Source organism: Streptomyces sp. NEAU-YJ-81, assembly GCF_017592595.1.
Lineage (GTDB): Bacteria > Actinomycetota > Actinomycetes > Streptomycetales > Streptomycetaceae > Streptomyces > Streptomyces hygroscopicus_B.
Genome location: NZ_JAGFNO010000025.1, coordinates 114,267 through 157,992 on the forward strand (window position 1 = coordinate 114,267; position 43,726 = coordinate 157,992).

Annotated in this window: 36 protein-coding genes (1 of these 36 running past the window's edge); 23 read left to right on the forward strand and 13 right to left on the reverse strand. The window is 72.1% G+C overall.

Annotation, left to right across the window (positions count from 1 at the left end; all coding sequences use genetic code 11):
* The 8 genes from J5X86_RS37310 to J5X86_RS37345 form a co-directional block, all read left to right on the forward strand.
* Positions 1–455, forward strand: partial view of a GntR family transcriptional regulator gene (locus J5X86_RS37310; protein WP_208521100.1) — the 3' portion only. 283 nt of this gene lie to the left of the window's left edge; only the last 455 of its 738 coding nucleotides appear in the window; the start codon falls outside the window, past its left edge; it ends in the stop codon at positions 453–455.
* A 140-nt stretch (positions 456–595) separates the two neighbouring features.
* A complete protein-coding gene (locus J5X86_RS37315) occupies positions 596–1,318 on the forward strand; it encodes a DUF969 domain-containing protein (RefSeq protein WP_078645834.1) in 723 nt (240 codons plus the stop codon).
* Positions 1,315–2,283: a DUF979 domain-containing protein gene (locus J5X86_RS37320; RefSeq protein ID WP_208521101.1), complete on the forward strand. Its 969-nt coding sequence runs from the start codon at positions 1,315–1,317 to the stop codon at positions 2,281–2,283. Before J5X86_RS37315 ends, J5X86_RS37320 begins: the two co-directional genes overlap by 4 nt.
* Before the next feature lie 11 nt (positions 2,284–2,294).
* Positions 2,295–2,939: a pyroglutamyl-peptidase I gene (pcp, locus tag J5X86_RS37325; protein WP_208521102.1), complete on the forward strand. Its 645-nt coding sequence runs from the start codon at positions 2,295–2,297 to the stop codon at positions 2,937–2,939.
* Positions 2,940–2,962: 23 nt separating this feature from the next.
* Positions 2,963–4,033 carry a DUF2891 domain-containing protein gene (locus J5X86_RS37330; RefSeq protein WP_374229330.1) on the forward strand — a complete coding sequence of 357 codons (1,071 nt, stop codon included), beginning with the start codon at positions 2,963–2,965 and terminating at the stop codon, positions 4,031–4,033.
* 130 nt (positions 4,034–4,163) lie between these two features.
* The gene (locus tag J5X86_RS37335; RefSeq protein WP_059145450.1) at positions 4,164–5,696 is read left to right on the forward strand and encodes a hypothetical protein; all 1,533 of its coding nucleotides are present in this window, start codon (positions 4,164–4,166) and stop codon (positions 5,694–5,696) included.
* 67 nt (positions 5,697–5,763) lie between these two features.
* Positions 5,764–6,624 carry a hypothetical protein gene (locus J5X86_RS37340; RefSeq protein WP_106685963.1) on the forward strand — a complete coding sequence of 287 codons (861 nt, stop codon included), beginning with the start codon at positions 5,764–5,766 and terminating at the stop codon, positions 6,622–6,624.
* Positions 6,625–6,697: 73 nt separating this feature from the next.
* A complete protein-coding gene (locus J5X86_RS37345; protein ID WP_208521103.1) occupies positions 6,698–12,805 on the forward strand; it encodes a hypothetical protein in 6,108 nt (2,035 codons plus the stop codon).
* Between the two features lie 10 nt (positions 12,806–12,815).
* Here the strand turns inward: J5X86_RS37345 and J5X86_RS52630 are convergent, their stop codons facing one another.
* The 6 genes from J5X86_RS52630 to J5X86_RS37375 form a co-directional block, all read right to left on the reverse strand.
* On the reverse strand, positions 12,816–13,172 hold the full coding sequence (locus tag J5X86_RS52630) for an Ig-like domain-containing protein (protein WP_308124834.1): 357 nt from the start codon (positions 13,170–13,172) through the stop codon (positions 12,816–12,818).
* Positions 13,173–13,334: 162 nt separating this feature from the next.
* Entirely contained in the window at positions 13,335–14,801 is a 1,467-nt protein-coding gene (locus J5X86_RS37355) for an aldehyde dehydrogenase family protein (protein WP_208521105.1), read from the reverse strand.
* Positions 14,798–15,955, reverse strand: a complete 1,158-nt coding sequence (locus J5X86_RS37360; RefSeq protein ID WP_208521106.1) for an aromatic ring-hydroxylating dioxygenase subunit alpha — start codon at positions 15,953–15,955, stop codon at positions 14,798–14,800. The genes J5X86_RS37355 and J5X86_RS37360 overlap by 4 nt, the downstream gene beginning before the upstream one ends.
* Before the next feature lie 206 nt (positions 15,956–16,161).
* Positions 16,162–18,633, reverse strand: coding sequence for an FAD-dependent oxidoreductase (locus J5X86_RS37365; protein WP_208521107.1), 2,472 nt, complete (start codon positions 18,631–18,633; stop codon positions 16,162–16,164).
* Between the two features lie 86 nt (positions 18,634–18,719).
* Positions 18,720–19,805: an S-(hydroxymethyl)mycothiol dehydrogenase gene (locus tag J5X86_RS37370; RefSeq protein WP_208521108.1), complete on the reverse strand. Its 1,086-nt coding sequence runs from the start codon at positions 19,803–19,805 to the stop codon at positions 18,720–18,722.
* Positions 19,806–20,126: 321 nt separating this feature from the next.
* Entirely contained in the window at positions 20,127–20,924 is a 798-nt protein-coding gene (locus tag J5X86_RS37375; RefSeq protein ID WP_119993341.1) for an IclR family transcriptional regulator, read from the reverse strand.
* A 151-nt stretch (positions 20,925–21,075) separates the two neighbouring features.
* Here J5X86_RS37375 and J5X86_RS37380 point away from each other — a divergent pair, with 151 nt between their 5' ends.
* Positions 21,076–21,438 carry a bifunctional 3-phenylpropionate/cinnamic acid dioxygenase ferredoxin subunit gene (locus J5X86_RS37380; protein WP_208521109.1) on the forward strand — a complete coding sequence of 121 codons (363 nt, stop codon included), beginning with the start codon at positions 21,076–21,078 and terminating at the stop codon, positions 21,436–21,438.
* Positions 21,435–22,637 carry an NAD(P)/FAD-dependent oxidoreductase gene (locus J5X86_RS37385; protein ID WP_208521110.1) on the forward strand — a complete coding sequence of 401 codons (1,203 nt, stop codon included), beginning with the start codon at positions 21,435–21,437 and terminating at the stop codon, positions 22,635–22,637. Before J5X86_RS37380 ends, J5X86_RS37385 begins: the two co-directional genes overlap by 4 nt.
* On the opposite strand, the gene J5X86_RS37390 is transcribed toward J5X86_RS37385, so the two are convergent.
* A complete protein-coding gene (locus J5X86_RS37390) occupies positions 22,585–23,004 on the reverse strand; it encodes a hypothetical protein (protein WP_078645847.1) in 420 nt (139 codons plus the stop codon). The genes J5X86_RS37385 and J5X86_RS37390 overlap by 53 nt on opposite strands.
* Before the next feature lie 363 nt (positions 23,005–23,367).
* Between J5X86_RS37390 and J5X86_RS37395 the strand changes: the two genes are divergently transcribed.
* Genes J5X86_RS37395 through J5X86_RS37410 form a run of 4 tightly spaced genes read left to right on the forward strand, consistent with a single transcriptional unit; the run spans position 23,368 to position 27,478 of the window.
* Positions 23,368–26,067 carry a nitrate- and nitrite sensing domain-containing protein gene (locus J5X86_RS37395; RefSeq protein WP_208521111.1) on the forward strand — a complete coding sequence of 900 codons (2,700 nt, stop codon included), beginning with the start codon at positions 23,368–23,370 and terminating at the stop codon, positions 26,065–26,067.
* Entirely contained in the window at positions 26,064–26,492 is a 429-nt protein-coding gene (locus J5X86_RS37400) for a roadblock/LC7 domain-containing protein (protein ID WP_014058710.1), read from the forward strand. Before J5X86_RS37395 ends, J5X86_RS37400 begins: the two co-directional genes overlap by 4 nt.
* Before the next feature lie 16 nt (positions 26,493–26,508).
* Positions 26,509–26,904, forward strand: coding sequence for a DUF742 domain-containing protein (locus J5X86_RS37405; protein ID WP_014058709.1), 396 nt, complete (start codon positions 26,509–26,511; stop codon positions 26,902–26,904).
* The gene (locus J5X86_RS37410; RefSeq protein WP_208521112.1) at positions 26,885–27,478 is read left to right on the forward strand and encodes an ATP/GTP-binding protein; all 594 of its coding nucleotides are present in this window, start codon (positions 26,885–26,887) and stop codon (positions 27,476–27,478) included. The genes J5X86_RS37405 and J5X86_RS37410 overlap by 20 nt, the downstream gene beginning before the upstream one ends.
* 73 nt (positions 27,479–27,551) lie before the next feature.
* Here J5X86_RS37410 and glpK read toward each other — a convergent pair whose 3' ends face one another.
* From glpK to J5X86_RS37430, 4 genes are all read right to left on the reverse strand, one after another.
* Positions 27,552–29,084: a glycerol kinase GlpK gene (glpK, locus tag J5X86_RS37415; RefSeq protein ID WP_208521113.1), complete on the reverse strand. Its 1,533-nt coding sequence runs from the start codon at positions 29,082–29,084 to the stop codon at positions 27,552–27,554.
* Positions 29,085–29,098: 14 nt separating this feature from the next.
* Entirely contained in the window at positions 29,099–29,863 is a 765-nt protein-coding gene (locus tag J5X86_RS37420; protein ID WP_208521114.1) for an MIP/aquaporin family protein, read from the reverse strand.
* A gap of 246 nt (positions 29,864–30,109) precedes the next feature.
* Positions 30,110–31,300, reverse strand: a complete 1,191-nt coding sequence (locus J5X86_RS37425) for a lipid-transfer protein (protein ID WP_208521115.1) — start codon at positions 31,298–31,300, stop codon at positions 30,110–30,112.
* On the reverse strand, positions 31,297–31,746 hold the full coding sequence (locus J5X86_RS37430) for a Zn-ribbon domain-containing OB-fold protein (protein ID WP_208521116.1): 450 nt from the start codon (positions 31,744–31,746) through the stop codon (positions 31,297–31,299). The genes J5X86_RS37425 and J5X86_RS37430 overlap by 4 nt, the downstream gene beginning before the upstream one ends.
* A 127-nt stretch (positions 31,747–31,873) precedes the next feature.
* On the opposite strand from J5X86_RS37430, the gene J5X86_RS37435 reads away from it, so the two are divergent.
* The 4 genes from J5X86_RS37435 to J5X86_RS37450 all read left to right on the forward strand — a co-directional run bounded on the left by J5X86_RS37435 (position 31,874) and on the right by J5X86_RS37450 (position 35,947).
* Positions 31,874–32,980 carry an ABC transporter ATP-binding protein gene (locus J5X86_RS37435; protein WP_208521117.1) on the forward strand — a complete coding sequence of 369 codons (1,107 nt, stop codon included), beginning with the start codon at positions 31,874–31,876 and terminating at the stop codon, positions 32,978–32,980.
* 91 nt (positions 32,981–33,071) lie between these two features.
* Positions 33,072–34,250: an ABC transporter substrate-binding protein gene (locus J5X86_RS37440; RefSeq protein WP_208521118.1), complete on the forward strand. Its 1,179-nt coding sequence runs from the start codon at positions 33,072–33,074 to the stop codon at positions 34,248–34,250.
* 1 nt (position 34,251) lies between these two features.
* On the forward strand, positions 34,252–35,097 hold the full coding sequence (locus tag J5X86_RS37445; RefSeq protein WP_208521119.1) for an ABC transporter permease: 846 nt from the start codon (positions 34,252–34,254) through the stop codon (positions 35,095–35,097).
* A 37-nt stretch (positions 35,098–35,134) separates the two neighbouring features.
* A complete protein-coding gene (locus tag J5X86_RS37450; RefSeq protein WP_208521120.1) occupies positions 35,135–35,947 on the forward strand; it encodes an ABC transporter permease in 813 nt (270 codons plus the stop codon).
* A gap of 3 nt (positions 35,948–35,950) precedes the next feature.
* On the opposite strand, the gene J5X86_RS37455 is transcribed toward J5X86_RS37450, so the two are convergent.
* Positions 35,951–36,751, reverse strand: coding sequence for a M15 family metallopeptidase (locus tag J5X86_RS37455; protein WP_208521134.1), 801 nt, complete (start codon positions 36,749–36,751; stop codon positions 35,951–35,953).
* A 120-nt stretch (positions 36,752–36,871) separates the two neighbouring features.
* Here J5X86_RS37455 and J5X86_RS37460 point away from each other — a divergent pair, with 120 nt between their 5' ends.
* The 4 genes from J5X86_RS37460 to J5X86_RS52150 all read left to right on the forward strand — a co-directional run bounded on the left by J5X86_RS37460 (position 36,872) and on the right by J5X86_RS52150 (position 38,842).
* The gene (locus J5X86_RS37460; RefSeq protein WP_208521121.1) at positions 36,872–37,117 is read left to right on the forward strand and encodes a hypothetical protein; all 246 of its coding nucleotides are present in this window, start codon (positions 36,872–36,874) and stop codon (positions 37,115–37,117) included.
* A complete protein-coding gene (locus tag J5X86_RS37465) occupies positions 37,104–37,580 on the forward strand; it encodes a Clp protease N-terminal domain-containing protein (protein ID WP_208521122.1) in 477 nt (158 codons plus the stop codon). Before J5X86_RS37460 ends, J5X86_RS37465 begins: the two co-directional genes overlap by 14 nt.
* A 99-nt stretch (positions 37,581–37,679) precedes the next feature.
* On the forward strand, positions 37,680–38,270 hold the full coding sequence (locus J5X86_RS52145; RefSeq protein WP_279595614.1) for a serine hydrolase: 591 nt from the start codon (positions 37,680–37,682) through the stop codon (positions 38,268–38,270).
* Positions 38,183–38,842 (forward strand): serine hydrolase domain-containing protein, encoded by a 660-nt coding sequence (locus J5X86_RS52150; protein WP_308124835.1) that lies wholly within the window; start codon positions 38,183–38,185, stop codon positions 38,840–38,842. Before J5X86_RS52145 ends, J5X86_RS52150 begins: the two co-directional genes overlap by 88 nt.
* Before the next feature lie 39 nt (positions 38,843–38,881).
* Here J5X86_RS52150 and J5X86_RS37475 read toward each other — a convergent pair whose 3' ends face one another.
* A complete protein-coding gene (locus J5X86_RS37475; protein ID WP_208521123.1) occupies positions 38,882–41,320 on the reverse strand; it encodes a glycoside hydrolase family 31 protein in 2,439 nt (812 codons plus the stop codon).
* Positions 41,321–41,529: 209 nt separating this feature from the next.
* Between J5X86_RS37475 and J5X86_RS37480 the strand changes: the two genes are divergently transcribed.
* Positions 41,530–43,569, forward strand: a complete 2,040-nt coding sequence (locus J5X86_RS37480) for an acetoacetate--CoA ligase (RefSeq protein WP_208521124.1) — start codon at positions 41,530–41,532, stop codon at positions 43,567–43,569.
* Positions 43,570–43,726: the final 157 nt, after the last annotated feature.

Consider the following 43,726-nt stretch of genomic DNA (forward strand, 5'->3'; position numbering starts at 1 on the left):
TGTTCGTCCGCGTCGTCACGGTCGACGACCTCAATGACATCTACCGCGTGCGCCGGCTCGTCGAATGCGCGACGGTGCGCGGCCTGGGGGAGCCGCCCTACGCGGTCCAGGCGGTCGAGGCGGCGGTCCTGGCGGGCGAGCGCGCCGCGCGGGACCGCGCCTGGCAGGACCTGTCCACCGCCAATATCCGCTTCCATCAGGCGATCGTCTCCCTCGCCGGAAGTCCCCGCGCGGACGAACTCATGCGCGGGGTGCTGGCCGAGCTCCGGCTGGTCTTCCATGTCATGGCCGACCCCCGCCGCTTCCACGCCCCCTATCTGGTGCGCAACCGCCAGATCCTGGAGGTGCTGCAGAGCGGCGACGCGGTGGAGGCGGAGCGGCTGCTCGCCTCCTATCTGGACGATTCCCAGGGACAGTTGGCCGATGCCTACGGACGGAAGATGTCCCGGCGATAGAGGTTTCCCAGCGGTAAACGATCCGACGGAGCCGGAACAAGTTCGTTTCAGGCTCTTGTCGGATCGTTGAACGAACGCCTAGCCTCCGGTGCACTCTCCTCACGCCCCCGTGAGGTCCTTCTGCGCGGAAGGCTGGACGCATGATCGTTCTCCTTGGCGTCCTCGTGGTGATCCTCGGATTCGCCACACGACGCAACCCGTTGCTGGTGGTGGGGGTCGCCGGCATCGCCACCGGACTGCTGGCCAAGCTCTCGCCCCAGGAGATCCTGGCGGCCTTCGGCGACGGCTTCGCCTCCAGCCGCTCGGTGACGATCTTCGTCATCACCCTGCCCGTGATCGGCCTCCTGGAGCGCAACGGCCTCCAGGAGCAGGCCCGGACCCTCATCGGGCGGCTCGGCAAGCTCACCACCGGCCGGTTCCTCGCCCTCTACCTGGCCCTGCGCCAGCTCACCGCCGCGCTCGGCCTCACCAGCATCGGCGGCCCCGCCCAGAGCGTCCGGCCCATGGTCGCGCCGATGGCCGAAGGCGCCGCGGAACGCCGCCACGGCCCGCTGCCCGAGCGGGTCCGCGAGCGCGTCCGCTCGTACTCCGCCAGCGCCGACACGGTCGGGCTGTTCTTCGGCGAGGACTGCTTCCTGGCCATCGGCTCGATCCTGCTGATCACCGGATTCGTCAACACCACGTACCACACCCATCTGGAGCCGCTCCAGCTTGCGCTGTGGGCCATCCCCACCGCCGTCTGCGCATTCCTCATCCACGGCTTCCGGCTGCTGCGCTTGGACCGCTCCCTGGACCACGACCTCGCCGCCCCCGGCGGCCGATCCGCTGCCGAGGGCAGCCGCACCGCGGAGGAAGCCAAGTGATCAAGGCGGAGTGGTTCTACTGGCTCGTCGGCGCCGTCTTCCTCGCCATGGCCGCCCAGATGGCCGTCGACCGCAGCAACCCCAAGCGCCTTGGCTCGGCCGCCTTCTGGGGGCTGCTCGGCGGCTGCTTCTTCTACAGCAGCTGGGTGGTGGAGAAGAAGGTCCCGGCCGAGCCGCTGGGCGTAGCCGTCCTCGCCATGGTCTGCCTCGGCGGCTTCCAGCTCACCGGGCGTGGCGTGCCGAACACGACCACCCCCGAGCAGCGCACCGCCACGGCCGCCCGGCTCGGCAGCAAACTGTTCGTCCCGGCGCTCACCATCCCGCTGGTCGCCGTCGTCTGCGCCTCGGCCGTCAAGCACTGGCACATCGGGGGCGAGCCGGTCCTGGAGGAGGGCAGCGAGACCATCCTCGGCCTCGGCTTCGGCGCGATCGCCGGGCTGCTGGTCGCCATGGTCGTGGTGCGCGAGCGGCGGCCCTCGGTGCCCCTGCACGCCGGCCGGAGCCTGCTGGAGTCCATGGGCTGGGCGCTGCTGCTGCCCCAGCTGCTCGCCGTGCTCGGCTCCATCTTCCAGGTGGCCGGGGTCGGCACCCAGGTCGGCAAGATCACCGAGCAGCTGCTGCCGGACGGCCAGAAGTACATCGCCGTGGCCGTCTACTGCGTCGGAATGGCCCTGTTCACCATCATCATGGGCAACGCCTTCGCCGCCTTCCCGGTGATGACCGCCGCCATCGGCTGGCCCGTGCTCATCCAGCAGATGCACGGGGATCCGCCCGTCGTCCTCGCCGTCGGCATGCTGGCCGGATTCTGCGGCACGCTCGTGACCCCCATGGCCGCCAACTTCAACCTGGTGCCCGCCGCGCTGCTGGAACTCAAGGACCAGTACGGGCCCATCAAGGCGCAGATCCCCACCGCCGGGGCGCTGCTGGTCTGCAACATCGCCATCATCTCGCTCTTCGCCTTCTGAAGGGGGCCGCTGTGACCCGAGTTCTTCTCACCGGCTTCGAGCCCTTCGCGGGCTCGGACGTCAACCCGTCGTGGCAGGCCGTCTCCCTCGTCGCCGCCGCTCCGCCGCCCGGCACCGAGGTCACGGCCGTACAGCTCGCATGCGTCTTCGGCACCGCGCTCGAGGAACTGGCCGCCGCCGTGGAGGAGGCCGACCCCGATCTGGTGCTGTGCGTGGGCCAGGCCGGCGGCCGTCCCGGTGTCACCGTCGAGCGGATCGCGATCAACGTGGACGACGCCCGCATACCCGACAACGCCGGACGGCGGCCCATCGACGAACCGATTATCGAGGGCGGCCCCGCCGCCTACTTCGCCTCCCTGCCCGTCAAGGCGTGTGTCGCGGCCGTCCGCGAGGCCGGGATTCCGGCCGCCGTCTCGCAGACGGCCGGAACCTTCGTGTGCAACCACGTCTTCTACGGCCTGGCCCATCTCATCGCCACCGAGCGGCCCGCGCTGCGCGGCGGTTTCGTCCACCTCCCGTACGCGCCGGAACAGGTCGTGGACCGCGCTGAACCGGCACTGCCCGCCGCGATGTCCGCCGACGCGCTGCGGGCGATCATCGGGGCGGCCGTGCGCAACCGGACCGACCTGCGCATCGCCGAGGGAGCAACGCATTGAACGAGCCGCACGAGCCGCACGAGCTGCACGAGCCGCATGAGCCCAACGAATCCGACGGGCCGGACGAGAGAGGGCGCGAACTCGGCCGGTACGCGGCCCGGTTCGCCGCCCTGGCCACCGCCAACGTCACCCGGGCCTACCCCAACGCCCCGGCGCATCTGCTGAGCGGACCCGAGGACTTGGTGGAGCCGCGCCGGTACCACCCCGCCTTCTACGGCTCCTACGACTGGCACTCCGCGGTCCATATGCACTGGCTGTTGGTCCGGCTGCTGCGCCGCTGCCCGGACCTCATCCGCGCCGACGAGGTCACCGCCGTACTGGACGGGCACCTTACGGCCGATGCCCTGGCCGCCGAGGCGGACTACCTCCGTGCCCATCCCTCCTTCGAGCGCCCTTACGGATGGGCATGGCTGCTCGCGCTGACCGCCGAGTGCCGGAGCCTCCCGGGAGCCGCGGGCGAGCGCTGGGCGAAGGCCCTGGAACCGGCCGCCGACGCCGTCTGCGCGCTGCTGAGCGGATGGCTGGCACGCGCCACCTACCCGGTGCGGCACGGCGTCCACACCAACAGCGCCTTCGCCCTCGGCCTGGTCCTGGACAGTGCGGCCGCCGCCGGCGTCAAGACGATCGTTGAACCGGTCACCGAGGCCGTCCTCGGCTGGTTCGCCGATGACCACGACGCCCCCGTCCACTGGGAGCCCTCCGGGCAGGACTTCCTCTCGCCCGCGCTCACCGAGGCCGAGGCGATGAGCCGGGTGCTGCCGGAAGAGGAGTTCGCGCGCTGGCTGGAACGCTTCCTCCCCGGCGTCGAATGGGGTGAGCCCGTCACCGTGCTCACCCCGCCCGTCGTCTCCGACCCCGCCGATCCCCAGATCGGTCATCTCCTCGGCCTCATCCTCAGCCGGGCCGCCGCGCTCCGCCGCCTGGCCGCCGCCCTGCCGCACGGCGATCCGCGGGCGGATGTGCTGCGGACGGCGGCCCGTGACCATCTGGCCGCCGGGCTCCCGGCCACCGACTCCGGGGACTTCACCGGCGACCACTGGCTGGCCACCTTCGCGGTGCTCGCCCTGGACGAACCACCGGCCGGTGAGCCGTAGACTGACGGATCGGTGAGGTGCGGGGGACGCGCCGGTGTACGTGCGTGCACGCCCCGGGGATCTGGTGCCTCATACCGGGATCTCCGTGCCGTTTCGTACGTTGTCGGTGCGACCGCCTACTCTGTGCGACGTGACATCTCCACCCCCGGGGGCCGCCGCGCCCCAGCTCAACACCGCTGAAGGGGCTGCCCGGCCGGCCCCGGGCCCGGCCGCCGACGAGGGCCTGGCCCGGCGCCTGCGCGCGCTCGCGTGCACCGCGCCGCTGCACGACCTCGACGCGCGCAAGGCCAACCTGGCGGGGGAGTACGGGGTGTATGCGATGGCGGAGGTCGCCCTCGCCGCCATCGACCTGGTCACGCTCCACATGGACTTCGACACCGGCGCCGACCACGAGCAGATAGTGGCCAGGCTGCTGCCCCGCGTCGCGGCCCAGGCCCCCGGGCGCCCCGCCGCCGAGCACGACCGGGTCGCCCGCTGGGTGCTGGAGAACCTGATCAACGTCGGCAGTGTGGACCGCGGCTTCCGTGCCGTTTACGGCACCTTCGGGCCCGATGGGGTGTATGTCCGCAGGGATTATGACTTCAAGCTGATCGAAGAGGTGCCCGGCCCCGGCGGCAGCGTCTATCTGCGCACCACCGACGAGGCGGTCAACGTCCTGGTCGGCGCCCTCGACACGGATGTCACCAGCGCCCAGATCGCCGCCGAGGTCAAGCTGGAGGTCCTCATCAGCCGGGGCCGGCTCGCCGATGCCCAACTCGCCGCCGAGCAGGCCCGCTACCGCACCGTGCAGTACTCGGAGACGCTGCGCCGCACCCTCGACGCCACCCGGCGCAACGTCCGCGCCGTCGACTGGCTGAGCACCGTCCCCGAGCTGATCAGCGAGGCGCTCGACCACGTCGCCGACCGCTACCGCCATGAGAACGCGATCCTCACCAACATCCGTAAGGCGCGCGACGAGGCGGAGAGCGCCGAGCACAAGCGGCGCGCCGCCGAGCTCGTCGACATCGTCAAGGACTGCATCCGGCGCCACACCCAGCTCCAGTCCCGGCTGCTGGAGGCCGGTCCGCTGTTCCGCGCCGAGCAGGACCGCCAAGCCTTCGCACCCCCCGCCCCACGCTCCGGATACGACCTGTACGGACAGCTGCTGGCCCCCGTCCTCCCGCTCCCCCTCGACCGCGCGGGCCGGGTCACCGACGCGTTCTTCGCCCGCGGCACCGGCCTGCGCACCCCGACCTCGGTGCGCATGGGCGACCTGGTCGAGATGCTGCTCACCCCGCCGGTGGAACGGGAGCACCTCGGCGCCGAGATGCCGGAGCCGGACCTCATCGCCACCCCCGACGACAGCCGCTTCAGCGAGGAGCAGCTGGCGGTGGCCATGGAGCTGCTCGAGCTGCCCGCCGACGCCCCCCGCCGGCTGTCCGGGCTGCTCGCCGACGCCCGCCGCCGCGACCCCGAACTGCCCTATCTGATCGCCCTCCTCGCCGTCCACGCCGCCAGCCCCCCGGTCGGCACCGCCTACCGCCAGGGCGAGCAGCGGCTGCTGTTCGCCGTGGACGACGGCACCGAGCTGGACGACCCCGAGTTCGGCGGCGCCGACCTGATAGTAGGTACCGCCCTGCTGGACGCGGCCGGTATGGCGGCCGACCGGGCGGAGGTGGCCTGATGGCCATGACCAGTGCATACGCCCCGCGCGAGGAGGTTCAGCCGTGACCGAGTACGACATCGACGACATGACACCGCCGGATGCGGCACCCGCCCCGGCGGCGCCCGGGATCACGCCCGCCGACGCGGCCGACGCCGCACGGCTGGTGGCCTTCGGACTCCAGCCCAAGCTGCTGCCCGCGCGGGATGTCGAATACGCCGAGCTGCTGCGCCGCCACCGCGACGAACCGGCGTTCGCGCGCCTCGCCGACGCCGTCGCCGCCGGGCTCGGGCTCATCGTGCTGGAGGTCTCGACCCGCGCCGGAATGGCCGTGACCGCCGCCGAGGACTCCGTCTTCGCCGTCCGCATGGGCGACTACGCCCGCCGGGCCGCCACCGACTCCGCCGACCGCTTTCTGCACGGCCTCGCCCATCTTGCCGTCGCCGCCCTGGCGTTCCCCCGCCCCGAGGACCTCGCCGACGACGGCTATATCGGCCGGGTCACCGTCAACGGCGTCGACGCCTTCGTCCGCCAGGCGTGCCGGCGGCTGGAGGAGCGGGCCGAGGAGCAGGGGGAGAACACCGACCCCGCCACCGGTGCGCCCGGGCTGGAATCCGCCTGGCGGGTGTACGCCCGGCGCAGCGCGACCGGCGCCACCAAGGACGCCCGCAGGCTCGCCGGATCCACCACCGGCATCGTCGGCAAGGCCCTCGCCTTCCTGGTCGACTCCGGCTTTCTGCAGCGCACCGGGGACGAGTCCGGCGGCACCTACCGCACGACCGCCCGCTATCAGCTCCAGGTGCGCGACATGGCGGCCACCGCCGCCATGGCCGAGCTGCTGGAACTCGGTGTCGTCCCCGTCAGCGACGGCAGCGCGACTCTGCTGCCCCCCGACGAGGGCGACGACCTCGATCTGGTGGCCGACGCCGGTCTCCCCTTCCACTCCTGAACGCTGCCCCTGCCCCCGTCGTCGCCCGCCCGCCCGATATCACCGTCCCTTCCGACAACGAGAGTCCGCCGCCATGTACGAGCTGTCCCGGATCCGCCTCTACTCCATCGGGCCGGCCGGTGCGCGTTACGCCGACACCGTGCTGGACCTGCGCGGAGTCGGCGAGCCGGTGCCCAGCCCCGCGCCCACCCAGGCGGAGTTCTTCGAGGAGGAGCCGGTCGGCCCGCCGCGCCGCCCCGCCCCCGCCGGTGTGCTCTTCCTGGAGAACGGCGGCGGCAAGTCCGTCCTGCTCAAGCTGATCTTCTCGGTGATGCTGCCCGGCCATCGCAACACCCTGGGCGGCGCCAGCTCCGGTGTGCTGCGCAAGTTCCTGCTCGCCGACGACTGCGGGCATGTCGCGCTGGAGTGGCAGCACACCGTCACCGGTGAGACCGTCGTCGTCGGCAAGGTCAGCGAATGGCGCGGCCGTCAGGTCTCCAACGACCCGCGGAAGTTCGCCGAGGCGTGGTACTCCTTCCGGCCCGGCCCCGGGATGAGCCTGGACTCGCTGCCGGTCGCCGAGTCCGCGGCGGTGCGGCCCGCCGTCGAGGGCGCCTCCACTGCACGCGGCCGCCGTCGCACCATGAAGGGCTTCCGTGACGCCCTTACGGAGGCCGGCAAGGCGTATCCGCATCTCGACGTGGTCTGGGTGGAGATCCACGAGCGCTGGAACGAACACCTCGGCGAACTCGGCCTCGACCCCGAACTCTTCCGCTACCAGCGGGAGATGAACGCCGACGAGGGCGAGGCCGCCGGGCTCTTCGCGGTCAAGAACGACTCCGACTTCACCGACCTCCTGCTGCGCGCCGTCACCGACACCCGCGACACCGACGGCCTCGCCGACCTCGTCCACGGCTTCGCCCACAAGCTGGGCCGCCGCGCCGAGCTGACCGCCGAGCGAGACTTCACCGCCGGTTCGCTCGATCTGCTCCAGCGCATCGCGGAGGCCGCGGAGCGGCGTGAGCAGGCCCGCGGCGTGCACGCGGGCGCCGAGCGCCGCACCCGTACGCTCGCCCGGCGGCTGTCCGCGCGCGGCGGGGAGGAGCGGGCGCGCGCCGCCGAACTCGCCGAGCGGGTCGGCTCCGCCGCCCAGGCCGTCACCGACGCCGAGGGAGCCCGCAGCCGCAGCGACCTCGTCGCCGCCGAACTCGCCTACCGCCACGCCTCCTTGGCGCTCGCCGCCGCCGAGAAGGGCGCCGCGGCGCAGCGCCGCGAACTCAACGACGCCCGCACCCTGCACTCCGCCTGGCAGGCCGCCGAGACCGTGCTGCGCCACCGCGCCGCCGCCGACCGCTCCGCGCGCGTGGCCGCCGCCATCCGCGAGGCCGAGCGGGACGCCGCCCCCGCGCTCGCCGCCCGCGCCAAGGCCGCCGGCGACCTCGTCCGCGCCCTGCACGGGGCGGCGGCCGACGGAGAGCGGGTCGCGGGCGAGGAGGAAGAGCGCTCCGCCGCCCTCCAGGAGGCCGGCGAGGCCGCCCACCGCGACGCCACCTCCGCCGCCACGGCGGCCCAGCGAGCCCGCAGCGACGCCGAGCATCTGCGCCAGCGGCTCGCCGAGGTCGAGCAGGAGACCGCAGAGGCCGTCCGCGCCGGCTGGCTCGACGACTCCGCCCCCGACGCCGACCCGGCCCGCGCCGCCCTCGCCGCGAGCGACGCCGAGAAGACCACGGTCGCCGCCTTCGACGAGGCCCGCGAGACCGCTCGGCGCACCGCCGACCACGCGAAGTCGGCCGCCGCCGAGGAGGCCCGCGCCGACTTGGCCGCGGCGCGAGCGGCGGACGCGACGCGGGCCGCGGAGTCCGCGTACGACGCGGAGCGGCGCGCCGCGGAGGCGCTGGGCGCGGAGCAGCGCCTGGTCGAACTGCTGGGCCTGCCGCAGCCCTCCGCCGCCGCCGTCCCCGCCCCGCGCGCCGCCGCCCGCCCCTCGGCGGCGGACGCGCGCGCGGCGGGCGGGGTGACGGTGCGCATTCCGGACGCGGGCGCCCCGCGTCGGCGGGGCGCCCGCGCCCTGCCGACCGACTCCGGCCGGGCCGGGTGGATCACGGTCCGCGTGGACGAGGAGGACGCGGACGACATCGGCCTCTCCCAACTCCCGGCCGCCTTCCGCGCCTCCACCCGCACCATCCCCCTGGACGCCGAGCCCGCGTCCCCCGACCACGCCTACTCCTACGCCTTTGAGGAGCCATCCGCCGACACCCGCGAACACCTCCCGGGCGAGGGAGGCGACAGGTCGGGTGCCTACCCGGCGTACGCCACGGGCGAGTTGACCGCCACCCCGGAGAACGAGGATGCCGCTCTGGGCTGGGCCGCGACCGGCCCGGCGGCCCGGTGGACGGCCGGCGTCGCGGGCGCGGCGGACGCTGCCGCAGGCGTCGAGTACGGACAGCCGCACGTCGGCCCGGCGCACGAGGCGCGCCCGGGTGCGGGCGCGAAGGGCACCCCCGCATTCGCGGGCGACGGGCTCTTGGGCACCGGCTCGGTGGGCGAGGCAGGTCCTGCCGAGCCCATCGAGGGCGATGCGGCCTCCGTGGGCGACCGGCGGGCGGATGCCGGGCCGGCGCGCGGAGATGGCGTTTCCGTGTCGCGTACGGTCGGTGAGCCGCGCCATGGGAACCAGGCGGCGGGGCGTGTTGAGGAGGCGGGGGACGACCCAACTTCCGCGGGCGACCGGCGGGCCGATGCCGGAGCGGTGGGTGGGGCGGAGGAGACGCGCTCGGCTCCGCAGGGAACGGCCCTTGGCGAGGACGCGGAAGCGGGCCCGGGGGAGGCTCCCCGGCGTCGTCCGCTCGCGGCGGAGTCGCGGCCCGCGGGGCGGGTGACGGTGCGGATCGACGAGGTCGAGGACGCCCTGCTGGGCGACGGCGGCTCGTGTCCGGATGGCCCGCGCGACGGCGCCCGGGCCGTGGCGGCCGACTCCCGGCCGCCCGGGGAGGTATCGGCTCGGGTCGGGGACGGCGACGACGCCGCCCACAGCGCTCGGGCCGGGGCAGAAGCTGGCGCCGATGGCGCCCGCGGCGGTCGGGCCGGGATGGAGGCTGGCGCCGATGGCGCCCGCGGTGGTCGGGCCGGGGCAGAGGCCGCTGCCGATGCCGCCGACGGCGGTCGGGCCGGGGCAGAAGCTGGCGCCGATGCCGCCCGCGGCGGTCGGGCCGGGATGGAGGCTGTCGCTGATGCCGCCGACGGCGGTCGGGCCGAGGAGGCCGCCACCGACACCCCCGACGCCATCCACACCAACGTCACCCACGCCGACACCGGCATCGACGACGCCGACGACACCGACGCCACCAACACCGACGCCCCCGACGACTCCGATTGCTGGACCCCCGAGCCCGGTGGTGCCCCCGGCCGGGACCGCAGCGACCGTGCCCGCCCCGCCCAGCGGCCCCTCGGTGACGGGCCGCTGACCGCCGAGGAGTTGGACCGCAACGTCGAGGCGCTGCGTGAGCTCCTCGAGGAGAGCGTGGCCTCCGCCGAGCGACAGCTCTTCGAGCTGCGGACCGCCGCCGCCGAGGACGCGCGGATCCTGGGCGCGCTCGGTGACGGGGGGCTGCTGCCGCCCAGCCCCGATGTGCTGGCGGCCGTCGAATTCCTCGGCGAGCACGGCATCCCCGCCCTCCCCGGCTGGCGATACCTGGCCCAGGCCGTGGACCCCGTCGACCACGCCGCCGTGCTTGCGGCCCGCCCCGAGCTGGTGGACGGCGTCGTCATCACCGACCCCGACACCCACGCCCGCGCCCGTGCGGTGCTCGCGCAGGCGTCGCTGCTGCCGCGGTCCGCCGTGGCCGTCGGGACGTCCGCCGCGCTGCTCGCGCCGACGCCCGCACCCGGCGCCGAGGACAGCGGGGTCTTCCTCGTGCCGCCGAACCCGGCGATGCACGACGAGCGCGCCGCCGACGACGAGCGGCGCGAGCTGCGGGCCCGCGCCAGCGAGCGGGACGAGGAGATCAGGGCGCTCGCCGCCCGGCTGGCCGGGGACCGGGCGCTGTCCGCGCGGCTCGCCTCCTGGCGCACCGGCTGCCCGCCCGGGCGGCTCGCGGAGCTCGCGGCAGCGGCGGAGACCGGCCGGGAGACCGCCGAGACCGCGCAGCGCGAGCTGGTGGAGGCGCGTACGGTACGGGCGGAGGCCGACGAGGCCGCCACCGAGGCCGCCCGCGTCCGGGACGAGCGCCAGGAGGCGGCGCAGCGGGCCCGCCGGGTGGCGGACGCGCTGGCCGGTCTGGCATACCGGCTGCGGGAGCGCGCCACCTGGCAGACCCGGCTGCGCGAACTGGCAGAGGAGGCCGCCGAGTACGAGGAGCGCGCCGCGGGCTGCGTGGACCGGGCCCGCTCCGCCGACGAGGACCGGCGCGCCGCCCAGCGCGCGGCCGACGACGCGCACCGTACCGCCCGCGCCCTGCGCGCCGAGCGCGCGGAGATCGCGGGCGCTCCCGACGACCTCGGCGAGGACACCGAGCCGTCGACCACCTCGCTGCCCGCGCTCCGCGAGGCGTACCGCGCCGCCTCCCAGGTCTACGAGAAGGTCGGCGTCGGCGCCGATCTGCGCGCCGAACAGGCCCGCGCCGAAAGCGACGAGAGCGCGGCCCTCGCCTCCCTCGACCGGCTCACCAACAAGGTCCGCACCCGCGCCGCCCAGCTTCTGGAGGGCACCGACGGCGCCGACGGACCCTCCCGGCAGGCCGCCGCCGCCCGCGCCGAATCGCTGGTCCAGATGCTGGAGGGCCGTGCGTCGGCGGCGAGCGAGCAGCTCGGGCGGCTGCGTGGCGAGGCCGAGCGGCTCGCCCCAGCCGACGGCGCCGTCCACACCGAGCTGTCGGAGGAGACGGTCCCGGCCGACGCCGAGCAGGCGAAGGAGCTGCTGCGCACGGCCAACGGCGAACTGGCCGCCCGTACGGACGCCCTGGACACCGCCCGCACCGCCCACGCCGACCTGGTGCGCGCCCACCGCTCCGCCGAGGACGCCGCGGGCGGCTTCGACGAGACCGCCGCCCTGCTGCGGGATCTGCTGCGGGAGGGCCCCGGCGCGGAGGACGACGGCGAGCGGCCCGAGCCGTACGCCGGTGGTCTTGCCGAGGCCCGTGAGGCCGCCGCCGAGACCCGCCGCTCACTGCGCGGCTGCGCCGCCGATCTGTCGGGGGCCGAGTCGGCGGTGCGGGAGGCAGGCGATGTGCTGGTGCGGCACGCCAACTCCACCCGCTACGAGCAGGTGCGCACCCCCGCCCGCCAGCAGATCCGCGAACTGCCCGCGGCCGCGCTGCCCGAGCACGCCGCCGCCTGGGCCGACGCGTTCGCGCCCCGGCTGCGCGTGCTCACCGACGAGCTGGAGCAGCTCGAGCGCAACCGCGACTCCATCGTGGACCGGCTGCGCGGCCTGGTCGAGTCCTGCCTGGCCACCCTGCGCTCGGCGCAGCGGCTCTCCCGGCTCCCGGAGGGGCTCGGCGAGTGGTCGGGGCAGGAGTTCCTGCGGATCCGCTTCGAGGACCCCGACCAGGCCACGCTCGCCGAGCGGCTCGGCGAGGTCATCGACGAGGCGACCCGCTCCGCCGTCCGGAAGAACTCCGATCTGCGGCGGGACGGCATGTCGCTGCTGCTGCGCGGGGTCCAAGCCGCGCTCCAGCCGCGCGGGGTGGCCGTCGAGATCCTCAAGCCGGACGCGGTGCTGCGGGCCGAGCGGGTGCCGGTGGGACAGATGGGCGATGTGTTCTCCGGCGGCCAGCTGCTGACCGCCGCGATCGCGCTGTACTGCACGATGGCGGCCCTGCGCAGCAATGACCGGGGCCGCGACAAGCACCGCCACGCGGGCACCCTCTTCCTCGACAACCCCATCGGCCGGGCCAACGCCACCTATCTGCTGGAGCTTCAGCGGGCCGTCTCGGACGCGCTCGGGGTCCAGCTCCTCTATACGACGGGGCTGTTCGACACCACGGCGCTGGCCGAGTTCCCGCTGGTGATCCGGTTGCGCAATGACGCGGATCTGCGGGCCGGGCTGAAGTACATCAGCGTCGAGGAGCATCTGCGGCCCGGCCTGCCGGTCCGGGAGCCGGAGGAGGAGCAGCAGGTGCACGGCCAGATCACCGCGACACGGATGTACCGCCGCCCCGAGGCGGGCGCGGATGCGCCCGTCGAGGCGGCGGACCGGCCGTGAGCCCGGCGGGCTACCCCTGACCGGTGTTCACCGTCTGTGTGGTGGTCGCCGAGGAGGTCGCGTAGTTGACGTTGCCGTTGTAGTTGGCGGTGACGGTGTGCGTCCCCTTCTGCAGCGGATTGAACGTCGCGGAGGCGGTGCCGTTCACCAGTGTCACCACCTGGGGGGTGCGATTGGTAACGGCCAGGGTGACGGTGCCGGTGGGTGTCCCCGTGCCGGGGGCGCGACGGCGAGGCGGCCACCACTGTCGTCGACACGGCCTGGACGACCTGATGGGTGCCCGCCGCCGAGGACGGTTGGAAGTTCTGGTGACGGCTCCGATCTGGCAAGGCGTCTTCCACTCCACCGGAGAGGATGGGCAGCCCACCGGAATCGGACGGATTCAGTAACCCATTCCGGTGGGGTGCGGGCAAGTCCTTGACCGGGGCTCACCCGAATGGCGCAGCCCGGCCCTCGCCGCCTCGCCGTGCCGCCGTCTCGTCGTGCCGCCGTCTCGTCGTGCCGCCCCGGGCCCGGGGCGGATGCCCCGTCAGGCGAACCAGCCCTGCGGACGCGGACGCGTATTGCGCCAGATGTGCTTGGCCTCCCGGTACTCCGCGAGCCCGCAGGGCCCCAGCTCCCGTCCGCTCCCCGACTGTTTGAACCCGCCCCACTCCGCCTGCGGCAGATAGGGGTGGTAGTCGTTGATCCATACGGTGCCCAGCCGCAGCAGGGAGGCCACCCGCTGCGCCCGCCCCTCGTCGCCGGACCATACGGCCCCGGCGAGCCCGTACACGGTGTCGTTGGCCAGCCGCACCGCCTCGTCCTCGCCGACGAAACGTTCCACCGTGAGCACCGGCCCGAAGGACTCGTCGGCCAGTACCGACATACCGCTGTGGCAGCGGTCGAGGACGGTCGGCAGAAAGTAGTAGCCGTCGGCCAGGGCCGGATCGTCCGGACGGGCGCCGCCGCAGCGCAGCCGGGCGCCCTCCGCGAGCCCCGTCGCCACATACGCCTCGACCTTGGCCCGGTGCGCGGCGGAGATCAGCGGGCCGGTCTGGGCCCGCTCGTCGAACGGCCCGCCCAGCCGGATCCCGCGGGCGCGGCGCACGACCTCCTCGACGAAGGCGTCGTGCACGGGGTCCTCCACCAGCAGCCGGGCCCCGGCCGAGCAGACCTGCCCGGAGTGGAGGAAGACCGCGGTGAGCGCGTAGTCCACGGCGGTTTCGAAGTCCGCGTCGGCGAAGACGATATTGGGGTTCTTGCCGCCCAGCTCCAGCGAGGTCCGCTTGACCGTGCCCGAGGCGGCGGCCATGATCCGGCGCCCGGTCCGCAGGCCCCCGGTGAAGGACACCATGTCCACATCGGGGTTGTCGGTGAGCGGGGCCCCGGCCTCGGCGCCCGGGCCGAGCACCAGATTGGCCACCCCGTCCGGCAGCCCGGCCTCCGCCAGCAGCCGCATCAGGGCGATCGCCGTGCTCGGGGTCAGCTCACTGGGCTTCAGTACGAAGGTGTTGCCCGCGGCGAGCGCGGGCGCGACCTTCCACGAGGTCTGCAGCAGCGGATAGTTCCACGGGGTGATCAGCGCGCAGACCCCGACCGGTTCATAGACCACCCGGCTGACGGTGTGCTCGGTGCCGGTGTCCACGACCCGGTCCGCCTCGGTGCGCACGAGCTGCCCGTAGTAGCGGAAGCACGCCACCACACCGTCGATGTCCAGCTCGCTCTCGGCCAGTCGCTTCCCGGTGTCCAGCGATTCGGCGCGGGCGAGCCCGGCCTTGTCGCGCTCCACCAGACCGGCGACGCGCAGCAGCAGATCGCCGCGCGCCCCGACCGGGGTTCGGGGCCAGGGCCCCTGGTCGAACGCCTGCCGGGCGGCGGCCACCGCCTCGGCCGCGTCCTTGCCGCCGCCCTCGTCGACGACCGCCACCAGCGATCCGTCGGCCGGGCAGCGGATCTCACGGGTGCGTTCGTCGATCGCTTCGGTCCACTGGCCACCGATGAAGAGGTCCGTCACGGGCATTCCTCCGCGTCGGGGGTCGGGACATGGTCGGTCACCCATCGGTGGAAGGCGCCGATGTGGTGTTCGCTGGGGACGAGCACCCCGCCGTCGCGGTAGGCGCGGGAGTCCATGGCGGGCTGGGTGCGCTCACAGGCGTCGAAGTCCTGGGCGTTGACCCGGTGGAACAGCTCCACCGACTTCGACAGATCCCGCTCGGACGCCACCACCTCGGGTGCGTAGAGCCAGTCGCATTCGACCAGTGTGCGATCGGGGGCGAGCGGAAACATCCGGTGCATGATCACGTGGTCGGGGACCAGATTGAGGAAGACCTGCGGCCGTACCGTGATCGCGTAGTAGCGGCGGTCCTGTTCCTCGGCGATCCCTGCGATGCGGCCGAACCCTTCGCTGCCGTCCACCGTGAACCCCCGGGCCTCCTCGGCGAACTCCGCGCCGTGCCCCACGAAGTACTGCGCCGCGAGGCCGTCGGCGAACTCCGGCAGCACCTCGGTGAGTTCGGGATGGATCGTCGCGCAGTGGTAGCACTCCATGAAGTTCTCGACGATCAGCTTCCAGTTGGCCCGGACGTCATAGGAGATCCGGCGGCCCAGCGCCAGCCCCGCCACGCCGTAGCGCTCCACGGACGCCGCGTCGCCGAGCCGGTCGGCCACCGCCCCGATGACCGTCTCCTCGAACGATGGTGGGTCCTCGGCCAGGCAGACCCAGACATAGCCGAGCCATTCGCGAAGCCGCACCGGCACCAGTCCGCGCTCGATCCGGTCGATATCGGGCATTTTTTGAAGGTTGGGGGCGGCGGTGAGCCTGCCGTCCAGATCGTAGGTCCAGGCGTGGTACGGGCACTGCAGCGAGCGCCGCACCGTCCCGGACTCCTCGGTGCACAGCCGGGCGCCGCGGTGGCGGCAGATGTTGAGGAACGCCCGCAGCTCACCCCTCCGGTTGCGGGTGATCAGTACGCTCTCCCGGCCGACCTGCACGGTGCGGAACGCACCCGGCCGGTCCAAATCGGCCCCGCGCACCGCGCAGAACCACATGGCCTCGAACAGGTGCTCCTGCTCCCGCCGGAAGATCCCGGGAGCGGTGTACCAGTGGCCGGGGAGAGTGGTGAGCAGACTGGGGGTCGTGGCGGCGGGGGACTCGGGAGCCACAGTCATGGGGTTCTCCTCAGGCGGGCGCGGCGAACAGCCGGCGGGGGTCGAAGAGTTCGAGGGGGTGGGCGGCGGCACGGCCCATGCCGGCGGGGCCCGGGACGATCACAGCGGGGGTGGGGGCCATCAGGGGTCCTCCAAGCGGTCGCTTCCCGCGCTCGCGGACGCTCTCGGCACGCGCTCTCGGCACGCGCTCTCGGCACGCGCTCGCGTCAGCGGCGGATGCGCTCCATGCGCGGGTCGAAGAGGGGCTCGGCGGCGACGGTCGCGGGGACCTTCTCGCCGAAGTACTCGATGTGGACGGCGGTGCCGGGGACGGCGGCCGCGGCGGGCAGCCAGGCGTAGGCCACGGTCCGGCCGATGGTGTAGCCGTAGGACGCGCTGGTCACATAGCCGGCCGGGACGCCATCGGCGTACACCGGCTCCTTGCCCATGACGACCGCGGCCGGGTCGTCCAGGGTGAGACAGGTCAGCCTGCGGGCCGCCGTCTCCTCGCTGCGGCCCTCGAGCGCCGCACGCCCGATGAAGTCGCCCTTGTTCATCCGGACGGCGAAGCCGACCCCGGCCTCGTAGGGATCGTGCTCGGTGGTCATGTCGTGGCCCCAGGCGCGATAGCCCTTCTCCAGCCGCAGGCTGTTGAAGGCCGAGCGCCCGGCGGCGATCACCCCGTGGCGCCGGCCCGCCTTCCACAGCGTGTCCCACAGCCGCAGCCCCATGTCGGCGGTGGTGTACAGCTCCCAGCCCAGCTCGCCGACGTAGGACAGCCGCATCGCGATCACCGGGACATGGCCGATATACGTCTGCCGGGCCTTGAAGTAGCCGAACGCCTCATGCGAGAAGTCGTCGCGGGTCAGCGGCTGGACCAGATCCCGGGCCAGCGGGCCCCAGACGCCGATGCAGCAGGTGCCGGGCGTGATGTCGGCGATATGAACGTCATCGGGCGCATGGCGCAGCAGCCAGTCCAGGTCCAGTCCGCCGTTGGCGCCGACCTGGAAGTGGCGCTCCGACAGCCGGGCGACGGTGAGGTCGCTGCGGATGCCCCCGGCCTCGTCCAGCAGCAGGGTGTAGGTGACCGCACCGGGCTTCTTCGCCAGCTGATTGGTGGTCATGCGCTGCAGGAAGTCCAGCGCCCCGGGCCCGGTGACCGTCAGCCGCTTGAGCGGGGTCATGTCGTACAGCGCGACCCGCTCCCGGGTGACCCTGGCCTCGGCGGCGGCGATGGGCGACCAGTAGCGGGCCGACCAGGCGTCGCGCGGGGGCAGGTCGATCGACTCGGCGAGCGGGGCGTTCGCCTCGTACCAGTGCGGCCGCTCCCAGCCCGCGGCCTCCAGGAAGTACCCGCCCAGCTCCCGCTGCCGGACGTGGAAGGGGCTGACCCGCAGCGGACGGGGCTGCTCCATCGGCTGCAGCGGATGGATGACGTCATAGACCTCGACGAAGTTCCGGGCCCCGCGCTCGGCGATGTAGGCGGGGGAGGCTTGCGCGTCTTCGAAGCGGTACAGATCGCATTCATGGACGTCCATGCCCGGCCGCCCGTCCGTCATCCACTCGGCCACGGCCCGGGCGACGCCCGCGGAGTGGGTCACCCACACCGCCTCGGCCAGCCAGAAGCCGCGCACCTCGCGGGACTCGCCGATGACCGGCATACCGTCGGGGGTGAAGGAGAAGACGCCGTTGAAGCCCTCCTCGACCCCGCTCGCGCCGAGCGCGGGGAGCAATTCGACGCTGTCCTCCCAGCTTGGGGCGAAGTCTTCGGCGGTGAACGGCAGCGAGGACGGCATCACCGGGGCCTCGTCGTACGCGGGCAGTCGCGCCGGGTCGACGGGGAGCGGGCGGTGGGCGTAGCTGCCGATACCGATGCGGTCCGTGTGCTCGCGGAAGTAGAGATCGCGGTCCTGGAAGCGCAGGATCGGCCGGCTCGCCTCCGTACGGGGGTCGTTGAGCCCAGCGAGCTCGGGCAGCGGCCCGGTCCTGGCGTACTGGTGGGCCAGCGGCTGCAGGGGGACGGGGACCCCCGCCATCGCGCCGATCAGCGGGCCCCAGAACCCGGCGGCGGAGACCACGATGTCGGCGGGAAAGGTGCCCCGGTCGGTGACGACCGCGGTGACCCGGCCGTCCTCCCGCTCGATGGCGGTGACGGTGTGCCGGTCCAGGAAGCGGGCGCCGTGCGCGGTGGCCCGCTCCATCTGGGCGCGGGAGGCGAGCAGTGCCCGGGCCAGCCCGTCGTCCGGGGTGTGGAAACCGCCGAGGATCCGCTCCGCGTCCAGCAGCGGCCACAGCTCGGCGCATTGGGCCGGGCCGAGCAGCTCGCCCCGTACGCCCCAGGAGGCCGCCAGCCCGGCCTTGCGGTGCAGCTCGGCCCAGCGCTCCTCGCTGGTGGCGATCTCCAGACCGCCCACCGGGTTGAAGCAGGACAGCCCGTCGACCTCTAGGGAGGAGAACTTCTCGACGGTGTAGGTGGCGAAGTCGGTCAGGGTCTTGGAGGGGCTGGTCCGGAAGACCAGGCCGGGGGCGTGCGAGGTCGAGCCGCCGGGGGCGAGCAGCGGGCCCTGCTCCAGGACGGTGACGTCCCGCCAGCCGCGGGCGGTCAGCTCATCGGCGAGCGAGCAGCCGACGATCCCGGCACCGACGATGACCACGCGCTTGTTCGGGCCGGATGCCTGGGCATGAATGTCGGTGGTCACAGGATCCTTTTGTTCGCTTCTCCGCCCGCGCGGCGCAGGTGCGGGTTTCGTCGTTGTCTGCGGCCCGGCGGCCGCGCGTGCGTCGCTCACAGGACCACCACCGACCGCAGCACCTCGCCGCGCTGCATCTTGGCGAACGCGGTCTCGACCTCGTCCAGCGTGATCGTCTCGCTGACGAACGCGTCCAGATCCAGCTTGCGGCTGAGGTGGAGGTCGACCAGGACCGGGAAGTCGCGGCTGGGCAGGCAGTCGCCGTACCAGGACGACTTGAGCGCACCGCCCCGCGAGAACAGATCGATCAGCGGCAGATCGATGCGCATCGCCGGATCCGGCACCCCGACCTGAACCAGCACCCCGGCCAGGTCGCGCATGTAGAAGCCCTGGGAGTAGGTCTCGGGGCGGCCCACCGCGTCGATGACCACATTCGCGCCGAAGCCCCCGGTCAGCTCGCGCACCGCCTCGACCGGGTCCGTACCACGGGAGTTGACGGTGTCGGTGGCGCCGAAGCGGGTCGCCGCGTCCAGTTTGGCGTCGTCGATGTCCACGGCGATCACCCTGCGCGCCCCGGACAGCGAGGCCCCGGCGATCGCGGCGTTGCCGACGCCGCCGCAGCCGATGACCGCGACCGTGTCGCCGTTGGACACCCCGCCGGTGTGCACGGCCGCGCCGTAGCCGGCCATCACCCCACAGCCGATCAGGCCCGCCGCCTCGGGGCGTGCCGAGGGGTCGATCTTCACCGCCTGCCCCGCTGCGACCAGCGTCTTCTCGGCGAACGCGCCGATGCCCAGCGCCGGGTTGAGCGGGGTGCCGTCGGTCAGGGTCATCGGCTGGGCGGCATTGCGGCTGTCGAAGCAGTACCACGGGCGGCCCCGGCGGCAGGAGCGGCAGCCGCCGCACGGCGCCCGCCAGGCCAGGACCACATAGTCACCGGGTGCGAGTCCGGTGACGCCGGGGCCCACGGCCTCGACCATTCCGGCCGCCTCGTGCCCGAGCAGATACGGAAATTCGTCACCGATCGCGCCGTCCCGGTAGTGCAGGTCGGTGTGGCACACGCCGCACGCCTGGACTCCCACCAGCACCTCACCGGGGCCGGGTTCGGGCACGAGAACGGGCAGCACCTCCACGGGGGCGCCCTTTTTGACCGCGACGACGGCGCGGGCTTCTTGCGGCATGGCTCACTCCTCTGTTCTCCTGCGATCGCAGGGACCGGTGCACGGGAGCTGGCATGACTGCCTCGATGGAAGGTGAGGCCGAGGCCGTTTCAACGGCCACCGGTTACCACCCAGTTGCGTATAGCGCGGCATGTTGCGCGATGAGAGACATCCTGAAAGTCGCCGCCCCGTGCGGTCAAGGGGTTCGCGAAAACCGCCTGTAAGCCAGCGCTGACTGGGGATTTCGCGTCGGTCACACGCCCCTGGGCCCTGGCCGCGGACGCGACGAGGGGGCCGGAGTCGTCCGGCCCCCTCGTCGGGTGGGTGGGGTGATGTGGTGGCTCAGCCGGGGAAGCCCATCCGCCGGGACAGCTCCTCGGCGGTCTTCACGGCGTACTCGGCCAGATCGGGCAGCCGGCTCTGCGCCATCCGGTACGCCGGGCCCGAGACGCCGATCGCCCCGATGAGCGCGCCGTCGTGGGCGCGTACCGGCGCCGCCACCGCGTTCAGCCCGATCTCCAACTCCTCGCAGGAGTAGGCGTAGCCGCGCTCGGCCGCCGTCTCCAGCTGCTGCCGCAGCTCGGCGGAGGTGGTGATGGTGTGCTCGGTGAACCGCGGCAGCTTCCGCGTCACCAGCCGCTCCCGGCGTTCGCCCGACAGATGCGCGAGCAGCACCTTGCCGCTCGCGGTCGCGTGCAGCGCGGTGCGCCGCCCCAGCCAGTTGAAGGCGGTCACCGCCGCGGCGCCGCGCGCCTGCATGATGTTGACCGCCGCGTCCCCGTCCAGGACGGCGATATTGGCCGTCTCACCGGTCTCGTCGGCCAGCGCCCGGCACACCGGGGCGCCCTCCTGCGAGATGTCCAGGCGGATGGCGGCGGCGCCGGCGAGTCTGAGCACCCCGGCGCCCAGGTAGTACTTCCCCCGGTCGCGTTCCTGCCCGACGAGTCCGCGGTTCTCCAGAACGCCGAGCAGCCGGAAGGCGGTCGACTTGTGGACCCCCAGCTCGTCGGCGATCTCGGTCACTCCGGCTTCGCCGAGCCTGGCAAGGATCTCCAGGACGCTGACCGCCCTGTCCACCGACTGCACTGCCCCGGAGGCCCCCCGCTTGTCCTCGGCCCGTTCCTCGGTCGTGTTCGTCATGGTTCTGATCTCACCATCCGGTGGCTCTGCGTGGGGCCCCTCGGTCCGGGGAACTCTTGACGGCTGCCTTCCCGATCTGGATTCTGTTGCGCATCGCGCTTTTCAATGCACTATCCACAACGCATGATACCGATCAACGTGAGGGGGGCCAATGATTCCCGTCTGCCGTATCGAGGACTTGCCGGAGGGTGAGTCGATGCGTGTCGAGGCCGGCGACGCCACCGCGACGATCGCGGTGTTCCACACCGACGGAGCGTTCTACGCCATCGATGACACCTGCAGCCACCAGGACGCCTCCCTCTCCGAAGGGTGGCTGGAAGGCTGCTACGTCGAATGCCCGCTGCATGCCGCGCTGTTCGATCTGCGGTCCGGCGAGCCGACCTGCCTGCCCGCCCGCAAGCCCGTACGGACCCACGCTGTCACGGTCGTGGACGGAGTGCTGTATGTCCACCCCGCGGTGCGCACCGTTCCCGGCGAGCCCGTGCACGCGGCACCGGAAGAAGCCGTGGCATGACGACGCTCACCACGGTCACGGTGGTCGGGGCCTCGCTCGCGGGACTGCACGCGGCGCGGGGCCTGCGCTCCCTGGGATACGACGGGCGGCTGGTCGTCGTCGGGGAGGAGCGCCACCGCCCCTACGACCGCCCGCCGCTGTCCAAGGAGTTCCTGACCGGGGACGGCGATCCGGGCGAGGGGCCGGGCCGCCTCGCCCTGACCGACCCCGAGGAGGAGGCCGAACTCGACGCCGAATGGCTGCTCGGCGTCCGGGCCGAGGCACTGGACACCGCCGCCGGGGAGATCCGCCTCACCGGCGGCCGCGCCCTGCGCACCGACGGCGTCGTCATCGCCACCGGGGCCACGCCCAGAACGCTGCCCCTTCCGCGGCTGGACGGGGTGCACACCCTGCGCACCCTCGACGACGCGACCCGGCTTCGCGCCGCGCTGCGCGCGGGTGCCGCACGGGTGGTGGTGATCGGCGCGGGCTTCATCGGCGCCGAAGTGGCCTCCTCCTGTGCCGCCCTCGGGCTCGATGTCACCGTCGTGGAGGCCGCGCCGCTGCCGCTGGTGCCCCAACTGGGCGAGGAGATGGCCCGGGTGTGCGCCGCGCTGCACGCGCGGGGCGGGGCCACCCTGCTGTGCGGCACCGGCGTCGGGGGCTTGCGCGGCAGCGGCCGGGTCACCGGCGTGGAGCTCACCGACGGGCGGGTGCTGCCCGCCGATGTGGTGGTCGTCGGCGTCGGGGTGCGTCCCGTCACCGGGTGGCTGGAAGGCTCCGGTCTGGCCCTGGACGACGGGGTGCGGTGCGACGCCGGCTGTGTCACCGCGCTGCCCAATGTCGTGGCCGTCGGGGACGTGGCCCGGCTGGCCCAGCCGGGCACCGCGCGCACCGTCCGGGCCGAGCACTGGACCAGCGGAATGCTGCAGGGCGCCGTCGCCGCCCGCAATCTGCTCGCCGGGTCCACCGTCGAACCCTTCGAGGCGCTCCCCTACTTCTGGTCCGACCAGTACGGCGCCCGTATCCAGTACGCCGGGCGGCGCGCACCCGGTGACACCGTCCGGATCCTCGAGGGCGACCCGGCCGACGGCGGCGGCTTCCTCGTCGTCTACGAACGTGGCGGGATCTCCACCGCCGCCCTCGGCGTCGACCGGCCCAGGCCCTTTATGCGGCTGCGCCGCGAGCTGGCCCGTGCTCCGCAGCCGGCCGGGAGGTGACCGGCTCCGCCTCACCGGCCCGGCGGCGCTGCCGACGCATCTCCCGGGCCGTGCTGCTGGGCCGGGACACCACTCCGTACCGCTGGCGCCAGACCTGCCGGGTCACCCATACGTCCAGCACGCCCCAGGTCGCCACCACCGTGCTCGCCACCGTGGCGAGCACGGTGGGGAAGGCGGACCATGAGCCCGCCAGGGTGCACAGGAGCGCGACCATCGTCTGAACCAGCGTCACGGCGATGATGATGACCGCCCGCACCGCCGCGGCGCGGACCGGATCGGGCAGCCGCCGCCTGCGCGCCGGCTCCTCGGTCCACAACGGCCGGGCCCCGAGTGCCGGGATGTCGCGATCCTTGTCCATCGCGTCCATGACGCTCCCACCCCTTTCCAAGGCTGCCCCGGTGCGGCCGAGTCAGATAGCGGGACTTGGGTTGTATGCCCCCCTAGTGTGCCCCTTTGGATCACGAATGGCACCGACCGGAGGTTCCCCTGGGGAGGGGAAAACCAGCCAACCGCGGCCGAATGGTCGCATGCGGTGCCCGGGAGAAGAGCCCCGAGCGCGGGGGGAAAGTCGGGGAATCGCCCGACAACTCCTGATCACGCAGTGTAAGGAGTTCCCTGCATCAAGTGGACATGCCTTCGATATGTCCAACTGGCAGTAGTAGGCTCGCGCCGCTCGTTGTCGGAACTCGGAACACCGCCCCCGGAATTCGGGGTTGACGTTAGGGAGGCCATGCGCTTTCGCGGTAAGTCCATCCGCAGGAAGATCGTGGCGCTGTTGCTGGTGCCGCTCGTGTCGCTGACGGCGATATGGGCCTTCGCCACGGTGATCACCGGTCGCGAGGCGATCCAACTGCTGGACGCGGCCGACATCATCGACAAGGCGGGCCAGCCGGCCGAGGACGCGGTGCACGCCGTCCAGAAGGAACGCCGGCAGACGCTCATCCTGCTGGCCGATCCGCGGCAGTCGGACGCCCTGCCCGTGCTCCACTCCCTGCAGCGCAAAACCGACCAGGCCGTCGACAAGCTGCGGGCCGCCGAGTCGGACGGCACTATGCACGGCAAGATGAACGACGACTCCGAGGAACAGCTCGACAACATCCTCAAGGCCGCCGACGGGCTGGACAGCCTGCGCCGCAAGGTCGAGGACGACGGCATTTCCTCGACCCAGGCATATGAGTATTACAACAAGCTTGTCGACCTCTGCTACACCTTCCGCAGCTCCCTCCACGCGGTGCCCGACACCGACCTCGACAAACAGGGCCGCGCGCTGGTCGCCATGATCCGCGCCCGGGAGGCGCTCTCCCGCGAGGACGCGCTGTATGTCTCGGCGCTGACGGCACGCAAGATGACGATGGCGGAGCTCCAGGCGATGTCCGACCTCATCGCCGAGCGCACCCTGCTCTACGAGATCAACCTGCCGATCCTCCCCGACTCCGAGCAGAAGGTCTTCGCCGACTACCGGCGCACCAACGCCGCCCCCGCCGCCCTGCGCGTGGCCGAGGGCAAGGTCCTCTCCTCGATGGACCCCGCCACGGCCATCAGGGCGCTGGACCAGGAGCACTGGGAGGCCGCGGCCCACCCCGTCCTCAACGACTACGACCGGCTGGGCGACGAGGCCACCGACCGGCTCAAGAAGCGCATCGACCCGGTGGCCAGCAGCGTGTTGCTCAAGGCGGGGATCGCCGGCGTACTCGGCCTGATCGCGCTCATCGTCTCCATCTTCGTCTCGTTCCGGATCGGCCGGAGCCTGGTCCGCGATCTGTCCCGGCTGCGCAGGGACGCCCAGGAGGTCTCCAGCGTCCGGCTGCCGAGCGTGATGCGCCGCCTCGGCGCGGGCGAGCAGATCGACGTGGAGACCGAGGCGCCCCGGCTGGACTACGGCCCCGATGAGATGGGCCAGGTGGGCCTGGCCCTCAACACCCTCCAGCGGGCCGCCGTCGAGGCCGCGGTCAAGCAGGCCGAGCTCCGCCAGGGCGTCTCCGAGGTCTTCGTCAATCTCGCCCGCCGCAGCCAGGTGCTGCTGCACCGTCAGCTCACCCTCCTCGACACCATGGAGCGGCGCACCGAGGACACCGACGAGCTCGCCGACCTGTTCCGCCTGGACCATATGACCACCCGTATGCGGCGGCACGCCGAGGGCCTGGTCATCCTCTCCGGCGCCGCCCCCTCTCGGCAGTGGCGCAAGCCGATCCAGCTGATGGACGTCGTGCGTGCGGCCGTCGCCGAGGTGGAGGACTACGAGCGGATCGAGGTCCGCCGGCTGCCCCGGATCGCGGCTGTCGGCCCGGCCGTCGGCGACCTCACCCACCTGATCGCCGAACTCCTGGAGAACGCGACCGTCTTCTCGCCGCCGCACACCGCCGTCCAGGTGCACGGCGAGCGGGTCGCCAAGGGCTTCACCCTGGAGATCCACGACCGGGGCCTCGGCATGACGCCCGACGCGCTGCTGGAGGCCAACCTCCGGCTCGCCGAGACCCCCGAGTTCCAGCTCTCCGACACCGACCGGCTCGGGCTGTTCGTGGTCAGCCGGCTCGCCCAGCGGCAGGGGGCGCGCGTCTCGCTGCAGCCCTCCCCGTACGGCGGCACCACGGCCATCGTGCTCATCCCCTCCAACCTGCTCACCGACGAGGGCGGCCGGGGGGAGACCGACGACCGCGACAGCGACGACCGGGACACCGGCGGGCGCTTCGCCGACACCGCGCGGCGGGGCGTGGGCGACGTCCGGCTCGGGCCCTTGGACGAGGCCGAGCCGGCCTCGCAGCTCGCGTCCCTGACCTCGTCCCTCGCACATGAGGGTCACGAGGGCACCGACGAGGACGAGGAAGTGGGCGGGATCTTCCGGGCCCGCGGCCTGAACGCGCGTCAGTCCGTACGCACCGGACCCGCCCCGTCCACCGTGGAGCAGCATCAGCAGACTCCGGACGGCCCGGACCCGGCACCGGGCGGCGGCCCCGCGCCGCTGCCCCGCCGTGTCCCACCGGTACTGGTCGCCGACCACGGCCGGCCGGTCGAGGGCACGTCCGGCGGACGGCCCACCCGTTCGCAGGGCCCGGGGCAGCCGTCCTGGGCCGACCGCTCCGAACGCCAGGGCCAGGACCAGGCCCAGGGCCAAAGCCAGGGCCCGCGGCGCACGGGGCCGGAGCGCAAAGGCCCGGAGCAGAGCCCGGTGCCCACCCAGCGGGCGGCCTCCGGCCTCCCCAAGCGGGTACGGCAGGCCAGCCTGGCCCCGCAGTTGAAGAACGACCCCGCACCCCCGGACGAGGCGGACCGAACCGCTGCCGAGATCGATCCCGAGCGCGAAGCCGAGCAGGCGAGGGCCACCATGGCCTCGCTCCAACGGGGTTGGCAGCGCGGTCGGCGGCAGTCGGCCACCGGATCCGGCGATGCGGACGTAAGCCCTGGAACGACACATGAGGGGGACGGTCGATGACCGCATCGAACGCCGCAGCATCCAACGGCTCGCCGAACGGATCGGGCGAACTCAACTGGCTGCTCGATGAATTGGTCGGCAGAGTGGGCAGCATCCGCAAGGCGCTGGTGCTCTCCGGGGACGGGCTCGCCACCGGCGGCTCACGCGATCTGTCCCGGGAGGACGGTGAGCATCTGGCCGCCGTGGCCTCCGGCTTCCACAGCCTCGCCAAGGGCGTCGGCCGCCACTTCGACGTCGGCCGGGTCCGTCAGACCATCGTCGAACTCGACGACGCCTTCCTGTTCGTCACCGCGGCGGGCGACGGTAGCTGTCTTGCCGTCCTCGCCGACGCCGACTCCGATGTGGGCCAGGTAGCATACGAGATGACGCTGCTGGTCAAGCGGGTGGGCGTGCATCTGGGCTCGGCTCCGCGCTCCAGCGGGTGACGGAGGCCGGGGGAAGATGAGCGGAGACCCGGAAGGCGTCGCCCGGTGGTTCGACGACGCGGCGGGACCGGTGGTCAGACCTTATGCGATGACGCGGGGACGCACCCGCAGCGCCGCGGAGGAGAAGCTGGATCTGATCGCGGTCGTCGTCGCCGACAGCGCGAACCACCGGACCGTCGCCGACCAGATGTTGTCCCCGGAGCACATCGACATCGTCGAGCTGAGCCGGGACAGTCCGCAGTCCGTCGCCGAACTGGCGGCGGAGCTCGACCTTCCGATCGGCGTGATCCGTGTGCTCATCGGCGATCTGCTCCACGCCGCACTCGTCCGAGTGTCGCGGCCCGTACCTCCGGCGGAACTGCCGGACGAGAGGATTCTGCGCGAGGTGATCAATGGACTACGGGCACTCTGACCTGGTCCGCCCTCATATCGTCGAACCGGTCACGCTGAAGATACTGGTGGCGGGCGGCTTCGGGGTGGGCAAGACGACACTGGTGGGGGCGGTCAGCGAGATCAGGCCGCTGCGCACCGAGGAGCTGCTCACCGAGGCGGGCCGGCCGGTCGACGACATCGCGGGGGTGGAGTCCAAGACGACCACCACCGTCGCCATGGACTTCGGGCGCATCACGCTCCGCGAGGACCTGGTGCTGTATCTCTTCGGCACACCGGGACAGGACCGCTTCTGGTTCCTGTGGGACGAGCTGGCCACCGGCGCGCTGGGCGCGGTGGTGCTGGCCGACACCCGCCGTCTCGAGGACTGCTTCGCCGCCATCGACTACTTCGAGCGGCGGGACATCGCCTTCACCGTGGCGGTCAACTGCTTCCAGGACGCCGACCGCTATCCGGAGGACTCGGTGCGCGACGCGCTCGACCTCGACCCGGGCACCCCGGTCGTCCTGTGCGACGCCCGGGAGCGCGAGTCGGTCAAGCATGTGCTGATCTCGGTGGTCGAGCACGCGATGCTGGCCACCGCCCCCCGGGCCTGACCGCACGGCACGGCCCGTACCCCGCCGTCCGGGGTACGGGCCGCCGTTCGCGAGCGATGGCACCGTATGCGGCTCAGGAGCCCTCGGCCCGCTGCCCTTCCTTGTGCCAGCCGAAGCTGCGCTCCACCGCCATGCGCCAGTTGCCGTATTCGCGCGTCCTCTCCTCCTCGGACATCCCCGGGGTCCACTCGGTGTCCCGCTTCCAGTGGGCCCGCAGCTCGTCGAGGTCCTGCCAGGCGCCGGTGGCGAGCCCCGCCGCGTACGCCGCGCCCAGGCAGGTGGTCTCGGCAACCACCGGACGGATCACCGGGACGCCCAGCACATCGGCCTGATGCTGCATCAGCAGGCCGTTCGCGGTCATTCCGCCGTCGACCTTGAGCGAGCTGATCCGCACCCCGGAGTCCTGGTACATCGCGTCGACCACCTCACGCGTCTGCCAGCTGGTCGACTCCAGGACGGCACGGGCCAGATGCGCCTTGGTGACATAGCGGGTGAGGCCGGTGATCACGCCACGGGCGTCCGAGCGCCAGTACGGGGCGAACAGACCCGAGAAGGCCGGGACGATATACGCCCCGCCGTTGTCGTCCACGCTCGCGGCGAGCGGCTCGATCTCGTCGGCGGAGCGGATGATGCCCAGCTGATCGCGGAACCACTGCACCAGCGCGCCGGTGATCGCGATCGAACCCTCCAGGCAGTAGACGGGCCGCTCACCGCCGAGTTGGTAGCCCATCGTGGTCAGCAGCCCGCTCTTGGACGGCACCGGGCGGTCACCGGTGTTCAGCAGCAGGAAGCTGCCGGTGCCATAGGTGTTCTTGGCCTCGCCGACGCCGTAGCAGGTCTGACCGAAGACGGCGGCCTGCTGATCGCCGAGCGCGGAGGCCACCGGCACACCGGCCAGTTGCCCGACCGCCGTGCCGTACACCTCGGCGGAGGAGCGGATCTCCGGGAGCATCGCCTCGGGCAGGCCCATGGCGGCCAGGATCGAGGTGTCCCACTGGAGGGTCCGCAGATCCATCAGCAGCGTGCGTCCGGCGTTGGTCACATCGGTGACATGCACTCCGCCGTCGGTGCCGCCGGTGAGGTTCCAGATCAGCCAGGAGTCGATGGTGCCGAAGGCGATCTCGCCCAGCTCGGCACGGTGGCGCAGCCCGGGGACGTGTTCCAGCAGCCAGGCGGCCTTGGGCCCGGAGAAGTAGCTGGCGAGCGGCAGTCCGGTGGTGTCCCGGAAGCGGTCCTGTCCCACCTCGCCGCCGAGTTCGTCGCACAGGCCGGAGGTGCGGGTGTCCTGCCAGACGATCGCGTTGTGCACCGGTTTGCCGGTGCGGCGGTCCCACAGGACCGTCGTCTCGCGCTGGTTGGTGATGCCGAGCGCGGTGAGCTGGTCGGCCCGCAGCCCCGCCTTGGCCAGCGCACCGGCCACCACGGCCTGCACCTTGGCCCAGATCTCGGTGGCGTCGTGCTCGACCCAGCCGGGTTTGGGAAAGATCTGGCGGTGCTCGCGCTGGTCGACGGCGACGATGGCGCCGTCGTGGTCGAAGATGATGCAGCGGCTGGAGGTGGTGCCCTGGTCGATCGCCGCGACGTAGGTGTCCGTCGGATGCGGCATGGCGTCTCCTTCGGTCAGAAGGCTGCGTTGAAGACGAGACCCGCCAGCACGGCCCCGATCAGCGGGCCCACCACCGGGACCCAGGCATAACCCCAGTCCGAGGTCCCCTTGTTGGGGATGGGCAGCAGGGCGTGGGCGAGGCGTGGCCCGAGGTCGCGCGCCGGGTTGATGGCATAGCCGGTGGGCCCGCCCAGGGAGAGGCCGATGCCGACCACCAGGAAGGCGACGAGCAGGACGGAGATGCCCGAGCCGAGGACCACGGTGCCGCCGCCGTCGGCGACCGGGCCGATCCCGATGCCGTCGACCTTGCCGAACGCGAGCAGCGGCAGCACCAGCGCGGCCGTCGCGATGATCTCGGTGACGAGGTTGGCCACCGGATTCCGGATCTCCGGAACGGTGGAGAAGACCCCGAGCGTGGGAAGGGCGTTCTTCTCGTCCGCGTTGGCGGCGAACTGCGCGTAGTACAGCGCCCAGGCCAGCACCGCGCCGATCACGGCGCCGATGAGCTGCCCGAGGATGTAGAGCGGCACCTTGTCCCAGTCGCCGGTGTCCACGGCGACGCCCACGGTCACCGCCGGATTCAGATGGGCTCCGGACAGCGGGGCTGCGGTGTAGGCGCCGGCCATGACGCCGAAGCCCCAGCCGAAGGCGATGACGATCCACCCCGACCCCTTGGCCTTGGAGTGGTTCAGCGTGACGGCGGCGCAGACGCCCGCCCCGAAGAGAATCAGTATCGCGGTGCCGATGACCTCACCGGTGAAGATGTCCCCATTGCTCATGTCGGCTCCTAGGACCTCGCCCGGGGCGGGTGGCCCCGGTCCTCCGTGCTGGGTCGTTTCGAGCGTGCGGGTGCATCGGAATCGCCCATGGGGGGTGAACGTCACAAGAGCCTGCGTGCGGCGACGCCGACTGACACCGCAGCAGTGTTCACCGGCGGTCAGGGGGCGTCAAGGTGATGGACGGCAACGGTGTTCGTGACAACCGTAAGGACGTTGCCCTGGTACCGCCGCACGCTCGGGCACCGCTCAGCGCACCGCGACGACCGACGAGCCATGCCCGAACAGCCCCTGGTTCACGGTGATTCCGGCGCTCGCCCCCGCCACCTGCCGCTCGCCCGCCTGCCCCCGCAACTGCTGGGTCAGCTCGCATACCTGGGCGATGGCCTGCGCCGGAACCGCCTCGCCGAAGGACGCCAGCCCGCCGCTCGGATTGACCGGAATCCGCCCGCCCAGTGCCGTCGCCCCCTCGCGCAGCAGCTTCGTGCCCTCCCCGGGCCCGCACAGTCCGAGGTCCTCGTACCACTCCAGCTCCAGAGCGGTGGACAGGTCGTACACCTCGGCCAGCGACAGATCCTCCGGCCCCAGCCCCGCCTCCTCGTACGCCGCCCGGGCGATGGAGGGCCGGAACGGATCGGACGCGGGGGAGCCCGGCGGGGCCGAGTCGGTGGCGATGTCCGGCAGATCCAGCGCGGTGCGCGGATGGCTGGGGGAGACGGATGAGACCGCGCGGATCCGTACCGGGCGGCTCATCCCGAGCCGTCGCGCCGTCTCCATGCTGCCGAGCACCAGCGCCGCCGCCCCGTCGGAGGTCGCGCAGATGTCCAGCAGCCGCAGCGGATCGGCGACCACCGGGGACGCGGCGACCTCCTCGGCGGTGACGGGGGCGCGGTAGCGGGCGTACGGATTGGCGGCGCCGGCGGCCGCGTTCTTCACCTTGACCCGCGCGAAGTCCTCGGCCGTGTCGCCGTACATCGCCATCCGGCGGCGGGCCCAGAGCGCGAAATAGGCGGGGTTGGTGGCGCCCAGCACCCGGAAGCGCAGCCAGTCCGGATCGTCCGGCCGCTCACCGCCCGCCGGGGCGAAGAAGCCCTTGGGCGCCGCGTCGGAGCCCACCACCAAAACGGTCTCCGCCATACCGGACAGGATCTGGGCGCGGGCGGTGTCAATGGCCCGCGCGCCGGACGCACAGGCCGCGTACACGCTGGTGACCCGGGCGCCCTGCCAGCCCAGCGCCCGGGCGAAGGTCGCGCCCGCGACCTGCCCGGGATAGCCGCAGCGCACGGTGTTGGCACCCACCACGGACTGGATCGCGGACCACTGGAGCCCGGCGTCCGCGAGCGCGGCCCGCGCCGCCTTCGTGCCGTACTCCACGAAGCTGCGGCCCCACTTCCCCCAGGGGTGCATCCCGGCGCCGAGCACCGCCACCTCACCGGTCATGACGCCTCCCCGGAGACGGGCCGCCAGTGCCAGGTGGTGAGGGTGCGCCCGCCCTCCTCGCCAAGCACCCCGGGCACCACCTCGACCTCCATTCCGACGGCCAGATCGGCCACGGTCACCCCGGGGGCGCCCTGCCCCAGCACCACCATCCGCTCGGCGGCCAGCTCCACGGCGATCAGTGTGTACGGCCGCCACTCGCCGTCGGGGCCGGACGGGTAGGGGGCGGGCGGCCGGTAGCGGCCGTCGGTGTAGGACCACACCCGGCCGCGCCGGGACAGCGGCACCTCCGTCAGCTCGGTGCCCGCGCAGCCCGGGGCGCGGCAGAAGACGTCCTCCCGCGGGAAATACACCGCCCCGCAGCCCCGGCAGCACGTCCCCAGCAGCCGGAACTCCCCGCCCTCGGAGCTGAACCACCCGTCGACCACGGGCACACGCGTGGGGGACACGGCCCCTCCCGATACCTGGTAACTGACGATGTGTCAGAAGTGTGGCACGGGGACCGCGGCGCGCGTAACCCCGGTACAGTGACCGCGATCACGGTCCTGATCAGCCGAAGGGCGAGGGGAGCGGTCGGTGGCGGAGACGGAGACGCAAGCCCGGGCCACGACGCGGACCGGCACGGCCGTCCGGCTCGAGGCCGTCACCAAGGACTTCGGCACGGTGCGCGCGGTGGACGCCGTCGACCTCACCGTCCACGAGGGCGAGTTCTTCACCCTGCTCGGCCCCTCCGGCTCGGGGAAGACCACTCTGCTGCGCCTGGTCGCGGGGTTCGAACAGCCCACCGGCGGCCGTATCGAACTCGCCGGAGACGACGTCACCGCGACTCCCCCCAACCGCCGCGATGTGCACACCGTCTTCCAGGACTACGCGCTCTTCCCGCAGATGAGCGTCGAGCAGAACGTGGCCTACGCCCTGACCGTGCGCGGCGTCCGCAAGGCCGAGCGGCTCACCCGCGCCCGCGAGGCGCTGACCACCGTACGGCTGGACGGCTTCGCCTCCCGCCGCCCCGCCGAGCTCTCCGGCGGCCAGCGCCAGCGCGTGGCCCTCGCCCGCGCGCTCGTCGACCGGCCCGCCGTGCTGCTGCTCGACGAACCGCTCGGCGCGCTCGACCTGGCGCTCCGGCAGGAGATGCAGACCGAGCTCAAGGAACTGCAGCGCACCACCGGCATCACCTTCCTCCTGGTCACCCATGACCAGGACGAGGCGCTGACCATGAGCGACCGCATCGCCGTGGTCCGCGACGGCCGCATCGAACAGACCGGTCCGCCGGTCGAGGTGTACGAAAGCCCCGCCACCGCCTTCGTCGCGGGCTTCGTCGGCACCACCAACCTGCTGCGCGGCGAGGCCGCGGTCCGCGTCGTGGGCCGCCCCGGCACCTACTCCATCAGGCCCGAGCGGATCCTGCTCACCGACCCCGCCGAAGCGTCCGCCCGGCAGTCCGCCGAACCGTCCGCCCGGCAGCCTGCCGAACCGTCCGCCGACGGCCGGCGGACCGTCACGGGGCGCATCACCGATATCGTGCACGCCGGGGCGCACACCCGCTTCACCATCGTGCTTCCGCACGGCGACCGGCTCACCGTGCTCCGCCAGAACCTCACCGGGCTCCCCGAATCCGCCCGCCCGGACGGCGAGATCGGGCTCTCCTGGGACGAACGGGACGCCTTCCCCGTACCGAGTTGACCTTGTCATTGCCGACGGCACCCTGGCGGGGGCATACCGCTCGCCTGATACTGGCCGAGCCTCAAGTGCCAAGCGGGACGAGGAGGACCGGATGCGGAAACGGAAGATGTCTGCGTGGAGGTCCGCGGCCGCCATCTGCGCGCTGCTGACCGCCGCCGGATGCGGCTCCGGAAACGACGACGACAAGGGCGGCCACGCACCCGACAAGCTCGGTAAGGGCGAAGGCAAGGTCAACATCATCGCCTGGGCCGGCTACGCCGAGGACGGCTCCAACGACCCCAAGGTCGACTGGGTCCACCCGTTCGAGAAGAAGACCGGCTGCCAGGTGAACACCAAGACGGCCGGCACCTCCGACGAGATGGTCTCGCTGATGAAGACCGGACAGTACGACACGGTCTCCGCCTCCGGCGACGCCACCCTGCGCCTCATCGCCTCCGGCGACGCGGCCCCCGTCAACACCAAGCTGGTCCCGAACTACAAGGACATCTTCCCGGCCCTCAAACAGCAGCCGTTCAACTCCAAGGACGGCCGGATGTACGGCATTCCGCACGGCCGGGGCGCCAACCTCCTCATGTACCGCACCGACAAGGTCACCTCGGCCCCCGACTCCTGGCGCGCCGTCTTCGACGACGCCGCGCGGTACGACGGCCATGTCACCGCCTACGATTCGCCCATCTACATCGCCGACGCCGCGCTCTATCTGATGCACGCCAAGCCCTCGCTCGGCATCAAGAACCCCTACGCGCTCGACCAGAAGCAACTCGACGCCGCAGTCGCCCTGCTGAAGAAGCAGCACAAGGCGGTGGGGGAGTACTGGAGCGACTACCAGAAGGAGATCACCGCCTTCAAGGGCGGCGACAGCGTCATCGGCGCCACCTGGCAGGTCATCGCCAACCTCACCAAGGCCGAGAAGGCCCCGGTCAAGGCGGTGCTCCCCAAGGAGGGCGCCACCGGCTGGTCCGACACCTGGATGGTCTCCGCCAAGGCCGAGCACCCCAACTGCGCCTACAAGTGGCTCGACTGGATCGTCTCGCCCAAGGTCAACGCCCAGGTCGCCGAGTACTTCGGCGAGGCTCCGTCCAACCGTAAGGCGTGCGCCGAAACCGCCGCCCCCGACCACTGCGCGATCTTCCACGCGGACGACGAGAAGTACTTCCAGCGCGTCCACTTCTGGACCACGCCCATCAAACAGTGCCTTGACGGCCGTAAGGACGCCGACTGCACCGACTACGCCCAGTGGACCAGGGCCTGGACGGAGGTCAAGGGCTGAGATGCCCGCCGCGCCCACCCCAGGCTCGCGGCTGTGGCTGACCGCGCTCCTCGCCCCGCCCCTGCTCTGGCTGACCCTGGCCTATCTGGGCTCGCTCGCCATCCTGCTGCTGTCGGCCTTCTGGACCACCGACTCCTTCACCTCCGATGTCGTCCGCACGTGGAACACCGACAACTTCCACGAGCTGCTGACCACCCCCGTCTACCGCACCATCGCCCTGCGCACCCTGTCCATCGCGGCCGCCGTCACCGTCGTCGACGCGCTCCTCGCCCTGCCCATGGCCTTCTTCATGGCGCGGGTCGCGGGTCGGCGCTGGCGGCGGCCGCTGCTGGTCGCCGTGCTCACCCCGCTGTGGGCCGGCTATCTGGTCAAGGCGTATGCCTGGCGGGTCATGCTCGGCGAGAACGGCGTGGTGGGCGCCGCCCTCGCCCCGTTCGGGCTGCACGGACCCGGCTACGGCACCACCGCCGTCGTCATCGTGCTCGCCTATCTCTGGCTGCCCTACATGATCCTGCCGGTGTACGCGGCCCTCGAACGGCTCCCCGAGCGGATGCTGGAAGCCTCCGCCGACCTCGGCGCCGGCGCCTGGCGCACCCTGCGCTCCGTCGTTCTGCCCGCCGTACGCCCCGCCGTGCTCGCCGGATCCGTCTTCACCTTCTCGCTCAGCCTGGGCGACTACCTCACCGTGCAGATCGTCGGCGGCAAGACCCAGTTGCTGGGCAATGTCATCGCCTCGCAGGTCACCCTGGATCTGCCGATGGCCGCCGCGCTCTCCGCCGTACCCGTGGTCCTCATCGTCTGCTATCTGGCCGCCGTACGCCGTGCGGGCGCCCTCGACTCGCTCTAGTCGCTCCAGTCGCTCAGTCGTCCCAGGAGGTGGACACATGCGCATCTCACGCACCGCCCGCGTGGTCCTCGGCTGTGTCACCGCGGCCGGCCTCGCGATCGTCTACGTCCCGCTGCTGCTGGTGCTGCTCAACTCCGTCAACACCGACCGCTCCTTCGGCTGGCCGCCCAGCGGCCTCACCGGCCGCTGGTGGCGGGCCGCCCTGCACAGCGAGGGCGCCCGCCAGGCCCTGCTCACCTCGCTCAAGGCCGGACTCGCCGCCACCGCGATCGCCCTGGTGCTCGGCACCCTGGCCGCGTACGCCGTCCACCGCCACCGCTTCTTCGGCCGGCGGACCGTGTCCTTCCTGCTCGTCCTGCCGATCGCGCTGCCCGGCATCGTCAGCGGCATCGCCCTCAACGCCGCCTTCCGCACCGTCCTCGACCCGATCGGCATCGGCTTCGGCCTGTTCACCGTGGTCGTCGGGCACGCCACCTTCTGCGTCGTCATCGTCTTCAACAACATCGGCGCCCGGCTGCGCCGTATCGCGCCCTCCCTGGCCGAGGCGTCCGCGGACCTCGGGGCGCGCCCCTGGCAGACCTTCCGGTACGTCACCTTCCCCGCCATGCGCTCGGCGCTCTTCGCGGGCGGGCTGCTGGCCTTCGCGCTCTCCTTCGACGAGATCGTCGTCACGACCTTCACCGCCGGGCCCGGCACCCGCACCCTGCCCATCTGGATCTACGAGAACCTGGCCCGCCCCCACCAGGCCCCCGTCGTCAACGTCGTCGCCGCACTCCTCATCCTGGCGTCCGTGATACCCGTCTACATCGCCCAGCGGCTGTCCTCGGACACCGCGGGGGGACGGCTGTGAGGCTCAGCCGGTCAGCGAGCGGCGCGAGACCGGAAAGTCGAAGTAGGTGTCCGGGAACAGCTCCGGCTTGTACGTGTAGTGCCACCACTCCTCGGCCAGATTGACGAAACCGAGCTTCTCCAACGTGCCCTTGAGCAACAGCCGGTTGGCCCGTTGCACGCCCTTGATCCGCGGATCGAGCGTATGCGAGAGCGTGTCGAAACAGTCGTACCCGGTCCCCATGTCCACCGAGTTGTCCGGGAAGCGGTCCTTCTTGGCCGCGTAGCACGGCACCAGCTTCTCGCCCGGCACATAGGGCCGGGTGGGCAGCGCGGGCAGCCGCACGATCGTCAGGTCCATGGTGCTGCCCCGGCTGTGCCCCGACTTCTCCGCGATATAGCCGTCCTCGAACAGCCGGGTCTTGTCGACCTCCGGATAGAACTCGCCCTTCATCCGCTGGTCGCCGAGGTCCTTGGCCCACTCCACGAAGTCGTTCACCGCGCGCTGTGGCCGATAGCAGTCGTACACCTTCAACGTATATCCGCGCCGCAGGAGTTGCCGCTGCGCCCGGTGCAGTGCCACGGCGGCCGGGCGGGTCAGGATGCACATCGGCCGGCGGTAGCCATCCACCGGATCGCCGGTGAAGTTGTGCGGCGTGAAGTAGCGGATCTCCTGCAGGATCGTCGGATCCACGTCGCTGAGGGCCACGAACTCCTTCGGAGCCTTCGGCTCCGGCTTCGCCTGCGCCGGAGCGGACGGAGCGACGGCCAGCAGAGCGGCAACGGGCAGGGCGAGCGCACGCAGCGCGACGGCGAGTCTTGGCATGCCCATCACTTATCCCACCCACCAGAACCGGAAACAAGCCATCGCCACAACTCTCCGGCCCTGCCTCCGTCGTGAGCAACTCGGGTTGACTAACCCTATTAGTCAACTACAGTTGCTTGCATGTCCGCCGCCAAGAATCCCCTTCCTCAAGAGCCCGCTGACAGCCTGGCGGCTGTCGTGGCGTTGCGGCGCCTCGCCGATCAACTGGAGGACGCCGCCGTCGAGCAGGCCATGCGAGCGGGCTGGAGCTGGCCGCAGGTCTCCGAGGCGCTCGGTGTCACCCGCCAAGCCGTCCACAAGAAGCACGCCAAGCGGCTCATCGCCGCCGGAGTCAAGCTGAGGAGGCGCGGCGATGAGCGCGTTTGACAAGTATCTGCACGCGGTCATCGTGCGGGCGACGCACGAAGTCCACCAGGACGGGTCGGCGACGATCGACGCGCACCATCTCCTGTTGTCGCTCGCCGCCGATCAGGGGTCCACCGCACAGCGGGCCCTGGCCTCGGCCGGGCTCGATCACGCTGCTGTCCGCGAGGCACTGGATCGAGAGTTCGAGCACAGCCTGAGCATGATTGGAGTGTCTCCGGCCACCTATGACCTTCCCAGGCCGAGCCACGCTTCCCGGCAGCCCAAGTTGGGTGCGTCCGCCAGACTCGCACTGGAGCGGAGCTTCGCCTCCGCCCGCAAGAAGGACCTGGGGTCAGCGCATCTGCTGCTCGGGATCCTGCAGGCTCACATCGGCACCGTGCCGCGCGCTCTCGCCTTGGCCGGTATCGATCAGGCCGAACTGGCGGACCGCGTACGGCAGACGCTCAACAGCCAGGATCAGTGACCACGGCAACGGCTGATACCGCCAATTCCCCCCAACGCATCACGTTGCGGAGAGGGGCCGGGCGGCCATCTACGGGTCACATACGACAAGGAGAACCCCATGCACCAACACACCGCTGATACAGACAGCGGCCGACCGGGCGCCGAATCAGCCAAGACTACTGGCGCCCTGTCCGAGTCCACGCCGACCTCAAGAGCCGAGGGCTACGAGGCGATTCAGCGATTACTTCAGCAAGCCGTGATTCAAGGTGGCCTTCCCGGCATTCTTGCTGAGGTCCGCGACGGCGACCGGCAGTGGTTCGGGACCGCAGGAGTGGCCGACACCCGAACCGGCCGCGAGCGCTCACAGCAGGACCGGTTCCGTATCGGCAGCATCAGCAAGACGTTCGTGGCCACCGTCGTGCTGCAGCTGGCGGCCGAAGGCAGGCTGAGCCTGGATGACACCGCGGAACAGTGGCTGCCCGGTGCGGTCCACGGCCACCACCACGACGGTGCAGGCGTGAACATCAGAATGCTGCTCAACCACACCAGCGGGATCTTGAACTACACCGATGACCAGGAAGCGCTGAACCGTTCCGAGACACACCCCCCCCCGAGTCACTGGTGCGGATCGCCGTATCCCATCCGCCCACCTTCACACCGGGTTCGGGCTGGGCGTACTCCAACACCAACTACGTCCTCGCAGGCATGATCATCGAACGGGCCACCGGCCGCGCGCTTGCCGAGGAGATCACAGAGCGGATCTGCCGCCCACTCGGTCTGACAGGCACATACCTGCCGCACGGCAGCGACCCGACGATTCACGGGCCACACTCCCGGCACTACACAAAGCTGTTCCGGACCGACCCCGGCGCGCCGGTCCACGACGCGACCGAGCTCGATTCATCCATGTTCTGGGCAGCCGGCGGCATGATCTCCACCGCCGGGGACCTCAACCGGTTCTTCGGCGCCCTGCTGGGGGGCCGGATACTGCCACCGGACCAGCAACACGACATGTTCACCACCGTGCCCACCCGCGACTGGATTTCCAACGCCGCCTACGGCCTCGGCGTTTCCTCAGTGCGACTGCCCTGCGGGGAAACCGTCTGGGGCATGGGGGGTGCGCTCTTCGGATCGTGGTCCTACAGCTACGGTGCTCACGGTGGCGAACAGATGGTCACCGCCAACGTCAACGGCGACTGGGGCGGCGGCGGTTGGGACGACCCCATCGGCGTCTTCACCGATCTACTCCAGGCGAAGTTCTGCGGCCGGAGCGGTACCTGAACACCGGCCGCCGCAAGGCGACCCGCGACGCGCGCCCCCTCAACTCGTGCGACGCGGCGGCTTGCCCTCCTCCGGCGGTGCCTCACCCCGTATCCGCACCGGATATCCCACCTCGCCACCGCCCTCCCGCTCTATCGTCAGCGCGCCGTCCCGCAGCCGGGTGGCGAATCGCAGCAGTTCCGGCTTCTCCCAGCCGTCGCCCGTCTCCACGGCCAGCGCGCCCGCCCCCGCGCCCTTACGGCCCTGGCACGGTGTCCATACCTCCAGCTCCACCCCGCCGTCCGGCCCCGCCACCGGAACCACCGAACCGGCCCGGGCCAGTACCGGGATGCCCGACAGCGGGGCGTCCAGCACCACCTTGCCCGGGCCGTCGTACGCCCGGCCGGTCACCGTGTCGTACCAGCGGCCGCGCGGCAGCCGCACCGGCCGCCGACGGGCGCCCTCCTCCAGTACCGGCGCCACCAGCAGCGCGTCGCCCAGCAGAAAGGCGTCCTCGCAGTCGCGCAGCGCGCGGTCCTTGGGTGTCCGCCACCATACGGGGCGGACATACGGGGCGCCGGTGCGCGCGGCCAGCTGCGCCAGCGTTGTGAAGTAGGGCATCAGCCGCTGCCGTTCGCGCAGCGCCGCCGCCGCGTGCTCCAGCACCTCCGAGCCGAACTCCCACGGCTCCCGCCGCCCCGCCGAGATCGCCGAATGGGTGCGGAACAGCGGCAGATACGCGCCCAGCTGGAACCAGCGCAGATACAGCTCCGGCGACGGAAAGCCGGTGAAGCCGCCGATGTCGGGCCCCGAATACGGGACCCCGGACAGGCCCAGCCCGATCACCAGCGACAGTGAGGCCCGCAGCCCCGCCCAGCCCGTGGCCACATCGCCGGACCAACTGCCCCCGTATCGCTGCAGCCCCACCCACCCCGAGCGCGAGAAGAGAAACGGTCGCTCGTCGGGGCGCAGCTCGCACAGACCCTCGTAGCCGGCCCGCGCCATCGCCAGCGCGTAGACGTTGTGCGCCTCGCGGTGGTCGCCGCCCCGGCCCTCCAGGGCGTGCCGGGCCGAGCGCGGCAGGGTGGTCTCCCCGAAGGCGGCGAACGACACCGGCTCGTTCATGTCGTGCCACACCCCGGAGAAGCCCTGCGCCAGCCGCTCCGCGTACAGACCTCCCCACCACTTGCGCACCCGCGGATCGGTGAAGTCGGGGAACACCGATTCGCCCGGCCACACCACTCCGCGCACCTCACGGCCGCGGGTGTCGCGCACGAAGACGTCCTCCGCCGCCCCGCTCGCGTACACCGCGTTGCCCGGCTCCGCCTTCACCGCCGGGTCGACGATCGACACCAGCCGCACCCCGTCCTCGAGCAGCTCGGCGGCGAGCCCCGGCAGATCGGGAAAGCGCGCGCCGTCCACCGTGAACACCTGGTGGCCCGCGAAATGGTCGATGTCCAGGTGCAGCGCGGACAGCGGCAGATCCCGCTCCCGGTAGCCCGCCACCACCCGCCGGACCTCCGCCACGTCGCCGAACCCCCAGCGCGCGTGGTGATGGCCGAGCGCCCACCGCGGCGGGACGGCCGGGGCGCCCGTCAGCGCCGTCCAGCCGTGCAGCACCCGCGCGGGGGTGCCCACGATCACCCAGTAGCGCAGCGGGCCGCCCTCCATCCGCGTCCGGCAGCTGCCGGGCCGGTCATGGCCCGAGCCCGCGCCCTCCTCGCCCTCCCTCAGGGTGACCGAGCCGTCCCAGGAGTTGTCGTGGAACACCAGATGGGTGCCCGCGTCGGCCACCACCAGCTGCACCGGCATGGTGAGATACAGCGGATCGTCCCCCGGCTCGAAGCTGCCGCCCGGATCGGTGTTCCACAGCCGGTACACACCGTCCCGCAGCCGCGGCCCCGACGCCCGTCCGCCGAGCCCGAAGAACCGTGCGTCCGCCGCCACTTCGGACCGCTGCAGCCAGCGCGCGCCCTCTCCGCCCACCCCCGCCCCCGGCTCCGCGGGCCCGGGCGCCCCGGCCGGCTCCCACCAGCGCGGCGGCAGATCCCGCCGCAGCACCACCCCGCCCGGGGTGCGCACCTCCACCGTGCCGGTCCGCGACACCATCACCGTGACCCGCTCGGACACCACCCGCCAGCCGCCACCGGTGTCCGGCTCCAGCTCCGCCCGCTCGTCCGCCTCCGGACAGGGCCCGTCCAGCGCGTACGACGGCTCCGGCTCGGCCCCGTCCCAGCCGCAGAACACCGCGCCACCCGTGGTCACCCGCACCCGCAGCGAGGACCTGGCGAACCGCACCACCCCGCCCCCCGGCTCCGGATCGGCCCCCTCCACCTCACCCGGCACCCGGGCCAGCTCGGTGCCCCGGCGGGGCAGCCCGACCGCGTCGGAACGCCGACGCCGCCACGCCGAGCGCAGTGACCGCAGCCCCTGCGCCGTGCAGATCACCTTCACCGACCGCACCAGCTTTTCCGACCGCACCAGGTCACGCGCATCCATACTGATCAGCCTGCCATTGCCGACGCCCGGCAGAGATATGGTTCAACTGCCGTTCACCTGTGGTCCTCCCACATGATCCCGCCCTGTGATGTGGAGTGGCGCCCCTGGTGTGGGAGTCGATCACATGGCATCGTCCTGACCGGACGCATACGAGGCGGATGCACCACCCACGGACACATCCGACGCGGACAGCCCGGGAGCCGACACCCATGACCAGCGCAGCGCACTCCGACCATCGGCCACAGCCCCTGTGGCAGCCCGGCGCGGACCGGATCGACCGGTCCCGGCTGACCGCCTTCCACGCCTGGGCGGCCGAGCGTCACGGCGCGCCCGCGCCCACCAAGGACGACCCGGCCGCGAGCTACGCCGCGCTGCACCGCTGGTCGGTGGAGGAGCTGGAGACCTTCTGGCAGGCGGTCACCGAATGGTTCGAGGTGCGCTTCACCACCCCGTACGAACAGGTGCTCGCCGACGCCACCATGCCCGGCGCCCGCTGGTTCCCCGGCGCCACCCTCAACTACGCCGAGCACGCCCTGCGCGCCGCCGAGGACCCCGCCCGCGCCGCCGAGCCCGCCCTGCTCCACGTCGACGAGACCAATGACCCGCGCCCGGTCAGCTGGGCCGAACTGCGCGGCCAGGTCGGCGCCGTCGCCGCCGAGCTGCGCCGCCTCGGTGTCCGACCGGGCGACCGGGTCAGCGGCTACGTCCCCAACATCCCCCAGGCCACCGTCGCCCTCCTGGCCACCGCCGCCGTCGGCGCGGTATGGACCTCCTGCGCCCCCGACTTCGGCGCCCGCAGCGTCCTGGACCGCTTCCAGCAGGTCGAACCGGTGGTGCTCTTCACCATCGACGGCTACCGCTACGGCGGGAAGACCCACGACCGCACCAAGACCGTGGCCGAGCTCCGCGCCGAGCTGCCCAGCCTGCGCGCCGTCGTCCACATCCCGCTGCTGGGCACCCCCGCCCCCGAGGGCGCGCTGGTCTGGGACGACGTCGTGCGCGAGCCGGCGGAGCCGGTCTTCGAGCCGCTGCCCTTCGACCACCCGCTGTGGGTGCTCTACTCCTCCGGCACCACCGGCCTGCCCAAGGCGATCGTCCAGTCCCAGGGCGGCATCCTGCTCGAACACCTCAAGCAGCTCGGCCTCCACTGCGACCTCGGCCCCGGCGACCGCTTCTTCTGGTACACCTCCACCGGCTGGATGATGTGGAACTTCCTGGTCTCCGGGCTGCTCGTCGGCGCCACCGTGGTCCTCTACGACGGCAGCCCCGGCCATCCGGACACCGCCGCCCAGTGGCGCGTCGCCGAGCGCACCGGGACCACGCTCTACGGCACCTCCGCCGCGTACGTCATGGCCTGCCGCAAGGCCGATGTCCACCCGGGCCGCGACTTCGACCTCTCCCGCATCAAATGCGTCGCCACCACCGGCTCCCCGCTGCCGCCCGACGGCTTCCGATGGATCCACGACGAGGTGGCCGAGGACATGTGGATCGCCTCCGTCAGCGGCGGCACCGATGTGTGCAGCTGCTTCGCGGGCGCCGTGCCCACCCTCCCCGTCTACATCGGCGAGCTGCAGGCCCCCGGCCTCGGCACCGACCTCCAGGCCTGGGACCCACAGGGCGAACCAGTGGTCGACGAGGTCGGCGAGCTCATCGTGGCCCGCCCCATGCCGTCGATGCCGGTCCGCTTCTGGAACGACCCCGACGGCAGCCGCTACCGCGACAGCTACTTCGAGATGTTCCCCGGCGCGTGGCGCCACGGCGACTGGATCACCCTGACCTCCCGCGGCACCGTGGTCATCCACGGCCGCTCCGACTCCACCCTCAACCGGCAGGGCGTCCGAATGGGCTCCGCCGACATCTACGAGGCCGTCGAACGGCTCCCGGAGATCCGCGAATCCCTCGTCATCGGCGTCGAACAACCCGACGGCGGCTACTGGATGCCACTCTTCGTCCACCTCGCCCCCGGCGCCACACTGGACGAGGAACTCCTGAGCCGCATCAAGACCACCATCCGCACCCAGCTCTCCCCACGCCACGTCCCGGACGAGATCATCGAGGTCCCCGGCGTCCCCCACACCCTGACCGGCAAACGCATCGAGGTCCCGGTCAAGCGCCTCCTCCAGGGCACCTCCCTGGACAAGGCGGTCAACCCGGGCTCGGTGGACGACGTGGAGCTCCTGCGGTACTACGAACGCCTGGCCCAGGAGAAGCGCGGCTCCGCTCCGTCGGCGGGCGCGGCTGGGGCTTGAGGGGGCGGATATCCGGGGGAGTCCCGACCTTCGATCGAGCGGAGCCCCACCCTCCAGCTCCCTCTGGACCTCCGGCCCCGTAGCCCCTCTGGACCGCCAACTCCCTCTGGACCCCCAGCCCCTCCAGACCCTCCGCACCCTCCAGCCCCTCCGGCGT

Coding starts and splice junctions, on each gene's coding strand:
- J5X86_RS37315 (WP_078645834.1), top strand. CDS start 596: ATGATCGTTCTCCTTGGCGTCCTCGTGGTGATCCTCGGATTCGCCACA.
- J5X86_RS37340 (WP_106685963.1), top strand. CDS start 5,764: ATGACACCGCCGGATGCGGCACCCGCCCCGGCGGCGCCCGGGATCACG.
- J5X86_RS37345 (WP_208521103.1), top strand. CDS start 6,698: ATGTACGAGCTGTCCCGGATCCGCCTCTACTCCATCGGGCCGGCCGGT.
- J5X86_RS37360 (WP_208521106.1), bottom strand. CDS start 15,955: ATGACTGTGGCTCCCGAGTCCCCCGCCGCCACGACCCCCAGTCTGCTC.
- J5X86_RS37370 (WP_208521108.1), bottom strand. CDS start 19,805: ATGCCGCAAGAAGCCCGCGCCGTCGTCGCGGTCAAAAAGGGCGCCCCC.
- J5X86_RS37375 (WP_119993341.1), bottom strand. CDS start 20,924: ATGACGAACACGACCGAGGAACGGGCCGAGGACAAGCGGGGGGCCTCC.
- J5X86_RS37380 (WP_208521109.1), top strand. CDS start 21,076: ATGATTCCCGTCTGCCGTATCGAGGACTTGCCGGAGGGTGAGTCGATG.
- J5X86_RS37385 (WP_208521110.1), top strand. CDS start 21,435: ATGACGACGCTCACCACGGTCACGGTGGTCGGGGCCTCGCTCGCGGGA.
- J5X86_RS37390 (WP_078645847.1), bottom strand. CDS start 23,004: ATGGACGCGATGGACAAGGATCGCGACATCCCGGCACTCGGGGCCCGG.
- J5X86_RS37395 (WP_208521111.1), top strand. CDS start 23,368: ATGCGCTTTCGCGGTAAGTCCATCCGCAGGAAGATCGTGGCGCTGTTG.
- J5X86_RS37400 (WP_014058710.1), top strand. CDS start 26,064: ATGACCGCATCGAACGCCGCAGCATCCAACGGCTCGCCGAACGGATCG.
- J5X86_RS37405 (WP_014058709.1), top strand. CDS start 26,509: ATGAGCGGAGACCCGGAAGGCGTCGCCCGGTGGTTCGACGACGCGGCG.
- J5X86_RS37410 (WP_208521112.1), top strand. CDS start 26,885: ATGGACTACGGGCACTCTGACCTGGTCCGCCCTCATATCGTCGAACCG.
- glpK (WP_208521113.1), bottom strand. CDS start 29,084: ATGCCGCATCCGACGGACACCTACGTCGCGGCGATCGACCAGGGCACC.
- J5X86_RS37420 (WP_208521114.1), bottom strand. CDS start 29,863: ATGAGCAATGGGGACATCTTCACCGGTGAGGTCATCGGCACCGCGATA.
- J5X86_RS37425 (WP_208521115.1), bottom strand. CDS start 31,300: ATGACCGGTGAGGTGGCGGTGCTCGGCGCCGGGATGCACCCCTGGGGG.
- J5X86_RS37440 (WP_208521118.1), top strand. CDS start 33,072: ATGCGGAAACGGAAGATGTCTGCGTGGAGGTCCGCGGCCGCCATCTGC.
- J5X86_RS37445 (WP_208521119.1), top strand. CDS start 34,252: ATGCCCGCCGCGCCCACCCCAGGCTCGCGGCTGTGGCTGACCGCGCTC.
- J5X86_RS37450 (WP_208521120.1), top strand. CDS start 35,135: ATGCGCATCTCACGCACCGCCCGCGTGGTCCTCGGCTGTGTCACCGCG.
- J5X86_RS37455 (WP_208521134.1), bottom strand. CDS start 36,751: ATGCCAAGACTCGCCGTCGCGCTGCGTGCGCTCGCCCTGCCCGTTGCC.
- J5X86_RS37460 (WP_208521121.1), top strand. CDS start 36,872: ATGTCCGCCGCCAAGAATCCCCTTCCTCAAGAGCCCGCTGACAGCCTG.
- J5X86_RS37465 (WP_208521122.1), top strand. CDS start 37,104: ATGAGCGCGTTTGACAAGTATCTGCACGCGGTCATCGTGCGGGCGACG.
- J5X86_RS52145 (WP_279595614.1), top strand. CDS start 37,680: ATGCACCAACACACCGCTGATACAGACAGCGGCCGACCGGGCGCCGAA.
- J5X86_RS37475 (WP_208521123.1), bottom strand. CDS start 41,320: ATGGATGCGCGTGACCTGGTGCGGTCGGAAAAGCTGGTGCGGTCGGTG.
- J5X86_RS37480 (WP_208521124.1), top strand. CDS start 41,530: ATGACCAGCGCAGCGCACTCCGACCATCGGCCACAGCCCCTGTGGCAG.